Here is a 45,759-nt window from a genome sequence, read left to right as displayed (position 1 = left end):
CCCGATGGCGACGCCTCGTGCGCGACTATGAGCAGCGCATCGACGTCTCTCATGCCATGATCCTCGTCGCCATGGGCGGAAACCTGCTACGCAGAACAGCTCATCCCTGATTTTCCAAACGGACTCTTAGAGCAAGCCACCTAACATACAGATTATATTTCAATTAAATATTCTGCCTCTGAATTCTTAATTACACTCAAATCGAAATAAAACTATATTATCCACACGTGCGCAATTCACTTCCACCACATGATTTTCACCACCTTGGCGCACACATCATCGAGCCAGTCAACTAGCGCAAAGACAGGGCCTCCAAACACATGGCCGAAGTCCAGGTTCAGCTTCGGTTGACGAGCCGGACATCAGGCAGCTTCTCGATCTCGCGCTTCTTCACGTCGATCGTGACGTCTCCGTAGTCGTCGCCCGCCGTGCGGCTGGCATGTCCTTGAATGGCGTCGGAGACGCGGTCTGACAGGCCATGGATCCTCGCGTTCGTCTTGAATGCGTGACGGAAGCCGTGAAGGGGAGCGACGCCCGTGGGAACCAGGTCAGCGTCCTTGAGCCATTTGGCGACGCGGTTGGAGATCGTCTCGGCGGACTTGACCGCATCCTGCTCACCGTCGCGCTTCGGGTAGAACAGGGGGCCATCTGCGGCATCCTTCACGAACTTAAGAAAGCCCTGCTCGATCAGCTGGCGATGCAAGGGGACATCGCGATAGAGACCGGTTTTCGTCGTTCCTGCATCTGGCGTGATCCGCATGACGGCGACGCCGTCTCGTTCGCTGATGTCCTGCTTGCGAAGCTGCGTGATCTCCCCGATCCGGGCTCCGGTGAAGTGGGCAAGCCAAGGAGCCCATCGTTTGGCTGCCGAAAGCTGGTCGCTCTCGCGCGTGTCGGCGGGCCGCACGTAGCTGTGGGCGAACTCAAGCGCGCGTGTTGCCTCTTCGGCCGTGTATCCCTTTTCGCGATTGAGCCGCTTCTTGGGGACGCTCACCGAGGCGGTTATCGCGATTGGTTCGATATAGCCGTGGTTGCTGGCCCATTTCAGCGTCGACTTCACCATTGTGAGATAGCGGCTGTTGATGGTCTTCGCTGCGAGGCCCCTTTCGAACTGAAGATGCGAAAGCCAGTCGCTAATCCTTCTGTTCGTCAACAGCGTCAAATCGTCGGCGCCGAGGAACGCGATCAGGCTCTCGACCGGCCCGGTATAGGCCTTGGTGGTGCGTTCACCTCCCTGACCACCGGTCTTCGCCTTACGACACGCCTCGAACAGTGCCCGGATCGATGTTTCGTGGTCATCGCCCTCCTCCGAGCCGTCTATAACCGCCTCCGACGCCGGCTTGGGCGCATGATCCAGGGCCCATTGGGGATGTTCAGTAACTAACTGACCTTCATCACGCTCGAACATCCGCTTCAAGACCTCGATCTCGGCGTAAGCGAGGTGGCGCGCCAGACGCCGCCAGTCCGCCCCACCGTGCGAGCACGAATAAGAGCCGTTCCGCAGATGTGTCTCGATTTCCCGACCGAAAATGCGGTGAATGAGAGCGTTGCTGGCCGCGCCCGCGACGATCTGCTTCACGTCGGCGACGTAACCGTCGTCGATCCCAATGCGCGCGTAGCCCGGCGTGAGATCGCGCAGTTCCTCATCTGCACGAAGTCGGTCGGCATAGTGAAGCGCGCCGATTTCCTCGACTGTGAGCGGTGTGACTGGCTTCTCAATCAACTGCGCAGTCTCAACGTTGCCCAAGCGAGCGCGCGCATTCTCAATCTGCCGATTGAACCCGGCAATCACCTCCGGCAGTGCGCGAAGAGCGATCTGACGATCACCTCCTAGGGCTTTCAAAAGCTCGCGCTTGCCGAGAGCGTCGCGCAGTTCAGCCGGGACGCTCACTCTCGCGTAGAATCGACCGCGCGAGTCCTGATGAAGGTGCCTGATCCTGCCTGCCATGACATGCTCGTTTGTATGCGTCTTTGTAGGCGCAGCATGTATGCAAGCGGCTGAAAAGCAAGGATGAATAACGATTTCAAGGGGATGGATGGTGCTGCCGGAGAGATTTGAACTCTCGACCTCTCCCTTACCAAGGGAGTGCTCTACCCCTGAGCTACGGCAGCGATGAGCGCGGGTGTATGCGCAAATTCCGGCATGGTCAAGAGGGGTTCACGGGTTTTGACATCGCAATCCACCTCCTGCTCCGCCAGGCCGGCAACGGCCAGGCGCGGCCGTCCCGGCGCGCCCTCGGAGTCCTTGCGATCCGCCTCGGTTTTGCGGCATATCCTGAAAGCCGCACCGCGCACCGGGCAGGCAAATCCCCAGCGCGGCGCGTCGACAAGCCTCACCATGCACGGGGATTGGCGTGACGGATCGTCCGCGACACATCAGCAAGCGCCCAGCGCCCGGCAGCGGCAAGAACGCCGACAGCGTCTCTGGCAGCGTCACTGGCAGCGACACCGCCAGGAGCGGCAAGCCGGCAAGCCGGGAGGAAGACCGCGCGGCGCGTCTGGCCGCGGCCCTGCGCGCCAACCTTCGCCGGCGCAAGGCGGCGGCGCAGCGTGAGCCCGCCTCGTCCGAGAACCATGATACCGAGGATCCGGCCGGCCCGTCCGCGCGGGGACCCGACGAGGATTGAGCGACCGACCCGCCTGACGGGATTCGGGAGGGTGCCGGGACAGGGCGGCAGGAGACGGGGATTGCAGCGGCGACGGCCGGCGCGGGCGGTCTCGGCCGGCGCGGGCGGTCTCAGGCGGCTCAGGCGGCCTTGCCGTTCTCGCCGTTGTCCATGCCCTGCCAGATCTTCTGCCGGTTGCGGATCTCGCGCGGCGCGGGACCGAAATAGCTCGGTGTCTTCACGAAATCACGCGGCTGCATGATGACGCTGCTGACCCGCTGGTAGAGCGCCTTGGCGGAAATCGGCTTGGACAGCAGTTCGTGCACGCCGAGCCGCCGCGCCTCGATGATGCGGCTGCGTTCGGTGTGGCCCGTGACCATGATGATCGGGATATAGGCGAAGGGATTGTGCGGATTGCGGATCATCCGCACCATGTCGGCGCCGTCGAGGATCGGCATCACCCAGTCGAGGATCAGGATGTCCGGATTGGCGCGTTCCATGGCCTCAAGGCCCGAGGCGCCGTCTTCGGCCTCGACGATCCGCCGCGCGCCGAATCCCTGCAGCATCGTGCGCAGGATGGTGCGCATGTAAGCGCTGTCCTCGACGAGAAGAAAGGTCAGGGATGCCAGATCAAGCGACACATTGAACCTCCGGTGCCCCTTCATATGGCACGGGAAATCTGAAATATCGGTTAGCCCGGTCGATCGTTTTTTCGCTCATCCGCCGGCAGGTCGTCATCCTGCAGGATCCGGTACTTGGCGCCTTCCAGATCCTCGTACTGACCGGACTTGAGCGACCAGAGAAACCCGATCAGACCGAGCAGCCCGAGCGCCAGCGCCGCCGGGATGAGATAGATCAGCACGTCCATCAGGTGGCCTCCGCTGCCGGTCGGGCCGCGCCGCGGTCCCGCTTCGGCGAAGCGGGCGCCGGGGCGGGCGCGGACGGGGCCTGCGCCGCATGCGGATCGCCAAGCCGCAGCCGCAGCGCGTTCAGCGTCACCACCAGCGAGGACGAGGACATCGCCAGCGCCGCCCAGAGCGGGGTGACGAAGCCGGCCACGGCGAAGGGAACGGCGACGAAATTGTAGAGCACCGAAAAGCGCAGGTTCTGCACCATCGCCCGGTGCGCCCGCCGGGCATGACCGAGCGCGTCGGCGACCGGCGCCAGCTTGTCGCCGAGGAAGACGGCATCGGCTGCGGCCTGCGCGACATGCACCGCCGTCACCGGCGAGATCGACACATGGGCGGCGGCCAGCGCCGGGGCATCGTTGAGCCCGTCGCCGACCATCAGCACCTTGCGTCCCTCGCCGGCCAGGTGTTCCAGCCGGGCGATCTTGGCCGTCGGGGTGAGTTCGGCCGCCCAGTCGTCGATGCCGAGGTCCCGCGCCACCTGCTCGACCGGAGCCGTGCGGTCGCCGGACAGGATGGCCAGCCGGTAGCCGTCGCGGCGCAGCCGCGCCACCGTCTCCACCGCATCCGGCCGCAGCCGCTGGCCGACCGCGAACGGTAGCGCCGGGGCATCGCCATCGCGGAAGGCGATCAGCGAACTGCCCGGATGCCGCGCGGCGAAACCCGCCACCTCGGCCTCGTCCATCCCGCAGAAACGGGCGCTGCCGAGCCGCAATTCGCGCCCCTCGAACAGGGCGGCGATGCCCTCGCCCGGCGTCTCGCGCACCTCGTCCAACGGCACCGCGGCATCGGCGGCGCGCGCCAGCGCGGTCGCCAGCGGGTGGCGACTTGCCAGTGCCAGCCGGCCGGCCAGATGCAGGGTGTCGGGGACGATATCGCTGGCCCCGGCGACTTCCGGCAACGGCAGCGTCAGCGTGCCGGTCTTGTCGAAGACGATGGTGTCGGCCTCGGCGAGGCGCTCGATGGCATCGCCCGAATGCAGCAGAACGCCGGCGCGGAACAGCAGGCCGGAGGTCACCACCTGCACCGCCGGCACGGCAAGGCCGAGCGCGCAGGGGCAGGTGATGATCAGCACAGAGATGGAAATCACCAGCGCCGGCTGCCAGCCGCTGCCGGCCAGATACCAGCCGGCGAAGGTCAGCAGGGCGGCCAGATGCACCACCGGCGAATAGTGCTTGGCGACCCGGTCGGCGAGTTGCACATAGCGCGAGCGGGCCTGGGCGGCGGTCTCCAGCAAGCGCGTCACTTCGTCCAGCAGCGTCGCGCCGGAGGCGACCGTCACCTGCACGGTCAGGCTGGCGGAGGCATTGGTCGTGCCCGCATAGACCGTATCCCCCGGCCCGACGGAGGCGAGCGCGGTCTCGCCGGTCACCAGGCTCTGGTCGATCTCGGAATGGCCGGAAACGACGCGCCCGTCGAGCGGCACGCGCTCGCCGGCGCGCACATGGATCAGGGCGCCGGGCTCGACCCGCGACAGCGGCACCTCGCGCAAGGACCCGTCCGGGCGCTGGATCACCGCCGTCTCCGCCTTCAGCGCCGCGATGTTCTCGGCGAAGGCACGGGTGCGGCGGCGCATCATATGATCGAGATAGCGGCCGATCAGCAGGAAGAACAGCAGCATGACGGCGGATTCGAAATAGGCGTGGTGGGCCGACTGGACCGTCTGCATCACCGACAGGAACAGGGCCAGCGTCACGCCGATGACGATCGGCACGTCCATGTTGAGCCGACCGGCCCGCAGCGCCGCGAAGGCCGAGCGCAGGAACGGCCGGCCGGCATAGACGGCGGCCGGCAGCGCGATCAGGGCCGACACCCAGTGGAAGAAGTCGCGAGTCTCGGGTTCGATGCCGCTGACATTGCCCGACCAGACCGAGACCGACAGCAGCATGATGTTCATCATCGCGAAGCCGGAGACGGCCAGCGCGCGCAAAAGCTCCCGCCCGGCTGCGTCGGAGCGCTCGCGCACATCCGCCGGATCGAAGGGATGGGCCCGGTAGCCGAGCCGCGTCAGCACCTCGATGATCCGCTCGGCGCTCGTCGTCTCCTGGCACCACTCCACGGCAAGCCGGTGGCTGGTCAGGTTGAGGCGGGCCCGTTCGACGCCCGGCTCCAGGCCGAGCCCCTGCTCGATCTCCACCATGCAGGCGGCACAGGTCACCCCCTCGACGGCGAGATCCATATGGGCCTTGCCGTCGTCTTTCAGGGTGACGAAGGCATCCCAGTCGCGCTCATGCACGGTCATGTCGGTCGCCGCTCCTCCTCTTCCTGCCGTCTATTCGGCAAAGAAGATCCGGTTCTGCGAACGGAAGGCCTCCCCGTCCTCTCCGGACCTTGCGTCGAGCTGCAGGATCCAACGGCCGGGGACGATCTCCTCGGCCTCTGCCGCATAGCGCCCGAGTTCACCCTCGGACAGGATCAGCCGGCGGGCCGGCTCCGGGCTCGCGGGCCGCTGCAGCGTCGCCTCCACCGCCAACCCGGTCAGCGGCGAGCCATTGCTGTCGCGCGCCATCACCTCGATCCGCGCGACGCCGTTGTCGTCGCGGGTGACATTGCCGGACACATCCCAGTTCAGCGCTTTCTGGGCACGGGAGGCCGCAATTTCCCCGTTATAGGCCTGTCCCGCCTCGTAGGCGCGGTCCGTCACCACGCCGGGGAAGGTGCTCAGGGCGAAATAGACGAAGAAGATGTTGGCGACCAGCATCACGAAGAAGAAACCGCCAAGCCATGCAAGGACCGTTCGCCCGGTCATCTTGCGCTCGGTTGTCTGCTGCTGCGCTCCAGCGGCGGTTCCGGCCATCTTCAACTCCTGGTCGATGCTGTTTCCATTGGGGGCGATTTTAACGGATGGGGGAGGCTCGCGACAGCCGCAAGCCTCCGATCCGGGTTAGTACGTGTCGACAGCCGCTGCTTACGGCGCCTTGAAGAAGTCGCTCGACGTCGCCATGTCGCCGCTTGCCATATCCCGCAGGCGGAAGGTGACGGGGGTCGACTTTGCAAGCTCCGTACCGACCGGCGAAAACACCAGCACGCGCAACTCGCGGGTGGTGTCCGGACCGATCGGCACCAGGGGATGGCCCTCCACCGTCTCGCTGATGCCGACCACCTCGATGCGGGTGCCGTCCGGCATGCCTTCCACCGACAGGGCGAACTCGCGCGCGGCCAGGCGCTTGTTCAGCATCCGGATGGTGTAGCCGTTGCGCACGCTGCCGTCGGACAGTTCCACATAGATCGGGTTGCGGTCGTGCAGAACGCTCATGCCCTCGTGTTCGCGGGTCACCAGCGCATAGGCCATGATCGCGCTGACCGCGACGATGATACAGGCATAGATGATGGTGCGCGGCCGGATCATCCGCACCACGGTCTCCCGGCCCTCCATGCGCCGCTTGATGTTCTCGTCGGTATCGTAGGCGATCAGCCCGTGCGGCTTGCCGACCTTGTCCATCACCGTGTCGCAGGCGTCGATGCACAATCCGCACTGGATGCAGCCGAGCTGGGTGCCCTGACGGATGTCGACGCCGGTCGGGCAGGCGTGGACGCACAATTGGCAGTCGATGCAATCGCCCGCCGGCAGCCCCTCCTCCTCGCGCTTGCGGTTCTGCTTCAGCGAGCCGCGCGGCTCGCCGCGGTCGTAGCGATAGGTGACGTTGAGCGCCTCCTCGTCGGTCAGCGCCGCCTGGATGCGCGGCCACGGGCAGAGGAAGATGCAGACCTGCTCGCGCATGTGGCCGGCAAGGGCATAGGTGGTGAAGGTGAGGATGCCGATCCACAGATAGGCGGAGAATGGCGCCTCGCCGGTCGCCAGCGACTTCACCAGGCTCGGCGCGTCGGCGAAGTAGAGCACCCAGGCGCCGCCCGTCCACCAGGCGATCATCAGCCACAGCGTGTGTTTGGAGAATTTCTGCATGACCTTGGTGGCGGTCCAGGGCTCGGCGTCGAGCAGGATCCGCTCGCGCCGGTCGCCCTCGACCACCCGCTCGACCCACAGGAACAGGTCGGTCCACACGGTCTGCGGACAGAGATAGCCGCACCAGATGCGGCCGGCGACCGCGTTCATCAGGAACAGCACCATCGCCGCGAGGATCAGGAGACCGGTGAGGTAATAGACCTCCTGCGGCCAGATCTCGATGAAGAAGAAATAGGCGCGCCGGCCGGCAAGATCGATCAGCACCGCCTGGTCCGGAGCATCGGGTCCACGGTCCCAACGCAGGAAGGGCAGGAAGTAGTAGATGCCAAGGGTTGCGAAGAGCACCGCCCACTTGATCTTGCGGAAGGTGCCGTGCACCGCCATCGGGTAGATCTTCTTGGCCGAGGCGAACCATTCTTCCGGCTGTCCACCGGCGCCGGAGGGATCCGATTCTGCGCGCATTGTTCCGTCCATCTCAGTGGGCTCCCATCTCTATGGGTTCCGCCGTCCCGAATTCGGGATGCTGTCGGGTTCCGGCGGAGGCGCCCGTTTCGGCGCGAGTCTACCGCTCCCCGTCGGCGACCGGATTGCGACACGTCAGCTCCGCGACAATCCGCCGCCGGCAGCCGGGACCGGCTCCGCAGCCTGTGCCGAGGACACTATCCGACGCGGCAGCCCGCCGCCTTGATCGGCGTCAAGCGATGCGGCGCCGGAAAACCGTCCTCGATCCTGCGCCTCTGGCCACAATTGCACAACCTCTTCCGCCGCCCGCCGCTATCCTTTCCGATCGGCGGGCACGACCGGACGGCAGATCCGGCACCGCTTCCAGACGGGTAGACTTCGAGGAGGGACACTTCCATGTCGCATATTCGATCCGTGGCGGCCGCCTGCGTGGCCGCCGGGCTGCTGGCATCCGCCGCGATGCCGGCCGCAAGCCATCCGCTCGATGCCTTGACCGAGGCGGAAATCACCGAGGCAGTGGCGCTGCTGACCCAGGCCGGCCATGCCGGCGACGACACGCTCTATCCCTATATCTCGCTGAAAGAGCCGGAAAAATCCGTGGTCCTCGGCTGGCGCGAGGGCGATCCGGAGCCCCGTGCCGTCGAGGTGCATTTCAAGACGGGGGACGGGGTCTTCATCGCCGAGGTCGACCTTGCCGGCGGGGCGGTCGTCTCGGTCGAGCCGGCTCCCGCCGAGACGATGATCCTGGTCGCCGAATTCATGACCGCGATGGATCTCGCGACATCGGATCCGGACTTCGTCGCCGGCCTCGAAAAGCGCGGACTGACGGCCGAACAGGTCTTCTGCCTGCCGCTCACCGCCGGGCGCTTCGGTCTGCCCGAGGAAGACGGCCGCAGGCTGATGAAAGTGCCCTGCTACGTGCTGCCCGAGGGCTCCAACTTCTATGCCAAGCCGATCGAGGGGCTCTACGCGGTCGTCGACCTCAATGCCGGAGCGGTGGTCCAGGTGTTCGACACCGGCGTGCGGCCGATCCCCGAGGACGGCTGGGGCTATACGGAAGCCGAGGTCGAGGCGCGCACCGGCACGCTGCGCCCCAGGGGCAATCCGGTCACCCTGTCGCAGCCCGGCGGCACCAACGTCACCATCGAGAACGGGCTGATCTCCTGGGACATCTGGCGCTTCCGCGCCCGCGTCGACAAGCGTCCGGGCGTGGTGCTGTCCAATATCGAGGTGCGCGACCGCGACCGCTGGCGGTCCGTCCTCTACCAGGCGCATCTGTCCGAGGTCTTCGTTCCCTACATGGATCCGGACGACGGCTGGTACTGGCGCACCTACATGGACAGCGGCGAATACGGGTTCGGCATCTTCCTGTCGCCGCTGCGCGCGGGCGTCGACTGCCCGGCCCATGCCACCTTCCTGCCGGCGGTGGTGCATACCGACGAGGGCGCGCCGCTCTCCATCCCCGACGCGATCTGCATCTTCGAGCGCAGCATCGGCGATCCGGCCTGGAGACATTTCGAGATCTTCGCGCAAGGCGAGAACGAGCAGGTCCCGGCCGAGGGACGTCCGGCGACGCAGCTCGTCCTGCGCTCGGCCTCCGAGGTCGGCAACTACGACTACCTCGTCGACTATGTCTTCCATCAGGACGGCCGGATCGACGTGATGGTCGGCTCGACGGGCCTCGACGCAGTGAAAGGCGCCGCCATCAAGTCGATGCATGACGAGGGCGCGGCCGAGGAGACCCGCTACGGCACGCTGGTCGCACCGAACCTGATCGCCCCCAATCACGACCACTATTTCAACTTCCGCCTCGACTTCGACATCGACGGCCAGGCGAACAGTTTCATGCGTACGGCGCTCGTTCCGGGCAAGCCGGAGGATGGCGCGCCGCGCCGCTCGTTCTGGGTCACCGAGAACACGACGGCAAGGACGGAACTGGAAGGGCGCTACAAGATCAACCCGGACAGGCCGGCCATGTATCATGTGATGAACATGGACGCGCACGGCCCGCTCGGCCATCATCCCGGCTACATGATCGTGCCGGGCAACAGCGTCGCCTACGCGCCCTTCGACTATGAGGGCGACATGCCGATGAAGCGCAACGCCTATGTCGAGTACACGCTGTGGAACACGCCCTACAGCGCGACTGAGCGCTATGCGGGCGGCCGGTTTGCCTTCCAGAGCGACGGCTCCGACACGCTGGCGGCCTGGACCAGGCAGGACCGGCCGATCGACAACACCGACATCGTCACCTGGTACACGATGGGCTTCCACCATGTACCGCACATGGAAGACTGGCCGGTGATGTCGACCATGTGGAAGGGCTTCACACTGCGCCCCTTCAACTTCTTCCCCTACAATCCGGCGCTCACGATCCGCCTGCCGGAATAGCGCGGTCCGCACCCGTGATTGACAGTCCCGGATCCGCCGCCCACCATCGGGCGACGGATCCGGAGACGGCCATGGATGCCCTGCCCCATGCCACGCCACGCGCCCTGCCCCCACATCGCCCCTCCACGGCGGCCCCCACATCCTCCTGCGCATCGGCTCCCGCTTCGCTCATGTTCAAAGCGACGATCTCCGCCGCGACCCTGCCGCTGATCTGCGACGTCTTCGACGAGGCCGGGCTCGATGTGTCGCGCGCGCTGGCCGAGACCGGCCTGAGCCCGTCCCGTCCCGGCGCGCAGCCGATCCCGCTCGACCGCTTCACCGCGCTGCTGCAAAACGCCGGCCTCCAGGCCGCGAACGACGCCTGCCTGTGGTCCTGCGGCCGGCGGATCGCCGAGCCGGCACTGGCCACGCTGTTTCCCTCCGGTCTCGGCGAGACACGGCTCGGCGGGCTTCTCGCCGGCGTGCTCTGCGACCTGCAGGCCATGCAGGAGGGGACGACCTTCGAGTGCCGGGTGCAGGACGACACCTGCATCCTCGCCTACCGCATCCATGATCCGCGGATCTGGCCGCGCTCGCGCGATGCGGAGTTCACCCTCGGCTTTCTGCATGCGATCGTCGAGCGTTCCGCCGGACCGGACTTGCCGGCGCACCTGACGCTGGAGCACGAACAGGACGGCAGCAGCGCCGCGCTGTCGCGACAGGCGCGCAGCGTGCCGCTCTACGGCCAGCCGCTCAACATGCTTGCCTTCCCGGCCCGGCTTCTCGACCGTATCGTCGACCCGGGCGCGCTGATGCCCGCGGCCGCGCCACAGACGCCCCCGCAGCCGTCGCGCGGCGACCGCGCCCCAGGCCATGACATCGCCGAGGCGATCCGCCGGCGCGTCGGGCAGGGTCCGTTCTCGCAAGGCGACATCGCCGCCGATCTCGGCATGTCGGGACGCAGCCTGCGCCGGCTGCTGGATGGCGAGGGCTCGACCTTCCGGGCGATAGCGGAAGAGGCGCGCCTCGACTATGCGCTCTGGGCGCTGCGACGCACCACGCTTGCCGTCGGCGAGATTGCCTGGCGCCTCGGCTACGACGACCAGGGCGCGTTTTCTCGCGCCTTTCGCCGGCTGACCGGGCAGACGCCCTCGCAGGTCCGCAGCAGGCCCCACGATCCGGAAGCGAGCGGGGATCGGCAGGAGGTTCGCGGCGGCGACCGCACTCCGGCCTGAAACGGGAAAGGCGCCCGCTAGGGGCGCCTTTCGAAGCTCAGTCCTTGCCTGTTCAGCGGCTCATTCGCCGCCGCCAAGGGCGTGGACATAGACCGCGAGCGACTTCACCGTCGCCGGATCGAGACGCGGCGCCCAGGCGGGCATCACGCTGTTGCGGGCATTGGTCACCTGCGCCGCGATCGCCTGGATCGACTTGCCGTAAAGGTAGTTGTTGGCGGTCAGATCGGGAGCGCCGACCTCCCGCATCCCCTTCAGGTCGTCGCCGTGGCAGGAGGCACAGTTCTCGGCATAGACTTCCTCGCCGGCCGCAAGATCCACGCCCGCCTCCGGCTCGAGGCCGACACGGCTGCCGACGAAGTTCGCCACCTGGATGATCTGCTCCTTGTCGAGCAGGCCATCGGTGCCGAAGGACGGCATGTCGCCGACGCGGGTCTCGTCATGACCCGAGCGGATGCCGTACTGCAGCGTCAGATGGATGTCTTCGAGCGACCCGCCCCAGATCCAGTTGTCGTCCTGCAGGTTGGGATAGCCGACGCCACCCACCGCGCCGGTACCATGGCACGGAGCGCAGTTGTCGCCGAAGGCCGCACGGCCGTTGGCCATGGCGAATTCCAGCAGGGACTGGGTCGACTCGATCTCTTCCAGCGAGGCGTCGATCAGCTTCTCGCCGATCTGTGCCCGCTCTGCCATGCCGGCCTCGTAGGCGGCCAGCGCATTGGCGCGCTGGCTGTCGCCGAGGACACCGGCGGTGTAGCCGGAAATCAGCGGCCAGGACGGATAGACCACCCAGTAGCCGATCGCCCAGACGATCGTGGCGTAGAAGATGTAGAGCCACCACTTCGGCAGCGGATTGTTCAGTTCCTTCAGACCATCCCACTCGTGCCCGGTCGTTTCGACGCCGGAGATGTGGTCGACCTCTTTCTTGTACCCGTCAGCCATGTCTCAATCCTCCCGCAAGGGGATCTGTGCCGCGTCGTCGAAGCGCTTGGCATTTTTGGGCCACAGCGCATAGGCGACGACACCTGCGAAAAGCACCACGAAGTAGATCAGCCCCCATGTCTGGGCGAAGCTGGCGACGGCCTCGTATGTCTCGTTCATCACCGCCTCCTCAGCGCAGGTTGGCCTTGTTGTCGTAGATCGAGAAGTCGACAAGGGTGCCGAGCATCTGGAGATAGGCGATCAGGGCGTCCATCTCCGTCACCTTGCTCGGATCGCCGTCGAAGTCGCGGACGATGGCGTTGGGGTAACGTTCCAGGAAGCTGTCGACCGCATCGCTGTCGGGCGTGGCCTGGGCGATCAGATCGCGTGCAGCCTCCGAAATCTGCGCCTCGTCATACGGCACGCCGACGATGGCATTGGCCTTCAGGTGATCCGAGATGCCCCGGGTCTCCACCCTGGCGTTGAGCAGGAAGGGGTAGCCGGGCATGATCGATTCCGGCACCACCGACCGCGGATCGACCAGGTGGTCGCGGTGCCACTCGTCCGAATACTTGCCGCCGACGCGGGCGAGATCCGGTCCGGTCCGCTTCGACCCCCATTGGAACGGGTGGTCATACATGCTCTCGGCCGCCAGGCTGAAGTGACCATAGCGCTCCAGTTCGTCCCGCATCGGGCGCACCATCTGCGAATGGCACAGGTAGCAGCCCTCGCGGATGTAGATGTTGCGCCCGGCCAGTTCGAGCGGGGTGTAGGGCCGCATGCCCTCCACCTTCTCGATGGTGCTCTTCAGGTAGAAGAGCGGGGCAATCTCGACGATGCCGCCGATGGAGACAACGACCAGAATTGCGATGACGAGAACCAGGGAGCGCTTCTCGAGGATTTCGTGTTTTTTCCAAATGGACATCTTGCTCTCCCCTTACTCGGCCGGAGCCATGGTGCCGACGGGAGCGGTTTCGGCCTCTTCAGCCTCGCCATGCCGTACGGTCATCCAGAGGTTGTAGGCCATGATCAGCGAGCCCGCGACGAAGAGGGCACCGCCAAGGGCGCGGATGACATAGAAGGGATGCATCGCCTCGACGGTCTCGATGAACGAGTACTCGAGGAAGCCCATGCTGTCATAGGCACGCCACATCAGGCCCTGCATGATGCCGGACACCCACATCGCGCAGATGTAGAGCACGATGCCGATCGTGGAGATCCAGAAGTGCCAGTTCACCAGCTTGAGTGAATAGACCTGCTTCTTGTTCCACAGCCAGGGGATCAGGCAGTAGAGGGCGCCGAAGGAGATGTAGCCGACCCAGCCGAGCGCACCCGAGTGGACGTGACCGATGGTCCAGTCCGTGTAGTGCGACAGCGAGTTGACGGCACGCAGGCTCATCAACGGACCTTCGAAGGTCGACATGCCGTAGAAGGCGATGGAGACAACCATCATGCGCAGCACCGGATCGGTGCGGAGCTTGTCCCAGGCCCCCGACAGGGTCATCAGGCCGTTGATCATGCCGCCCCACGAAGGCATCCACAGGATGATCGAGAAGGTGGCACCCAGCGTCGAGGCCCATTGCGGCAGCGCCGTGTAGTGGAGGTGATGCGGACCGGCCCAGATGTACAGGAAGATCAGCGCCCAGAAGTGCACGATCGACAGGCGGTAGGAATAGACCGGCCGCTCGGCGCGCTTGGGCACGAAGTAGTACATGATGGCGAGGAAGCCGGCGGTCAGGAAGAAGCCGACCGCGTTGTGGCCGTACCACCACTGCACCATGGCGTCCTGGACACCCGCCCACAGGATGTAGGACTTGGTGCCATAGATCGTCACCGGAACCGTCAGGTTGTTGACGATGTGCAGCATCGCGATGGTGACGATGAAGGCCAGGTAGAACCAGTTGGCCACGTAGATGTGCGGTTCCTTGCGCTTCCACAAAGTCCCGAGGAAAACCAGCAGGTAGGCTACCCAGACGATGGTCAGCCACAGATCGGCGTACCACTCCGGCTCGGCATATTCCTTCGACTGGGTTGCACCCAGCAGGTAGCCCGTGCCGGCGATGACGATGAACATGTTGTAGCCGAGAATCACGAACCAGGGCGCGATCGTGCCCGGCATGCGGGCGCGGCTGGTGCGCTGGACCACGTAGAAGGACGTGGCGAGCAGCACGTTGCCGCCGAAGGCGAAGATCACGGCCGAGGTGTGCAGCGGGCGCAGCCGGCCGAAATTCGTCCAGGGTAGGTCGAAATTCAGCACCGGATAGGCAAGCTGCAGCGCGATGATCAGGCCGACGGTGAACCCGGCGACGCCCCAGAACACCGCCGCCCAGGCGCCGAACTTGATCGGGCCGAGGTTGTAGTTCGGCTTGCCGTTGATTTCCTGCGGGACCGGTGCGCGGCCCTCGAAGAACTTCTTGAAGATAAGGAAGGCGCCAACGGCTGCAGCGAGTGAGCCGATTGCGGTGTGGAAGGCCATGACCTGATCATACGTCTTGCCGGCGATGATCAGACAGGCGAAGGCAATCACAACGAGGAATGCGGCGAAGAAGCCTTCCTCCATCGTGATGTACTTGGCTTGAGCTTGAGCCATTGGTGCGCGCCCCGAGTCTCTTGATGATCCAAACCCCACAGGGTCAAGGCGCAGGTATCGCCGATTGGCTCGAAGCCGCCTTGATCCAGGTCAACACAGCTTGCGGGAAAGTCGCGACAAGAACATCCGCAAAAGCACGTCTGCGACGTTTTGTTTTTGGATTTTCCTGCCGTTGCGCCCCTTTTCCGGCCGCCCCGAGCCGCCATACCGAGGCCGTCGAGCCTTGGAGACCGGCCGTATCCGCCTCTCAGACGGTCCTGTCCGGCGGCCCGAGAATGCGGCGCGTGACGAAGGGCAGGATCAGCACCATGCCGATATAGCGGGCGAGCTGGTGCGCGGCGACAAAGGCCGGATCGAGGTCGAGCAGGAAGGCAAGCAGGGTCATCGCCTCCAGCCCGCCGGGCGCATAGGCCAGCAGCAACTGGCCGAGCGGCAGACCGAGCACGCCCCAGGCCAGCAGCGAGATGGCAACGGCGATGCTCATGCCGACGGCAAAGGCGCCGAGACTGACCAGAAGCAGGCGCAGCAGATCGCGCAGCCCGATATTGGTGAAGCGGCAGCCGATCAGACAGCCGAGGCCGATGAGCGCGGGCACGATCAGCCAGTCCGGCAACTGCACCACCAGCGCGCCGCTGGCGTTGAGCGCGGCGCTGACGAAGAACGGGCCGGTCAGCCAGCCGGCCGGCACGCCGAGCCGCTGGAACAGGTAGCCGGCGACGAGCCCGACGCCCGCCACGAGAGAGACCGGCAGCAATTCGAGCGGCACGGCCGAGGCAACGGCGCCGCCCCCGCCGGGGTCGCTCCCCGCGATGATCGGCGGCAGCAGCGAGACCAGGATGAACACCCTCAGCGTCTGGGCGATCGCCACCCGCATCGTGTCGGCGCGCGGATAGGAGAGCGAGAGGATCATCACATAGGACAGGGCGCCGGGAATCGCGGCGAAATAGGCCGTGTGGCGGTCCCAGCCGGCGATCCGGCGCTGGAACAGATAGGTGGCGCCGAGCACGGCGGCCACGGAGACGAGAACCAGTGCCATGGTGAGCGGCCACTCGCCGATCCGATCCACCGTTTCCGGCGTCACGCCGGCGCCCATGGTCAGGCCGAGAATCACGAAGAGCAGGTCGCGGAAGCGGTCGGGAACCTTGCAGGACACACCGGACAGGACGGCGGCGGCGGTGGCGACCATCGCGCCGGCCAGCCACGCCGCCGGCAGGCCCACGAGATGAAATGCGCCGCCGCCGAGAGCGCCGATCGCCAGCGTCGTGAGGACCTGCCGCAGTGTGTGCATGGGAATCCGCCGCGGACCCGAGCGGATCCGGAAACTGGGTGAGTGATTGGGCAATAGACCAAGAAACGCGTCGGGCCGGCATGCGTTCTCTGCAAGCCTGCCATGCATAATCGCATGTCCGCGACGTTGAGCAGGATCAAGGTTCGCCCGGCGCGAAGCTGGCAAGGTCGCCGCATGAGCAACCTTGACCACCGCTATGCGACACGTTCCGTGCCGCGCTACACCAGCTACCCGACCGCGCCGCATTTCCATGCCGGCGTCACCGGGGCGACTTATGGCGACTGGCTGGCGGGACTGCCAGCCGACACGCCGCTGTCCCTCTATCTGCACGTCCCCTATTGCCGGGTGATCTGCTCCTATTGCGGCTGCCACACCAAGGCGGCGCGGCGCGACGAGCCGCTGCTCGACTATACGGACGCGCTGCTGGCGGAAATCGACCTGGTCGCCGAGCGGCTGCCGCAGCGCAGCCGGACCGTGCACATCCACTGGGGCGGCGGCACGCCGAGCCTGCTTCCGCGCGCCCAGTTCCTGTCCGTGGTCGAGCGGCTGCATAAACATTTCGTCTTCGATCCCGCCCACGAGCACGCGATCGAGCTCGACCCGCGCACGGTGACGGAGGATCTGGCGGAGACGCTGCGCGAGGCCGGCATCACCCGCGCCAGCCTCGGCGTGCAGGACTTCGACCCGGTGGTGCAGAAGGCCATCGGCCGGGTGCAGCCGTTCGAGCAGGTGGCAAGCGCCGTCGAGCGGTTGCGCGCGGTCGGCATCGACGCACTGAATTTCGACCTGATGTACGGCCTGCCGTTCCAGACGCTGGAAACGGTCACCGAGACGATCCGGCTGACGCGGGATCTCGCGCCGGGACGCATCGCCCTGTTCGGCTATGCCCATGTGCCGTGGATGAAGAAGCACCAGCGGCTGATCGACGAGAGCCGGCTGCCGGACTCGCGCGAGCGCATCGCCATGGCCGATCACGCCCGCGCCCACCTGATCGAGGCCGGCTACAGGGCCATCGGCCTCGACCATTTCGCCATGCCCGACGACACGATGGCACAGGCGCTCGATGCCGGCCGCCTGCGCCGCAACTTCCAGGGCTACACCACCGACACCGCCGACACGCTGATCGGCTTCGGCGCCTCCTCGATCGGCCGCCTGCCCCAGGGATACATCCAGAACATGCCGGACACCGGCGGCTGGAGCCGGGCGATCGCCGACGGACTGCTGCCGGTGGCGCGCGGCATCGCTCTCGATGCCGACGACCGCGCCCGCGCCGACATCATCGAACGGCTGATGACCGAGCATGCGGCCGATATCGGCGAGATCGCGGCCGCCCACGGCCTGCCGCTGGCGCATTTCTCCGGCAGCATGGCCGATCTTGGCGAATTGGTCGAGGACGGGCTGGTGGAGATCGACGGCGCCCGCATCCGGGTGACGCCGCGCGGGGCACCGTATGCCCGGATCGCGGCCGCCGCGTTCGACATCTACCTGCAGAGCGGGCTGGCCCGCCATTCGGTGGCCGTCTGACACCTCCCCTCGCCCTTCAGAGCGAGGGCGAACAAAAAGGCCCCGGGCTGGCGAAGCCCGGGGCTATGAGGTCCGTGTGGGAGGACAACGGACCGTTCGTCGGCAGGAGCCCGCCGACATCGGTGCAGGCGTCAGTGGATTCCGGTCAACTGGCACAGGCCGCAGACACGGGTCACATGAATACGGTCCTGCCGCTCCAGGCGGATCACACCGCGACGCTTCAATTCGGAGATCACCCGGCTGACCGTCTCGATGGTCAGGCCGAGATAGTCGGCGATTTCCTGGCGCGTCATGGTGAGCACCAGGTCGTGCGGGTCGCAGGTCTCGGAGAGCGGGCCGGTGCAGCCCTCGCCGCCGCGGTTCGGCACCATGCGGATGAGATAGCTGGCGACCCGCTCCATCGCGGACTTGCGGCCGAGCAGCATCGCATGCTCGTGCAGGCGCTCCATCTGCGACATCAGGCACTTCGCCACATGGCTCTGCAGCACGGCCGAGGCGTCGACCTCGCGGCGGTCATGAACCGCCAACCGCACGGGCGTCAGCGTCTCGGCCGAGCAGTCATAGCGCTCGCCCCCCGCCGTCCCGAAGATCATGCCGCGGTTGAGGATCTCGACCACCTGACGGCGACCGTCCGGCAGAAGCTTGTAGAGCATGACGATACCGTCCTGCAGCTCGAAGATCCGCTCGGCCTGATCGCCCTCATAGAAAATGACATGGTGCTGTTCGTGGCGCTGCACACGCGCCGTCGGCGTCTTGGCGACCTCGCGCACAGCGCGTCCCGTGACCCGCTGCTGCCCTATCGTCTCGGAAGTCCGATCCAGGTAGGCCATCGCCCCCTCCTCCTGCTGCCTCGCGTTGCCGGTGGGATTTCGGTTCGCGGGCCCGTCCGCCCGGCCAACCGGAGCCGTGTTCCGTCCGAAAACAGCTCTCCGTCAACTTGGAGAAAATCTAGATGCGGCGGCTGCCGGGGGAAACTTCGGTGGTTTTCGTACGACGTTGTACCTAGAGGCTCGGCGCCGACATTTACAGCCTGGCGTGAAAGTCCGAAAGTTTCCGCAAAATTCAAGAGAACCTACGGAAAAGACCTGATTTCAATCGATATTTTGGATTTTTCGTCGAGCCGGACGACTGCCGCAAAGGGGAGAAAACGTCACAGTCGCTCCGAACCAGCGACAAAACAACGCATTCCATCGGCCAGAAAACCTTGCCCCGAAATCTTAGGTCAGGACCGCTAAAGCAGCGCGACGAGAGATTCTTCCGTCAGCGGCTTGCGCAGCAACACAGGGGGCAGGTCGTTGCCGAACAGATCATCGATGGCGCGGCGCGACTGCCCGCTGATGGCGATCAACCTCGGCGGTGTCGCCAGCCGCGCAAGCCAGCGAATGAGCTGGACGCCACTCACGCCCGGCAGGACGAGGTCGACGATGACGGTGTCCTGCGGTCCCGGAGGGGTGTGCTCGAAAAAGCTCTCGGCGTCCGGATACACCTCCACCTGGTGCCCGATCTCCCTGAGCAGCATTGCGAGCGAATCGCCCACCCCCGGATCGTCTTCGACGATATGGATAGTCACCGGTCCATTCCCGCCGCCCTGGCAGCTCCGATACGCGGCCCGGAATGAGCCGCCGATGGGCGACTATAGTTCTTCAGGGGCTTGGCGAAACTCCGGCGGAATACGGAAGCGCCGCGGCCAAGACCCCTGTCTGTTCGGACAAGCTATTCGTGGGAGAGAACGATGCGCACCAGATCGGCTGCGTTGCGCGCGCCGAGCTTCTCCATGATGCGGGCCCGGTGCACCTCGATGGTCCGCGGGCTGATGCCCAGCGTGCGGCCCGCCTCCTTGTTGGAGGCGCCGGCGGTGATCTCCTCCAGCACCTCCCGTTCGCGGGGGGTCAGCGTCTCGTTGCCCGGAAAGCTGCGCAGCGGCGGGCTGCCGGCGTCCGCCTGCTTGCGCTCGCTCACTTCGATCGCCTCGCGAACCCGCGTCACCACGGTCTCGGCATCGAACGGCTTCTCGATGAAATCGTGCGCGCCCTGCTTGATCGCCTCGACCGCCATGGGGATGTCGCCCTGGCCGGAGATCACGAAGACCGGTGGGGCGAACCGCTCCGCATGGAGACGGCGCAGGATCTCGATGCCGGACTGTCCGGGCATGTGCACATCGAGGATCACGCATCCGGGCCGGGAGCTCGGTCGCGCGACCTGATCCAGGAACGCCTCGCCGGTTTCGAACGAGGCCACGCTGTAGCCTTCCAACTCGAAGACGAGAGTCAACGCGTCACGAATCGCCGGATCGTCGTCGACGATATGGATCAGATGCGCAGTGGCACTCATGCCGTCTGTCCTCTTCTGCCAGGGGGCGCGTCCGCCTGGCCATCACGCGGTGGCGTGACTACCGGCAGGCGCAACACGAAGGCAGCTCCCCCTTCTCCACCATTGGGTTCGACGGCAAGATCGCCGCCGTGATTCTGAGCGATCGAGCGGGAGATCGTCAGGCCGAGGCCCAACCCACCCTTCTTGGCGCCGGAAAACGCCCTGAACAGGGTCGGCACGACTTCCGCCGGAACGCCGCCACCGGAATCGGTGATCCGAATCAGCATGTCCTCGCCGGCCGCAGCCGCCGTTATCCCGACACGCTTTACCGGAGCCTGTCGCACCGCGTCGAGCGCATTCCTTATCAGATTGACCAGGATCTGCTGGATCTGCACAGGATCGACGCTGAGGTCCGGGAGGCCCTCGCCGACTTCATTGACGATCTCGACGTCCCGGCAGTCGATGCCGAGCGTCACCAGTTCGAGGCACTCGCCGACCAGCCGCGAGACACATACCGGACGCCGCTCCGGATCGCGCTTTTCCACGAAGCGCCGCATGCGCTGGATGATCTGGCTGGCCCGCTCCGCCTCGCGCACGCCCTTGTCGACGATCTCGATCAGCTTGGTGTCGCGATGGTCGTCGCCGACCTTGCGCTTGGCCGCCTGCAGATAGAGCATGATCGCGGTCAGCGGCTGGTTCAGCTCATGGGCGATCGCCGCGCCCATTTCGTCCAGCGCGCTGATCCGGGTCATGCTGACCAGTTGCGCCTGGGCCTCGGCCAGCCGCCGTTCCACCGCCTTGCGCTGGCGCAGGTCGCGGATGATGCCGATGAACTGGCGCCCTTCCGGGGTCGCCGCCTCGCCGACGGAGAGCTCGATGGGAAACTCGGTGCCGTCGCGATGCATGCCGCGCACCTCGCGGCCGATGCCGATGATGCGCTTCTCTCCGGTCTCCAGGTAGTTGTGGACATAGCCGTCATGGGCGTGCGCGTAGTCGGCCGGCATCAGCACCTTGACGTTGCGCCCACGCACCTCCTCGGCGCTGTAGCCGAACAGGGTTTCGCAGGCCTTGTTGAAAAGCAGGATCCGGGCGCGCTCGTCCATCACGACGATGCCGTCCACCGCGGTGCCCAGCACGCTCTCGAGGCGCGCCTCGGATACACTGGGCACTGCTAATACCCTGGGATTATGCTCTTCATGCATGTCCGGCCCGATACGACGCGGTGTCCGACCCGGGAGGCGAACCAGATGTGACCGTTTCCGATCTGCTACGCAAAAATCCGTAGCGCAGAGTCGCGTGTGTCGTCAACGCGCTATCCAGTCGGCGAGTCGGTCGGCGGCTGTCTCCAACTGCCGCGCGGAGCGGGCGAAGCAGAGCCGCAGGAAGCCCTCGCCTGCCGCACCGAAGGCAATCCCCGGTGCCAGGCCGACACCGGTCTCGGCAACGATCCGCTTCGCCGTGTCGCGGCTGTCGGACTGTCCATCGATGCCGAAGAACAGGTAGAATGCCCCTTGCGGCGGGGCATAGCGGATGCGCCCGGTCGCCGCCAGCCGCGCCTCGACGATGGTCCGGCCGGCGCTGGCGCGCTGGCGCTGCAACGCCAGGAACTCCTCGCCCTCGTCGAGCGCTGCAAGCGCCGCATGCTGCATGAACTGGGCAACGCCCGAGGTGGAATACTGGATCAGGTTCTCCACCACCTGGCCCATCGCGGGCGGTGCGGACAGCCAGCCGATTCGCCAGCCGGTCATCGCCCAGTTCTTGGAGAAGGTGTTGACGTAGAGGATCAGGTCGTCCGGGTCCGACACGTCCATGAAGGACGGCGCGCGTGCAGCCTCCCCCTCCACGAAGCGGCTGTAGACCTCGTCGGCGACGATCCACAGGCCACGGCGGCGGACTTCTTCGAGGATGGCGGCCAGCGTCTCCTTGTCGGCCATCCAGCCGGTCGGATTGGACGGCGAATTCAGGTAGATCGCCCGGGTGCGCGGGGTGACCGCGGCAAACAGCCGGTCGATGTCGAGCGTCCAGCCGTTGGGCGAGAAGTCGAGCGGCACCGGGATCGCCCGGGCTCCCATGATGCCGATCGCCGCCGGAAAATTAGGCCAGGCCGGCTCGGGATAGATCACCTCGTCGCCGGCGCCGGCCACCGCCTGCACCGCCAGTTGGATCGCCTGCATCCCCGAACCGGTGACGAAATGGCGCTCCGCGCCCCAGTCGCGCCCGAAATGCCGCAGGTGATAGCGGGCCAGCGCCTCGCGCAGGGCCGGGATGCCGCGCTGATAGGTGTAGAAGGTCTCGCCCCGTGCCAGCGAGGCGTTGGCGGCCACGCGAATGAAGTCCGGCGTCGGCAGGTCGCCCTCGCCGACCCAGAGCGGGATCAGGTCGCCGCGCTCGCGCGCGAAATTCACCACCTCGACAATGCCGCTTTCGGGCGCCTCGCGCGCCTCCGGCCGCAGCGCGGACATCGCATCGATCATGACGGGATCAGTCTCTTCCGGAAAGGGGACGGCGGGCGCCTGCGCGCCCGCCCGGGGTGTCAGCGCGTCTTCAGCAGGTCGCGGATCTCGGTCAGCAGCACTTCCTCGCGGCTCGGTGCCGGCGGCTCCGGCGGTGCGGCGGGCTTCTCGTTGCGCAGCCGGTTGACCACCTTGACCACCATGAACAGGGCAAAGGCGATGATCAGGAACTTGATGATGGCATTGATGAAGAGGCCGAGGTTCCAGGTCACCGCGCCGGCCGCCGTGGCGGCCTCGATGGTCAGATAGGGTCCGGGCGCCGCGCCCTCGCTCAAGACCAGGAAAAGCTGGGAGAAATCGACGCCGCCGATCAGCAGGCCGATCGGCGGCATGATCACGTCGTCGACGAGCGAGGACACGATCGCTCCGAAGGCCGCGCCGATGACGATGCCCACCGCCATGTCGATCATGTTCCCCTTGACGGCGAACTCCTTGAATTCCTTCAGCATGCTGGCTCCATCCCGTGGCTGCCGGCACCGCGGAAGCGGCGGCCGAGGCGTGTCAGGTTGCAGCAGTCGGTTTAGCACGGCCTGCCGCCCCCGGAAATCTCCGTATTGCCGGCGCGCCGGCCGAGGCGTCCCCGACAAGCGGTCAATGGACAGCAGCCGGCAAACATGATCCGATCGGCGCAGCAGATTGGGAGGAATGCACCGCATGGTCGAAGGGTGGGTCGTCGTCGTCGCGGCGCTCGGCTACGTGCTTCTGCTGTTCGCCATTGCCAGCTATGGCGACCGCAAGGCGCGCTTCACCGCATCCGGCAATGGCCGGCCGATGATCTATGCCCTGTCGATCTCGGTCTACTGCACGTCCTGGACCTTCTTCGGCTCGGTCGGGACGGCGACCCGCAGCGGACTGGAATTCCTGACGATCTATATCGGCCCGATCCTGGTCTTCGCGCTCGGCTATCCGCTGCTGCGGCGGATCATCCGGCTCGCCAAGAGCGAGCGCATCACCTCCGTCGCCGACTTCATCGGCGCGCGCTACGGCAAGAGCCAGCCGGTCGCCGCCGTCGTCGCGATCATCGCGGTCGTCGGCATCGTCCCCTATATCGCGCTGCAGTTGAAGGCGGTGTCGCTGTCGGTGACCACGCTGATCTCCCATCTCGACCTCAAGACCGGCGAGACGGGCCTGCCCTTCTTCAACGACATCACCTTGATGATCGCCATCGGCATGGTGATCTTCGCCTGGGCCTTCGGCACCCGACATATCGACGCGACGGAGCACCAGGAAGGCCTGATGCTCGCCATTGCCGCCGAAGCGGTGGTCAAGCTGGTGGCCTTCCTCGCGGTCGGGGTCTGGGTCACCTATTCGCTCTATGACGGACCGGGCGACCTGTTCGCCGCAATGGCGGCCGATCCCAGGGTGGTGGAGGCCATGTCCGGCGAGCTGTCCGGCGGCAACTGGGTGGTGATGACGCTGCTGTCGAGCATCGCCGTCATTCTGCTGCCGCGGCAGTTTCACGTCACGGTGACCGAGAACAATTCCAGCGCGGAGCTGCGCCGCGCCACCTGGCTGTTCCCGCTCTACCTGGTCGCGATCAACCTGTTCGTCGTGCCGATCGCCGCCGCCGGCATGATCATGCTGGATCCGTCGGTCAACCCGGACTCCTACGTGCTCGCCCTGCCGCTGGCCGGCCACCACCCCTGGCTGGCGCTCTTCGCCTTCATCGGCGGCCTGTCGGCGGCGACCGCCATGGTGATCGTCGCCAGCGTCGCGCTCGCCATCATGATCTCCAACGACCTCGTCATGCCGATGGTGCTGCGCCGCTCCAGCGAGGATTCGATCATCGCCTCGCATGGCGAGGACATGAGCCGGCTGCTGCTGCTCACCCGCCGCGCGGCGATCTTCGTGACCCTGCTTCTCGCCTATGCCTACTACCGGGCGGCCGGAGACACGGCGGCGCTGACCTCCATCGGCCTGCTGTCCTTCGCGGCCATCGCCCAGTTCGCCCCGGCCTTCTTCGGCGGGCTCGTCTGGCGGCGGGGGACTGCGCGCGGCGCCATCGCCGGCATGCTGTCGGGCTTCGCCCTGTGGGTCTATACCCTGCTGCTGCCGACCTTCGCGCAGTCGGGCCTGATCCCGGTCACGCTGATCAACGACGGTCCCTTCGGCATCTGGCTGCTGCGGCCGCAGGCGCTGTTCTCGCTCGCCTTCGACCCGCTCACCCATGGCGTGTTCTGGAGCCTTGCGGCCAATATCGCCGCCTATGTCATCGTCTCGCTGGCCCGCGCGCCCGAACCGGTCGAGCGGCTGCAGGCCAATATCTTCGTGCCGTCCGAGCTGTCGCCGACGCCGGGCCTGCGCCTGTGGCGCACGTCGGTCACCGTCGGCGACCTGAAATCGACGATCGCGCGCTATCTGGGGGAGGAGCGCACCGACCGCTCGTTCCAGAGCTTCGCCCGCGAGCGCGGCCGCGACTTCGACCCCAACGCCACCGCTGACGCGCAGATCCTGCGGTTTTCCGAACAACTGCTGGCCAGTGCCATCGGCGCCGCCTCCTCGCGGCTGGTCCTGTCGCTGCTGGTCAAGCGCCGCGACCCCAGCGGCAAGGGCGCGCTGAAGCTGCTCGACGATGCCACCGTCGCCATCCAGTACAACCGCGACCTGTTGCAGACCGCGCTCGACCAGGTGCGCCAGGGCATCTCGGTGTTCGACCGCGACCTCAGGCTGATCTGCTGGAACCGGCAGTTCCGCGAGCTGCTCGGCCTGCCGGCGGAATACGGCCAGGTCGGCACGCCGCTCGACGCGATCATCCGCTTCAATGCGAAGCGCGGCGAGTTCGGCAGCGATCCCGTGGAAGTGATCGTCGGCGACCGCCTCGACAAGCTGGCGGTGCGGCACGAGACCTTCCAGGAGCACCTGACCGGCAGCAGTCTCGTGCTGGAAGTGCGCACCAGCCCGATGCCGGACGGAGGCATCGTCACCACCTATACCGACATCACCGAGCGGGTGCTCGGCGAGGAGGCGCTGGCAAAGGCCAACGAGACGCTGGAGCGGCGGGTGCGCGAGCGCACGCTCGAACTCACCCGCGTCAACGAGGAACTGACCCAGGCGAAGGCGCTGGCCGAGGAAGCCAATATCGGCAAGACCCGCTTCCTCGCCGCCGCCGGCCACGACATCCTGCAGCCGCTCAACGCTGCCCGGCTCTATGCCTCCAGTCTGACCGAGCGCTTCACGGAAGGCGAACTCAAGCACCTCGTTCAAAATGTCGGCGCCTCGCTGGAGTCGGTGGAGGAAATCATCGGCGCGGTGCTCGACATCTCGCGTCTCGACACCGGCGCCCTGAAGCCGGAGATCACCGTCTTCCGGCTGGAGGAAATCCTCAGCCCGCTGCGCACCGAATTCGAGCCGGTGGCGGAGGAGAAGAACCTGCGCCTCGTGATCCTTCCGACCAGTGCCAGCGTCCGTTCCGACCGCCGGCTGCTGCGCCGGCTGCTCCAGAACCTGATTTCCAACGCGATCAAATACACCCGCAGCGGCAAGGTGCTGGTGGGCGTCAGGCGCCGGCGCGGCAAGGTGGTGCTGGAGGTGTTCGACACCGGCATCGGCATTCCGCAATCGAAGCAGAAGCTGATCTTCATGGAGTTTCACCGGCTCGACGACGGCGCCCGCGAGGCACGCGGCCTCGGTCTCGGCCTGTCGATCGTCGAGCGCATCGCGCGGGTGCTCGACCATCCGGTGGCGCTTGTGTCCGATGCCGGGCGCGGCTCGCGCTTCTCCATCGAACTGCCGATGGCCGCCACCGTTCCCGCACTGGCGTCCCACCCTGCTCCCGCCCCGCAGAACGCTCCGCTCCAGGGGCTGCATGTGCTGGCGATCGACAACGAGCCGCAGATCCTCGACGGCATGCGGGTGCTGCTCACCGGCTGGGGCTGCAAGGTGACGACGGCGCTCGACGCGCGCGAGGCCGCCCGCAAGACCTTCGAGGCGGGCGAGCGGCCCGACGTGCTGGTCGTCGACTATCACCTGGACGAGGGCACGGGCGTCGAAGCCGTCGTGCAGCTTCGCTGGCGCTTCGGCATCGAGATCCCGGCCCTGCTGGTCACCGCCGACCGGAGCCAGGGCGTGCGCGCGGAAGCGGCGGGCAAGGACATCGAGATGCTCAACAAGCCGGTGAAGCCGGCGGCACTCAGGGCCTTTCTGTCTCGCGTGCGCAGCGCCGGGCGTCCGGCCGCCGCCGAGTGATCCGCGTCACGCCCGCGCTCCTGCATCCGTGCAAAGGCTTGCCTCATCCACGCCGATATTGTGGCTGCAGGTTGCTCCCGGCCCGGCACCAGGGGCCCCGGTCCGCCCCCGGGATTGCATGAGGAAGACCCAGATGACGAGACTGCTGACGCCCCTGCTCGCTGCAACGGCCCTGCTCTTGGCCGGCGCGGCCGCGCAGGCGGCCTGCGAGGCGGGCAAGGCCGGACAGGCTCTGAGCCCGGAGGAGCTGGCCGATGTCTATGACTGTCTCAAGGACGCCCTGCTCGAAGGCTACCGGCAGGGCGACAAGCGCTGGATCCCTGCCGACTATGTCGAAACCTACCGGTCCTGGGTCCCCGCCAGCGCCTATCCGGCCGCGTCCGGCTTTCACGGCGAGCGCCTGCTCGTCACCTATGTGAACGAGATCGGCGCGGACGAATACCTGCAGTTCAAGGAAACGGGTGTGGTCATGCCCGCCGGCAGCTTGCTTGCACTGGAATCCTTCGCCATCGACGAGCAGGGCCGCACCCAGCCCGGACCACTCTTCCTGATGGAAAAGGTCGAGGCGGGCCGCTCGCCGCAAACCGACGACTGGTTCTACATGGCGGTCTCGCCGAACGGATCGCCGATGGCGATGGACGTGATCTCCGCCTGCAGCGACTGCCATCAGAAGAGCTACGGCCATCAGGGCGGGGTCGGCTATCCGAGTCCCAGGGCCCGCGTCACGCCCTGAACTGCGGCCCGCCCCGCCAGGATTGCCCTGCCGGACCCGTCACCGCGCCTCCGCCGTCAGCCACTGTCCCTGCTCGATCTTGGCCGCCGCAATGACCGCCTGCGTCCGGCTTTCGACGCCGAGCTTCTGCAGGATCGCCGAGACATGCGCCTTTACCGTCGCCTCGGAGACGGCGAGTTCATAGGCGATCTGCTTGTTCAGCAGCCCTTCGGAGAGCATCATCAGCACACGGACCTGCTGCGGCGTCAGGGTCGACAGGCGCTGCGCCATGGCGCTCGCCTCGCTGTCGGCCTCACCGAGATCCACGTCGGGCGGCGTCCAGCTTCCGCCGGCCATCACCTGCGACACCGCCTCGCGGATCACGTCGATGCCGAGCGATTTCGGGATGAACCCGGACGCGCCCAGTTCCATGCAGCGGCGGATCGTTCCCGCATCCTCGCTGGCTGAGACGACGACCACGGGCACGCTCTGGTATTGCGCGCGCAGGTACATCAGCCCGGAAAATCCGCGCATGCCCGGCATCGCGAGGTCAAGCAGCAGCAGGTCGACCTCGCCGTGGCGTTCGAGTTCGGCGGCCGCATCCTCGAGCGTTCCCACCTCGGCGATCCCCGCTCCCGGATACAGAAGCTCGATGGTCTGGCGCAGCGCGCCGCGAAACAAGGGATGATCGTCCGCAACCACGAAGTGATACGTCGCGTTGTCCGGCACGCCGGTTTCCTCCATAAACGCTGACCGCGAGTCATCGTGCATCGCCCCCCTCAGGCCCTCCTCGACCCGATGGGCGCGCCACTTTCCTCCAGCGAGATCGCGGCACCGCTCCCCCCGACCGGCGCCTGCGGCTGACCGGCATTCACGGACATTATCGCCACAGGCCCGCTCCGCATCAAGCGACGGTTGCGGACACCTGCAAACAGCGTTTGCCGCTGGCGCTTTTGCGGTCCACGGGCAATCCTGCAAGATGTCGGGGCGCCCATACCGGCCGCCCCACGAATCGCATATCCAGAAGCGAACGCCTGTCGCGGCGCCGGAGGGCTCGAATGATCGGATACGGAAAGCAGGCAAGGGACCTGCCGGCGCGCCGCTGGCGGCGCACGGTCGGCCTTGCGGCCGTCACGATCGTCCTGCTCGCGGTTCTCGTTCTCGTCGTGCCCGCCTTTGCCGACCGTCTCAACGCCGTGATCGTCGCCGGATTTCCGCTCGGCTATTTCATGGCAGCGCAAGGCTCGCTCCTCCTCGCCCTGCTGCTGACCGTCTGGTTCATTTTCCGCCAGGAACGCCTCGACCACGAGGGAGGCGTTGCCGAGCCCGAACCGTTCGACGCCGGGGAGGAGTTCCGGTGAGGACGGACAAGTTCGCAAGTCATGCCGGGCAGCTTTACGGGATCGTTGCCGCCCTGCTGGCCGTCTTCATCGCCGGGCTGATCGTCCTGGAGCAGATCGGCGTCCCCGGCCCGATCATCGGCTTCCTGCTGGTGACCGCGACCCTTGCGCTCTATGCCGGCATCGCTGTCGCCAGCCGCACGGTGCACGTTGCCGACTACTATGTGGCGGGGCGCCAGGTTCCCGCGCTCTACAACGGCATGGCGACCGCCGCCGACTGGATGAGCGGCGCCTCCTTCATCGGCCTTGCCGGCACGCTCTACATGCTCGGCTTCGACGGCCTCGCCTACCTGCTCGGCTGGGTCGGCGGCTTCGTCCTTATCGCCGTGCTCATTGCGCCCTATCTGCGCAAGTTCGGCGCCTTCACCATTCCCGACTTCCTGGCGGCGCGCTTTGGCGGCCACGCGGCACGGCTCACCGGCGTCGCCGTGCTGTTCGCCTGTTCCTTCACCTATGTGGTGGCGCAGTTCTACGCCACCGGCCTGATCGCCTCACGCTTCCTCGGCATCTCCTTCGAGACCGGCGTCTATGTCGGCCTCGGCACGGTGCTGGTGTGCTCGCTGCTCGGCGGCATGCGGTCGGTCACCTGGACCCAGGCCGCGCAGTATCTGGTGCTGATCATTGCCTTCATGCTGCCGGTGGCGATCCTGTCCGCCCAGCATTTCGGCGTGCCGGTGGTCCAGTTCGCCTATGGCGAGGTGCTTGAGCAGATCGCCGCGCTGGAACAGCAGATGCTCGCCAGCGGCCTTGCCGATCCCGCCACGCTGGTGCGGCACCTCGTGCCGGGAGAGGCGCTCGACCGGCTGAACTTCACCGCCCTCATCGTCTGCCTGATGATCGGCACCGCCTCCCTGCCGCATCTGCTGATGCGCTTCCTCACCACGTCGAGCGTGCGCGATGCCCGCCGTTCCGCCGGCTGGAGCCTCGGCTTCATCCTCCTGCTCTATCTGACCGCGCCGGCCTATGCCGCCTTCGCCAAGCTGGAGGTCTACCAGAACGTCATCGGCGCCGGCCTGCAGGCGCTGCCCGACTGGATCTACAGCTATGGCCGGCTCGGGCTTGTCGAGATCTGCGGCCGCGCCGCGGCCTCGGCGGCGGCGGTGCGCGAGGCCTGCGCCGCCATGCCGGAGAACACCGGCGTGCTGCGCCTTGGCGACCTTGCCATCGACCGCGACGTCATCGTGCTGGCGCTGCCGGAGATCGCCGGGCTGCCCTATGTGATCGCCGGACTCGTCGCCGCCGGCGCGCTGGCCGCCACCTTGTCCACCGCCAACGGGCTGCTGCTGGCGATCGGCAACGCGCTCGGCCACGACGTCTATTACCGGGTGGTCGATGCCCGCGCCCCGGCGAGCCGCCGCCTGCTGGTCGCTCGTCTGTTCCTGCTGGCATCCGCCACCCTGGCAGCCGTCCTTGCCGCGAGCCGCCCCTCGGACCTGCTGTCGATGGTCGCCTGGGCCTTCTCGCTGGCTGCCGCCGGGTTCTTCCCGGCCCTGGTGCTCGGCATCTGGTGGAAGCGCTGCACGGCGGCGGGCGCGGTCAGCGGCATGCTCGCCGGGTTCGGCCTGACGCTCGCCTATCTGGTGCTGACGCAATATGGCGGCATGGCCGAGTGGTTCGGCATCCGCAACACGTCGGCGGCGATCTTCGGCCTGCCGGTCGGCTTCGCGGTCGCCATTCTCGTCAGCCTGCTCACCCCCGCCCCCTCGCGCCACGTCCAGGCGATGGTGGAGGAGTTCCGCAAGCCCGCCGGCCGGCCGGGAATGCTCGACGGCGCGCCGTAAGCTCCAGCGCCCCGGCGAGTTCCGGGGGACAGTGCCGAGGCCACCCCATGCCACAGGCGACAGCCGCAGGACTTCACGCTACCTTCCCCTCCCCACACGCCCCGTTCAGACGGACCCGACCATGACCGACGCGCTTTTTCCGCCCATCGACCCCTATCGCACCGGACAGCTTGCCGTCAGCGAGCTGCACACGCTGTATTTCGAGGAATGCGGCAATCCGCAGGGCATCCCCGTGGTGATGCTGCATGGCGGGCCCGGTGGGGGCGCAGGCGAGATCATGCGCCGCTTTCACGATCCCTCCCGCTACCGGATCGTCCTGTTCGACCAGCGCGGCTGCGGCCGCTCGACGCCGCATTCGGAGCTGCGCGAGAACACCACCTGGGATCTCGTCGCCGACATCGAGAGGCTGCGCGAGCATCTGGGCGTCGACCGCTGGCAGGTGTTCGGCGGCTCCTGGGGATCGACGCTGGCGCTGGCCTATGCGCAGACTCATCCCGAGCGGGTCACCGCGCTGGTTCTGCGCGGCATCTTCCTGCTCCGCCGGGCGGAATTGCTGTGGTTCTACCAGGAGGGCGCAAGCTGGCTCTATCCGGACCTGTTCGCGCCATTCCGCGACCTGATCCCCGAGGACGAGCGCACCGACATGATCTCCGCCTATCACCGGCGCCTCACCGGCCTGGACGAGGCGATGCAGTTCGAGGCGGCGACACGCTGGGCCCGCTGGGAAGGCTCCACCCTCTCGGTCCTGCGCGACCCGGCGCGCGAGGCGGCCTTCTCCGATCCGCACTATGCCCATGCCTTCGCCCGCATCGAGACGCATTACTTCGTCAATGGCGGCTTCCTGACCCATGACGACCAGTTGCTGCGCAATGTCGGGCGGATCCGCCATATTCCGGCGGTCATCGTGCACGGCCGGCATGACGTGGTGACGCCGGCGAAGAATGCCGTCGACCTTGCCGCCGTCTGGCCCGAGGCGGAATTGAAGATCATCGAGGACGCCGCGCACGCGGCCAGCGAGCCGGGCATCGTCGCGGCCCTGGTCGAGGCTTGCCGCAAGTTCGCGGACGGTTGACGGCGGAGCCGGCTCAGGTGCCCAGATAGCGCAGCGTCAGGCTGCGCTGCTGGCTGTCGCGCCGGTGCTCCACCAGATAGACCTCCTGCCAGGTGCCGAGGTCCAGCCGCCCGGCCACCACCGGCACCCGCAGGCTGACGCCGGTCAGCATGGTCTTCACATGCGCCGGCATGTCGTCGGGTCCTTCCGAGCGGTGGCGCCAGCCGGCATCCTCCGGCGCGAGCCGCGCCAAGGCGTCGAGCAGGTCGGCCTGCACGTCCGGATCGGCGTTCTCCTGGATGGTCAGCGAGGCCGAGGTGTGCCGGAGAAACACCGACAGCTCGCCGTCGCGGGCATTCTGCTCGGCCAGCCAGGCCCCGAGGCTGCGGCCGATGCCGTAGAAGCGCTGTCCCGTGGTCGCGACCATCAGCCGCCCCATGCGCTGGCGCAGGTCGAGCCCGTCGTCCTCGAAGGTCCAGGTTTCAAAGGTCGGGTTGCGATAGCTCTGCCGCATGGTTCCGCCTGCCTCACCACGGGGACGGAGTATGCAGTCAGTGCCTGTCGCACGCAAGGCGGGCAAATCGGCGGTGACCGCCCCCTCTCTCGTCGGACCTGCCGATAGATCAATGGCTTTAACGGGTTGGGGCTTGGCAGGGGGGTGTCATGCCAGTAGCCTGCGCGTTGGAATCTTCCTTCAGGCACGACAGGCAGACGGGGCGCCAGGCGACATGGCCGCAGACCAATCTTGCACCACGCCCTTCGGAGAGGTCTCCGCACAGACGCGGGCCTTCAACCGCGACCTGCTGCGGCGCCTGAGCCTGTTGCCGGACCAGTGGTCCTACCCGCCCTCGGTGATCCGCGAACGACGGGCGGAAGGGCTTGGCCCCTTCCCGCGGCCGCCCCGCTCGCCGCATGCGCGCGACATCGCGATTCCCGGTCCCCATGGCGAGGTGCGCCTGCGCATCCTGGAGCCGAGGACGCGCCTGTCCACCGGCGCCTATCTGCACCTGCATGGCGGCGGCTGGACCTTGGGCGCGGCCGACGAGCAGGACCCGCGCCTTGCCGAGATCGCCGAGGCGACGGGCCTCACCGCCGTCTCCTGCGACTACCGGCTGGCGCCCGAGCATCCCTATCCGCAAGGGCCGGACGACTGCGAGGCGGCGGCGGCCTGGGTGCTGCGCGAGGGAGAAAAGCTGTTCGGCGGCAACCGGTTCGCCATCGGCGGCGAATCGGCCGGCGCGCACCTTGCCGCCACCGTGCTGCTGCGGCTGCGCGGACACACCGGCCTGCCCTCGCGCTTCGGTGCCGCCGTGTTCGCCTGCGGCTGCTTCGACCTGCGGCTGACGCCGAGCGCCCGCGCCTGGGGCGACGACAAGCTGGTGCTCAACACCCGCGACCTGAAGATGTTCGTCCGCCACTATCTGGCGCAGGGCGATGACCCGGCGGATCCCGACATCTCGCCGCTGCTCGCCGATCTTTCCGGGCTGATACCGGCGCATTTCGTCGTCGGCAGCGCCGATCCCCTGCTCGACGACACGCTGTTCATGCAGGCCCGCTGGACGGCGGCCGGCAACCCGGCCGAACTCGCCGTCCATCCGGGAGGCTGCCACGTCTTCCAGCATTTCGATCTGGAGATCGCCCGGGCGAGCAACCGGGCGGTCGAGGACTTCCTCGTCCGCAGCCTCGCCTTGGCCTGACCCTTTCCATCCAGTCCCACATGCTCCCGAGGAGCCGATCATGCCTGCCTTCGAGACATTGTTTTCCTTCGTGAACTGCTGGGAATGCGATGAGAACGATCATCTCAACGTCCAGTTCTACCTGGCGCGCTTCGACGAGGCCGACCGCCAGTTTCGCCTGCTGACGGGCTTGAGCGACGCGCTCGCCGGCGTCCGTCGCGCCCGGCATGTGCGCTATCACGCGGAGCTCTATTCCGGCGACACGCTGGTCATGACCAGCCACATTGCCTTCGACGGCCCCTACATGCTCACGGTGGTGCACGAATTGCGGCGCACCATCGACGGCGCCCTCGCGGCGACCGCGGTCGACGGCTATGCCCCATCGGACCAGATGGCGCGCGAGTTGCGCAAACGCTTCGACGACGCCGCCGCGCCGATGCCAGACGCCGCCCTGCCGCGCGGCCTGGCGACGACGCCCGAGGCGACCTCGCTCACTGCCCGCCAGGTCGAGGCCACCGGCGGCGCCCTCACCCATCGGGCGACGGTTCTGCCCCGCCATATCGGGCCGGACGGACGCGCCGAGGACGCCTTTGCCCTCGCCTGTTTCAGCGAGGCCGCCCCGCATCTGTGGAACCGCACGCCGATGACCGAGGCCTGGCTCGAGGCGCGCGACCTCGGCCGCGTCGCCGTCGAGATGAAGCTCGTCTGGACCAGTCCGCTGAAGCTCGGCGACACGGTGATGACGCTCAGCGGGGTGACCGGCGCGGCGGCCTCGACCTTCTCGTTCCGCCACTATCTGTTCGAGGCGCGCGCGAACCGGCTGGCACTGATCTGCGACGTGGTCGCGCTGACCATGAGCCTGAAGACGCGGCGGGCCGTCCGGCTCGAGGATCAGGTGCGCGGCGCCATCGTCAAGGACGCGATGAAGAGATGACGGCCCGACGATGAAGCGGCCGCCTCCGCGGCCGCTTCATCGGGCGAAGCTGTCATATTCCTCGCGCAGGGTCTTCATCAGCCCGAAGAAGCGGCGCATCGCCCGTTCGGTGAAGTCCATCGCCCGGTCGATCTCCTGCTCCTCCTCCGGGGTCAGGGCATGTCTGCCGCTGCCGCCGGGGGCCGCGCGTGGCTTGCCCTCCTCCAGCGCCGGCTCGCCGGCCTTTTCGGCCAGGCGCCGGTTTTCCGTGCGCAGGCTCGCCACCTCGTCGGACAGGCGCGCGATCTCCTGTTCCAGAACGATCTGGGCATCGGGCACCAGAACGCAGCGCCAGCCCTCCTCGCGCTTGAGGCATTGAGCGATGCGCCCGCTCTGGCGGTCGAGCCGCAGGAAGCTGTCGCCGGCCGGCGACAGCACGTAGCGGTCGGGGTCGACATCAGGCCGATCACCGGACTGCGCCAGCGCCACAAGAGGACTGACGGCGAAACCGAATGCCAGGCAGAATGCTATCCTCTTCATATCGCTCTCCGCGGGTCGGAACCGAGTAGCGTGGTAGCGGACCGGCATGGCGAAAGCGCGGCAGCAGGCCGCGCGATCACGGCAGTTCGAAGGGCGGCCGGCCGCTCTCCAGGGCCTCCTCCAGCAGGCCCAGCCGGTCCTGTCCCCAGAACACTTCGCCGTTCAGCACATAGCTCGGCGACCCGAACACGCCCTCGGCAAGGGCCTGGGCATGGTGCGCTTCATAGCGCTCGACGGTCGTCTTCTCGCCCGCCTGGCCGATCACCCGCTCCGGATCGAGACCGAGGCCCGCGAGAATCTCGACATGCACCGCTTCCTCGGCAATGTCCTTCTCGTTCACCCACAGCGCTTCGAACGCGGCCTGCGAATAGGCGGAAACCGGCCCGCCATCGACGGCCAGCGCCACGGCAATCCTGTCGGCAAGCTCCGGATTGACCGGAAAATACGCCGGCTGCAGCGTCAGCGGCAGCTTGCGATGGGCGCGCCAGCGCTGCAGTTCGATGAGCCGGTAGGCCTGTCGCATCGGGTGGCGCCGGGCCAGCGGCAGGCCGCCGCTCTCGGGAAAGACGGCAGCCAGCGACACCGGCCGAAAGCGCACCGCATGGCCGAGCCTATCCGCCATCTCCAGAAAGGTCGTGTGCCCCAGATAGGCCCAGGGCGAGGCGTGGGTATAATAATAGTCGATGACACGTTGCATGCGCTGCGGACCTCGCTCGGGACTCGTTGCGAGGCACCCTGCGACGGGACGGTCCGGCAATCAAGTGACCTCGGGCCACGCCGCGGGAATATCACGTTGCGGCAGAGACCTCGTCCTGCGGCAGCAGGGCCAGCAGCGTCTCGATCCGGTCCGCTTCCGCCGGCGGCTTGTCCCAGCGCAGCCGCGCCACGCGGGGAAAGCGCATCGCCAGACCGGACTTGTGGCGGGGGGAGCGGTTCAGTCCCTCGAAGGCGACCTCGATCACCAGCCCCGCCTGCGGCTCGTGGCGAACCTCGCGCACCGGGCCGAAGCGGTTGATCGTGTTCTGGCGCACGAAGCGGTCGATCTCCAGCAGTTCCTCGTCGGTGAAGCCGAAATAGGCCTTGCCGACCGGCACGAGCTCGGCCCCCTCTCCGCCCTCTCGCCAGACCCCGAATGTGTAGTCGGAATAATAGGAGGAACGCTTGCCGTGGCCGCGCTGCGCATACATCAGCACCGCGTCGACACGGAAGGGATCGCGCTTCCACTTGTACCACTGGCCCTTCGGCCGGCCCGGCACATAGGCTGCGTCCCAGCGCTTCAGCATCAGGCCCTCGATCGCCGCCGCATCCTCGCCCTCGTGATGGTCGGCCGGTGCCTCGCGGGCCCGGGCCAGCGCCTGCCAGTTGGGTGAGGGCACCAGCGGCGACAGATCGATGCGCGGATGGTCGAGCTCGCCGAGAAACCGCTCCAGCAGCGCCCGGCGCTCGCGGAAGGGCCGCTCGCGCAGATCCTCGCCGCCGAGTGCCAGCAGATCATAGGCCCGGATCGCCGCCGGCAGTTCGCGCATCAGCTTCGCCGAGACGGTCTTGCGGTTGAGGCGCTGCTGCAGGGCGTTGAAGCTCTGGGCGATGCCGTCGATCACCACCAGCAGTTCGCCGTCGAGCGAGGCATCGAAGTCGAGCGTCTCCACCAGATCCGGAAAGGCGGCCGAAATGTCGTCGCCCGTCCGGCTGTAGAGCCGCCGGCGCAGGCGCCCGTCCCGCCCCTTCGACGCGGCGGCCTGCACGCGGATGCCGTCCCATTTCCACTCGGCTGCGAAGTCGGCCGTATCCAGCGCCTCGATGTCGCGCGGCTCCAGCGGATGCGCCAGCATCGCCGGGCGGAACGGCACCGGATCGTCGGTTTGCGGCGGCTCCCCCTCGCCCAGCGCCCAGGCGAACAGGCCGTCATAGGGCGGCGACATCCCGTGCCAGACCTGTTCGATATCGTCCGCCTGCAATGGGCCGAGCGCGGCGACCGCCGTCTTGGCAAGGCGCACGGAGACGCCGACGCGCAGGCCCCCGGTCACCAGCTTCAGCAGCGCCCAGCGGCCGGTCTCGTCGAGCGCATCGAGCCATCCGGCGATCATGCCGGGCGCCTCGCCGCGCCCGGCCTGCTGCAGCCGCTGCACCACCTCGGGCAATTCCGGCGGCGCGATCTCCTCACCTTCCGCCGCCGGCCAGATCAGCGCGATGGTCTCCGAAAGGTCGCCGACGAAGTCGTAGGAGAGCTCGAACAGATGCGGATCGACCCGCTCGGCCACCAGCGCCCGCAGCATCGCCGGCTTGGCATGGCGGAAGCTGAGACCGCCGGTCAGCGCGGCGAGCGCCAGGCCCCGCGCCGGGTCGCTCTCGCTGCGGAAATAGTCCGCCATCAGCGCGAGCTTGGCGGACCGGCGCGGCTCGAAGGACAGCCTGTCCAGCAGGGCGGCGAAACGCTGCATCGTCCCTCTAAGGATCCCTCAGGGCTCGTTGACGATCATGGCAATCCGCCAGGCATCGCCGTCATAGATCAGATGGTAGTGGCAGGTGAACTCGATCACCGGCTCGCCGTCGGCGTCCGACTGGGTCCAGGTGAGCGTCGCCATGGCGGCATCGCCCTCCACATGGGCGGAGAGAATGTCGAAGGCCGAGGTCACCACCCCTTCCTTTTCCAGCGCGGCGAACAGCGTCTCGATATTCTCGAGCAGTTCCTCCTCGTCCTGGAAGACATTGCCCTTGCCGAACTGCCAGATCACCGCCGGATAGGCGAAGCAGTCGGCCACCCCTTCCGCGTCGTAGTCCTCGAAGGACTCGCGATAGTCGTCGAACAGATCGAGAAGATCCTCGTCGTAACCCTCGTCCGGCTCCGCCAGACCGTCCGGTTCCCGCTGCTCTTCGCTCATGTCTCGCTCCCGATCCCGGCGGCCGTTTCCGCCGCCTTGCCCTTGCCTGCCGGCTCCGCCGCATCGCCCTCGTCGCCATAGCCGAGGAGGTTGAGCGGACGGGCGGCCAGCCCCTGCTGCCGGCACCAGTGGACGAGAGCGTCCTCGGCGCCATGCGTAACCCATATCTCGCCGGCCCCGGTCTGCGCCACCGTCTCCCGCAGACCGTCCCAGTCCGCATGATCGGAGATCACCAGCGGCAGTTCGGCGCCGCGCTGGCGGGCGCGCGCCCGCACCCGCACCCAGCCGCTGGCAATGGCCGTCACCGGGTCGCCGAAGCGCCGGGCCCAGCGGTCGGCAAGCTGCCCCGGCGGGCACAGCACGATCTCGCCGGCCAGTTCCTTCGCCTGCCGCCCGACCGGCTCGAGGCTGCCGAGGTCGATCCCTTGCGCCTGATAATAGGCACAAAGCCGCTCCAGCGCCCCGTGCAGGTAGATCGTGCGCCCGTAACCGGCGGCGCGCAGTTCGGCGATCACCCGCTGCGCCTTGCCGAGCGAGTAGGCGCCGACGAGATGCGTCCGCTCCGGAAACAGCGACAGGCTCTTCAGCAGCTTGCCGATCTCCTCGGCGGCCGGCGGATGACGGAACACCGGCAGGCCGAAGGTCGCCTCGGTGACGAAGACTTCGCAGGCCAGCAGCTCGAACGGAGCGCAGGTCGGGTCGGCCTGGCGCTTGTAGTCGCCGGAGACGACGGTGCGCATGCCCTGCGCCGTCTCGATCCTCACCTGCATGGAGCCGAGCACATGGCCGGCCGGATGGAAGGAGACGCGCACCTCGCCGATGCGCAGGACCTCGCCCGGCCGGGCTTGCTGGCGCCTGCCGGCGAAGTCCTCGCCATAGCGGATCGCCATGATGTCCAGCGTCTCGCGCGAGGCCAAGACGGCGCCATTGCCGGGACGCGCATGGTCGGCATGGCCATGGGTCACCAGCGCGCGCTCGACGGGACGCACCGGGTCGATATGAAACCCGCCGGCCGGACAGTAGAGTCCCTCCGCCGTCAGGGTCAGCACGTCGCCGCCGGCGGTCCCGGCGGAAGAGGAAGCCTCACGCATCATCTTTCCTATGTAGGGGCGTTCGGGGCGGTTGGGAATGGATCGCGGCTCGACGAACAGACACGGAACAACTATGTCTGAAGCCGATGGATGCCACCGCGCCGCCCCTGCTGCCGGAACGTTTCTCCCGCTGGTTCGAAAGCCGCGGCTGGAGCCCGCGCGCGCATCAGCTCGAACTGTTGGAGACCGCGCGCACGCGGCGCTCGGTGCTCCTCATCGCCCCGACCGGCGCCGGCAAGACGCTGGCCGGCTTCCTGCCGAGCCTCGTCGCCCTGTCGCAGCGCCCGCGCCGCAAGCCGGGGGCGGCCGGCGCGCGGCAAGGCGTCCACACGCTCTATATCTCGCCGCTGAAGGCGCTGGCGGTGGACATTGCCCGCAATCTGGAGGCTCCGGTCGCCGGGATCGGCCTCGACATCCGCATCGAGACCCGCACCGGCGACACGCCGGCGCACAAGCGGCAGCGACAGAAGCAGGTCCCGCCCGACATCCTGCTGACGACGCCGGAGCAGATCGCCCTGCTGCTGTCGGATGCGCAGGGACGCGAGATGCTGGCCGACGTGGACACGGTGATCCTCGACGAACTGCATGCGCTGGTCACCTCCAAGCGCGGCGACCTGCTGGCGCTCGGCCTTGCGGCGCTGCGCCGGATCGCCCCGTCCCTGCGCTCAATCGGCCTGTCGGCGACCGTTGCCGAGCCGGACGACCTGCGCGCCTGGCTGGTGCCGCAGCGCGAGGGCGCGCCCCGCGCGCTCTCCGATCTCGTCACGGTGGCAGGCGGGGCCGAGCCCGACATCACCATCCTCGACAGCGACGAGCGGCTCCCCTGGTCGGGGCACTCGGCCCGCCATGCGGTGCCCGACATCTACCGGATCATCGCCCGGCATCGGACCTCGCTGGTCTTCGTCAACACGCGCTCGCAGGCCGAGATGCTGTTCCAGGCGCTGTGGCACGCCAACGAGGACAACCTGCCCATCGCCCTGCATCACGGCTCACTCGACGTCGGCCAGCGGCGCAAGGTCGAGGCGGCGATGGCCTCCGGTGCCCTGCGCGCCATCGTCTGCACCTCCTCGCTCGACCTTGGCATCGACTGGGGCGATGTCGATCTCGTCATCAATGTCGGCGCGCCGAAGGGGGCGAGCCGCCTTGCCCAGCGCATCGGCCGCGCCAATCACCGCATGGACGAGCCCTCGCGCGCCATCCTGGTGCCGGCCAACCGGTTCGAGGTGCTGGAGTGCAAGGCGGCGCTCGACGCCTCGCGCTGCGGAAAACAGGACACGCCGCCGCTTCGCAAGGGCACGCTCGACGTGCTTGCCCAGCATGTGCTCGGCTGCGCCTGCGCCGGCCCGTTCGACCCGCTGGAGCTGTTCGACGAGATCCGCTCGGCCGAGACCTATCGCGACCTCACCTGGGAGCGGTTCGAGCAGGTGGTCGATTTCGTCGCCACCGGCGGCTATGCGCTCAGGACCTACGACCGCTACGCGAGGCTGAAGCGGCAGCCGGACGGGCGCTTTCGCCTGTCGCACCCCAAGGTCGCCCAGCAATACCGGCTCAATGTCGGCACCATCGTCGAGGCGCCGATGCTCAAGGTCCGCCTGGTGCGCTCGAAGTCGGAAGGCCGGCGCACGCCGATCGGCCGCGGTGGGCGCATGCTCGGCGAGATCGAGGAATGGTTCGTCGAACAGCTCGCCCTCGGCGACACGTTCCTGTTCGCCGGCGAGATCCTGCGCTTCGAGGGCCTGCGCGAGAACGAGGCCTATGTCTCGCGTGCCCGCGCCGAGGCGCCGAAGATCCCGTCCTACCAGGGGGGCAAGTTTCCGCTCTCCACCTATCTCGCCGCCGGCGTGCGGGCGATGCTCGCCGACCCGGCGAGCTGGCGGGAGTTGCCGGACCAGGTGCGCGAGTGGCTGGAGATCCAGAAGCTGCGTTCGGCGCTGCCGCGCCCCGACGGGCTGCTGGTCGAGACCTTCCCGCGCGCGGACAAGCACTATCTCGTCTGCTACCCGTTCGAGGGGCGGCTCGCCCACCAGACGCTCGGCATGCTGCTGACCCGGCGGCTGGAGCGGATCGGCGCCCAACCCATGGGTTTCGTCGCCAATGACTACGCGCTGGCCGTGTGGGGGCTGGCCGACCTCGACGCCCTGATGATGCGCGGCCAATTGTCGCTCGACCAGCTTTTCGACGAGGACATGCTGGGCGACGATCTCGACGCCTGGCTGGCGGAATCGAGCCTGATGAAGCGCACCTTCCGCACCTGCGCGGTGATCGCCGGGCTGATCGAGCGGCGCCATCCGGGCCAGGAAAAGAGCGGTCGGCAGGTTACGGTCTCCGCCGATCTGATCTATGACGTGCTGCGTCGGCACGAGCCGGACCACATCCTGCTGCAGGCGACCTTCGCGGACGCGGCGACAGGACTTCTGGATATCTCCAGATTGGGCGAACTTCTTGCCCGAATTCGGGGGCGAATCGCGCATACTCCGCTTGCGCGGGTTTCGCCGCTTGCCGTTCCGGTGATGCTGGAGATCGGCAAGGAACCCGTGTTCGGCGAGGCGCAGGAAGCGCTTCTCGCAGGGGCCGCTGGCGATCTGGTCAAGGAGGCTATGGAGTGAGGCCGTTTCTTGCCCGCAACGAAGCGCGACGCTTTGCACCCGTGTGTCACGACATCTCCATCGCGGGCGAAATCGTCGGCCTTCACGACAGCGGTGCCATGTGGTGGCCGGACGAGCACACGCTCGTCGTCGCCGACCTGCACTTCGAGAAAGGCTCCTCCTTCGCCCGCAAGGGGCTGATGCTTCCCCCCTACGACACGGCCGCGACGCTGGAAAAACTGGCCGAGGCCATCGATGCCTTCCAGCCGACGCGGGTGATCGCCCTCGGCGACAGCTTCCACGACCGGGAAGGCTCCGACCGGCTTCCGGTCGCCTACCGGGCGATGCTGACGACATTGCAGCTCGGGCGGGAGTGGATCTGGGTCACCGGCAATCACGATCCCATCGCCCCGGTCGGCCTGTGCGGCGAGACGGTGGAGGAGGTCGCGCTCGGCGGACTCGTCTTCCGCCACGAACCTCACGGCGACGCGCCGCTGGGCGAGATCGCCGGGCATCTGCATCCGGCCGCCCGCATCCGCCGCTATGGCCGCAGCGTGCGCCGGCCGTGCTTCGCCACCGACGGCACCCGGCTGGTGCTGCCCGCCTTCGGCGTCTTCACCGGCGGCCTCAACGTCCTCGACGAGGCTTGGGGGCCGTATTTCCCGGCGCGCGAATTCTCCGTCTTCATGCTCGGCGAAGGCCGGCTCTATCCCTTCACCGCCACCCGCCTCGTCGCCGACTGACGGCGTGCGCGGCCCGGCCTGCGCGGCGAGGCATGCGGTTGTGGTCCCGGCCGCCTCAGTCGCGGCGGAAGATCACGCCGGCCAGCCAGCCGGTGAACACCGCCAGCAGCACGGCCAGCAGGCCGTAGGCCGCCGAATACTGGTGCGCGAACCAGTGGGTGTGCTGCTCGAAGCCGGTCTTGGCGACGCGCAGCGGCAGTTCCTGCTCGGCCAGCAGCGTGCCGCCCTGCAGCAGATAGACCGTCACCCTGTAGTCGCCGACCGGGATGTTGGCCGGCAGCGGCACCGACGTGCGGAACAGCGACTCGCTCAGGAAATCGATGACGCCATAGCGTTCCGCATAAAGCCCGCTGGCAAGGCGCAGGCGCAGGAAGGCGGCGCGGAAATTGCTGCGGTCGCCGATCGGCACATTGGAGGCGCGCGCGATCCGCAGGTTGAGGTAGCGCAGGCCGATGCGGTGCTCCTCCAGCAGCGGACGCGGCGCCAGTTCATGGGCGGGCCGGGTCGTGTGCACGGCGAGGAAGCTCGGCACGTCGGCGAAGACCTCCGAATCCCGGTTCACCCAGATGCCGAGAAAGCGCCCCTTGCGGCGGGTCGTGACATCGGTTTCCGGACCGGAGACGATCACCGCGATGTCGTAGGCATCCGGCCGGCCGACGGTCGCCGCGTCGCGGGCGATCTCGCCGAAGACGACGATGTTGGTGCCGGTGTAATTGGACTCGATGCGCACCACATCGGCCGACAGGGCCGAGACCAGGCTCTCCGCCCGCACGGCGCCGCCCGCCAGCGCCAGCGCCGCCGCCAGCGCTGCAAGCGCAGGAACCAGGCGCAGGACGAAGCGCGGCAGGGCGAGGCGACGGCCGGTCATTGCGCCGGCTCCAGGATCGGGGCCGCATCGACCGCATAGAGCTCGTCGGGTTCGACCAGCAGGTTCACCGCGAAGCGGACGCCGACGCTCAGCACCAGCAGCGCCAGCAGCAGGCGCAACTGGTCGCCGCGCAGCTTCTGGCCCATGCGCGCGCCGAACTGGGCGCCGATGACGCCGCCGACCATCAGCAGCAAGGCCAGCACGATGTCGACCGACTGGGTCGACATCGCATGCAGCACGGTCGCCGCCGCCATGGTCACCAGGACCTGCAGCAGCGAGGTGCCGATGACGATGTTGGTCGGCACCCGCAGAAGATAGATCAGCGCCGGCACCATCATGAAGCCGCCGCCGATGCCGAGCACCGCGCCGAGGAAGCCGATGATCGCGCCGAGCCCGATGATCGGGATGACGCTGACATAGAGGCGCGAGCGGTAGAACCGCATCTTCAGCGGCAGGCCGTGCACCCAGTTGTGCTGGCCGGGCCGGCGCGCCGTCACGATGGCGCCCGAGCGCCGCCGGGCCATGGCGCGCAGCGACTCGAACAGCATCAGCCCGCCGATGGTGCTGAGGAAGGTGACGTAGGACAGCGAGATGACAAGGTCGAGCTGGCCGACCGTCTGCAGGATGCCGAACAGCCAGACGCCGAACGCCGAGCCCAGCACACCGCCGATCAGCAGCACCCAGGCGAGCTTGAAGTCGATCATCTGGCGCCGCCAATAGGCGACGACCCCGGAGGTCGACGAGGCGACGATCTGACTGGCGACGGTGGCGACGGAGATGGCCGGCGGTATGCCTGAGAAGATCAGCAGCGGAGTGAGCAGGAAGCCGCCGCCGATGCCGAACAGGCCCGACAGGAACCCCACGGCGCCGCCCATCCCGAACACCATGAACATGTTGATCGGCAATTCGGCGATGGGCAGGTAAACTTGCACGGCACACCGGCGGATTGGCCGCCCGTCCCCGACCGGCGGCGTGAAGATTGACGAAATGACCCGCTGCGTCCGCTGCCCGTGGCAGGCAAACGCGCAGCCCCCCCGGAAGCCCATGCTTTTCCAGAGGATAAAGCCTGCGACCTTCCCTTGTGTCAACGTGAAACGGGCAAAAGCGCGCCGCACCCTTTCCCGTCCCCGTCCGGTCTCCCGCCTGGATGCGGCGGGAGGTGCCGGATCAGATCGATTCCCCGGCCAGCGCCTTCACCAGTTCCGGCGAGATCGTGCCGGTCACCGGCAGGCCGCTGGCCTCCTGGAACGCGCGCACCGCCTCGCGGGTGCGCGGTCCGGCCTGGCCGTCCGGCGTGCCCGGATCGTAGCCCCGCTCGGCCAGCAGCTTCTGCACGCTCATCACCAGTTCGCGCGGGTCGGCCGCAACGCTGGCGCGCGGGGCCTCGACCTCCGCCGGCACGCTCCAGGCCGGGTTGAACTCCACCTGGTTGGCCGACATGGCGCGCGGCGCTTCCTTCCAGGTCTCGACGGCGATGCGCGCCTCGGCCAGTTGCTCGCGCGAGAGCATGTTGGCCAGTTCGTCGCGCTTGTTGCCGGCGTCCCGGTCGCCCTGGCGGGCGGCAAGGGCGAACCACTTGTAGCTTTCCACCAGGTTCTTCTCGAGGCCGAGCCCCCGGGCATAGAGAATGCCGAGATTGTACTGGCTGTCGGCCAGGCCGAAATTGGCGGCCTTCTTGAACCAGTAGGCGGCGTCGTTGAACTCCGGCGTGCCGGACGGTCCCTCGGCATAGAGCACGGCGAGGTTGTGCGCGGCCTTGGCGTTGCCCTGCTCGGCGGCGCGGCGATACCAGTCGCGCGCCGTCTCCAGGTTCTTCTCCACCCCGCGCCCCTTCTCGTAGAGGCTGCCGAGGCGGTACTGGGCGGGGGCAAGGCCTGCATCGGCGGCCTTGCGATAGTAGCTGGCAGCCAGTTTCAGGTCCGGCTGCACGCCGGTGCCTTCCGTGTAGTTGACGGCGATGGCGAAGAGCGCGGCCGGATCGCCGCTGGCCGCCGCCTGGCGCAGCGCGATCGGGCCGGCTTCCGCCGGGATGCCGCCGATGGCAGCGCCCGGCGCCGAAGCGGGCGGCAGCGCCGCGATGTCGAGCGAGGCCGGAGCGCTGCCCGGTGCCTGGAATTGCGACCCGGGAAGCGGCGCGGCAAGCGCGCCGGGCGCGGCCGAAAACCCGTCGCCCGACAGTGCGGGAGGCGCGAAGGCGAAATCGGGCGTCGGCTCGCCGGCAATGCCGCTGCCGTCCGCCGCCGCCGGCCTGTCCGCGTCGGCGGGCGCCTCGGCCTGCGGCATCGTATCCTGCGCGACGGCCATCCTGTCCGGCGGAGCCGCCTCGGAGGCTGCGCGCGCCAGGGCATCGGCGCTCGCGACCTGCGCAGCGGGCTCGCCGGCGGCGATGGCGGCGGGGGCCTCGGCCGTCGTCTCGATGGCCGGCGGAGAGGCGAGCGCCGCAACGTCGCGGTCACCCGGCGAGACCAGCTTGAAGATCTGCAGGGCGCCGACGGCGATGATGACGGCGGCGGCGGCCAGCATCACGGCGCGGCGGCCGCCGGCGGAAAACAGCCTGCCGCCGCCCTTGGCGCCGGCCTCGTCCGCATCCGCCTCGGCGGGAGCGGCGGCTCGCATGTCGGCGCGCAGGTCCTCGGCCAGATCCTCCGCCAGGTCCTCGCGGCGGCTGCGCGGCGTGTCGGCGCGCGGGCCCTCGCGGCGGTCG

The 45,759-nt window shown here is 67.5% G+C and carries 40 protein-coding genes, 1 tRNA gene and 1 pseudogene; 14 read left to right on the top strand and 28 right to left on the bottom strand.

The genetic code is table 11. The features are described from left to right. Positions 1 to 110 (top strand): annotated as a pseudogene (locus TSB10GB4_RS19500) (IS5/IS1182 family transposase); the annotation flags it as partial. A gap of 227 nt (positions 111 to 337) precedes the next feature. On the opposite strand, the gene TSB10GB4_RS19495 reads toward TSB10GB4_RS19500, so the two are convergent. Beyond that, complete coding sequence (locus tag TSB10GB4_RS19495) at positions 338 to 1,948, bottom strand: tyrosine-type recombinase/integrase (RefSeq protein WP_186397108.1); 1,611 nt, start codon at positions 1,946 to 1,948, stop codon at positions 338 to 340. 89 nt (positions 1,949 to 2,037) lie between these two features. Further along, a tRNA-Thr gene (locus TSB10GB4_RS19490) sits at positions 2,038 to 2,112 on the bottom strand. Positions 2,113 to 2,354: 242 nt separating this feature from the next. Between TSB10GB4_RS19490 and TSB10GB4_RS19485 the strand changes: the two genes are divergently transcribed. Beyond that, positions 2,355 to 2,627, top strand: a complete 273-nt coding sequence (locus TSB10GB4_RS19485) for a hypothetical protein (protein ID WP_208984889.1) — start codon at positions 2,355 to 2,357, stop codon at positions 2,625 to 2,627. Between the two features lie 119 nt (positions 2,628 to 2,746). On the opposite strand, the gene TSB10GB4_RS19480 is transcribed toward TSB10GB4_RS19485, so the two are convergent. From TSB10GB4_RS19480 to ccoG, 5 genes are all read right to left on the bottom strand, one after another. Beyond that, positions 2,747 to 3,247 carry a response regulator gene (locus tag TSB10GB4_RS19480; RefSeq protein WP_208984886.1) on the bottom strand — a complete coding sequence of 167 codons (501 nt, stop codon included), beginning with the start codon at positions 3,245 to 3,247 and terminating at the stop codon, positions 2,747 to 2,749. A 50-nt stretch (positions 3,248 to 3,297) separates the two neighbouring features. Continuing rightward, positions 3,298 to 3,474 carry a cbb3-type cytochrome oxidase assembly protein CcoS gene (gene ccoS / locus TSB10GB4_RS19475; RefSeq protein ID WP_186397107.1) on the bottom strand — a complete coding sequence of 59 codons (177 nt, stop codon included), beginning with the start codon at positions 3,472 to 3,474 and terminating at the stop codon, positions 3,298 to 3,300. Continuing rightward, positions 3,474 to 5,756, bottom strand: coding sequence for a heavy metal translocating P-type ATPase (locus TSB10GB4_RS19470; RefSeq protein ID WP_186397106.1), 2,283 nt, complete (start codon positions 5,754 to 5,756; stop codon positions 3,474 to 3,476). Before TSB10GB4_RS19470 ends, ccoS begins: the two co-directional genes overlap by 1 nt. 30 nt (positions 5,757 to 5,786) lie before the next feature. Then, a complete protein-coding gene (locus TSB10GB4_RS19465) occupies positions 5,787 to 6,311 on the bottom strand; it encodes a FixH family protein (RefSeq protein WP_186397105.1) in 525 nt (174 codons plus the stop codon). Positions 6,312 to 6,422: 111 nt separating this feature from the next. Further along, complete coding sequence (ccoG, locus tag TSB10GB4_RS19460; protein ID WP_208984885.1) at positions 6,423 to 7,880, bottom strand: cytochrome c oxidase accessory protein CcoG; 1,458 nt, start codon at positions 7,878 to 7,880, stop codon at positions 6,423 to 6,425. A 396-nt stretch (positions 7,881 to 8,276) separates the two neighbouring features. Between ccoG and TSB10GB4_RS19455 the strand changes: the two genes are divergently transcribed. Together TSB10GB4_RS19455 and TSB10GB4_RS19450 are read left to right on the top strand one after the other, a co-directional pair. Further along, positions 8,277 to 10,271, top strand: a complete 1,995-nt coding sequence (locus TSB10GB4_RS19455; protein ID WP_186397104.1) for a tyramine oxidase — start codon at positions 8,277 to 8,279, stop codon at positions 10,269 to 10,271. Between the two features lie 170 nt (positions 10,272 to 10,441). Continuing rightward, positions 10,442 to 11,485, top strand: a complete 1,044-nt coding sequence (locus TSB10GB4_RS19450) for an AraC family transcriptional regulator (RefSeq protein WP_186397103.1) — start codon at positions 10,442 to 10,444, stop codon at positions 11,483 to 11,485. Positions 11,486 to 11,545: 60 nt separating this feature from the next. On the opposite strand, the gene ccoP is transcribed toward TSB10GB4_RS19450, so the two are convergent. The 5 genes from ccoP to TSB10GB4_RS19425 form a co-directional block, all read right to left on the bottom strand. Continuing rightward, positions 11,546 to 12,424 (bottom strand): cytochrome-c oxidase, cbb3-type subunit III, encoded by an 879-nt coding sequence (ccoP, locus tag TSB10GB4_RS19445; RefSeq protein ID WP_186385876.1) that lies wholly within the window; start codon positions 12,422 to 12,424, stop codon positions 11,546 to 11,548. A 3-nt stretch (positions 12,425 to 12,427) separates the two neighbouring features. Then, on the bottom strand, positions 12,428 to 12,583 hold the full coding sequence (locus TSB10GB4_RS19440) for a cbb3-type cytochrome c oxidase subunit 3 (RefSeq protein ID WP_186385875.1): 156 nt from the start codon (positions 12,581 to 12,583) through the stop codon (positions 12,428 to 12,430). A 10-nt stretch (positions 12,584 to 12,593) separates the two neighbouring features. Beyond that, complete coding sequence (ccoO, locus tag TSB10GB4_RS19435; RefSeq protein ID WP_186385874.1) at positions 12,594 to 13,328, bottom strand: cytochrome-c oxidase, cbb3-type subunit II; 735 nt, start codon at positions 13,326 to 13,328, stop codon at positions 12,594 to 12,596. A 12-nt stretch (positions 13,329 to 13,340) separates the two neighbouring features. Beyond that, positions 13,341 to 14,993 (bottom strand): cytochrome-c oxidase, cbb3-type subunit I, encoded by a 1,653-nt coding sequence (gene ccoN, locus TSB10GB4_RS19430; protein WP_186385873.1) that lies wholly within the window; start codon positions 14,991 to 14,993, stop codon positions 13,341 to 13,343. 247 nt (positions 14,994 to 15,240) lie between these two features. Continuing rightward, complete coding sequence (locus tag TSB10GB4_RS19425; protein WP_186385872.1) at positions 15,241 to 16,281, bottom strand: AbrB family transcriptional regulator; 1,041 nt, start codon at positions 16,279 to 16,281, stop codon at positions 15,241 to 15,243. 174 nt (positions 16,282 to 16,455) lie between these two features. On the opposite strand from TSB10GB4_RS19425, the gene hemN reads away from it, so the two are divergent. Next, positions 16,456 to 17,805: an oxygen-independent coproporphyrinogen III oxidase gene (hemN, locus tag TSB10GB4_RS19420; RefSeq protein ID WP_186397102.1), complete on the top strand. Its 1,350-nt coding sequence runs from the start codon at positions 16,456 to 16,458 to the stop codon at positions 17,803 to 17,805. Positions 17,806 to 17,936: 131 nt separating this feature from the next. Here the strand turns inward: hemN and TSB10GB4_RS19415 are convergent, their stop codons facing one another. The 6 genes from TSB10GB4_RS19415 to mscL form a co-directional block, all read right to left on the bottom strand. After that, the gene (locus tag TSB10GB4_RS19415) at positions 17,937 to 18,635 is read right to left on the bottom strand and encodes a Crp/Fnr family transcriptional regulator (protein ID WP_186385870.1); all 699 of its coding nucleotides are present in this window, start codon (positions 18,633 to 18,635) and stop codon (positions 17,937 to 17,939) included. Between the two features lie 401 nt (positions 18,636 to 19,036). After that, the gene (locus TSB10GB4_RS19410; RefSeq protein ID WP_186385869.1) at positions 19,037 to 19,375 is read right to left on the bottom strand and encodes a response regulator; all 339 of its coding nucleotides are present in this window, start codon (positions 19,373 to 19,375) and stop codon (positions 19,037 to 19,039) included. Positions 19,376 to 19,518: 143 nt separating this feature from the next. Then, positions 19,519 to 20,136: a response regulator transcription factor gene (locus TSB10GB4_RS19405; RefSeq protein WP_186385868.1), complete on the bottom strand. Its 618-nt coding sequence runs from the start codon at positions 20,134 to 20,136 to the stop codon at positions 19,519 to 19,521. Further along, positions 20,133 to 21,284 (bottom strand): PAS domain S-box protein, encoded by a 1,152-nt coding sequence (locus TSB10GB4_RS19400; protein ID WP_244570970.1) that lies wholly within the window; start codon positions 21,282 to 21,284, stop codon positions 20,133 to 20,135. Before TSB10GB4_RS19400 ends, TSB10GB4_RS19405 begins: the two co-directional genes overlap by 4 nt. A 135-nt stretch (positions 21,285 to 21,419) precedes the next feature. After that, positions 21,420 to 22,586, bottom strand: coding sequence for a pyridoxal phosphate-dependent aminotransferase (locus tag TSB10GB4_RS19395; RefSeq protein WP_371328920.1), 1,167 nt, complete (start codon positions 22,584 to 22,586; stop codon positions 21,420 to 21,422). A gap of 62 nt (positions 22,587 to 22,648) precedes the next feature. After that, positions 22,649 to 23,077 carry a large-conductance mechanosensitive channel protein MscL gene (gene mscL, locus TSB10GB4_RS19390; RefSeq protein WP_186385866.1) on the bottom strand — a complete coding sequence of 143 codons (429 nt, stop codon included), beginning with the start codon at positions 23,075 to 23,077 and terminating at the stop codon, positions 22,649 to 22,651. 205 nt (positions 23,078 to 23,282) lie between these two features. On the opposite strand from mscL, the gene TSB10GB4_RS19385 reads away from it, so the two are divergent. After that, a complete protein-coding gene (locus tag TSB10GB4_RS19385) occupies positions 23,283 to 26,813 on the top strand; it encodes a PAS domain-containing hybrid sensor histidine kinase/response regulator (protein ID WP_186397100.1) in 3,531 nt (1,176 codons plus the stop codon). Between the two features lie 133 nt (positions 26,814 to 26,946). After that, positions 26,947 to 27,546 carry a hypothetical protein gene (locus TSB10GB4_RS19380; RefSeq protein WP_186397099.1) on the top strand — a complete coding sequence of 200 codons (600 nt, stop codon included), beginning with the start codon at positions 26,947 to 26,949 and terminating at the stop codon, positions 27,544 to 27,546. Between the two features lie 39 nt (positions 27,547 to 27,585). Here TSB10GB4_RS19380 and TSB10GB4_RS19375 read toward each other — a convergent pair whose 3' ends face one another. Then, positions 27,586 to 28,269 (bottom strand): response regulator, encoded by a 684-nt coding sequence (locus tag TSB10GB4_RS19375; RefSeq protein WP_186397111.1) that lies wholly within the window; start codon positions 28,267 to 28,269, stop codon positions 27,586 to 27,588. 314 nt (positions 28,270 to 28,583) lie between these two features. On the opposite strand from TSB10GB4_RS19375, the gene TSB10GB4_RS19370 reads away from it, so the two are divergent. From TSB10GB4_RS19370 to pip, 3 genes are all read left to right on the top strand, one after another. Beyond that, on the top strand, positions 28,584 to 28,886 hold the full coding sequence (locus tag TSB10GB4_RS19370) for a DUF4212 domain-containing protein (protein ID WP_186397098.1): 303 nt from the start codon (positions 28,584 to 28,586) through the stop codon (positions 28,884 to 28,886). Continuing rightward, entirely contained in the window at positions 28,883 to 30,706 is a 1,824-nt protein-coding gene (locus TSB10GB4_RS19365) for a sodium:solute symporter family protein (RefSeq protein WP_186397097.1), read from the top strand. The genes TSB10GB4_RS19370 and TSB10GB4_RS19365 overlap by 4 nt, the downstream gene beginning before the upstream one ends. 121 nt (positions 30,707 to 30,827) lie before the next feature. Next, positions 30,828 to 31,778, top strand: coding sequence for a prolyl aminopeptidase (gene pip / locus TSB10GB4_RS19360; protein WP_186397096.1), 951 nt, complete (start codon positions 30,828 to 30,830; stop codon positions 31,776 to 31,778). Positions 31,779 to 31,791: 13 nt separating this feature from the next. Here the strand turns inward: pip and TSB10GB4_RS19355 are convergent, their stop codons facing one another. Further along, entirely contained in the window at positions 31,792 to 32,271 is a 480-nt protein-coding gene (locus TSB10GB4_RS19355; protein ID WP_244292864.1) for a secondary thiamine-phosphate synthase enzyme YjbQ, read from the bottom strand. Between the two features lie 214 nt (positions 32,272 to 32,485). Here TSB10GB4_RS19355 and TSB10GB4_RS19350 point away from each other — a divergent pair, with 214 nt between their 5' ends. Further along, positions 32,486 to 33,454, top strand: coding sequence for an alpha/beta hydrolase (locus TSB10GB4_RS19350; protein ID WP_186397095.1), 969 nt, complete (start codon positions 32,486 to 32,488; stop codon positions 33,452 to 33,454). A gap of 40 nt (positions 33,455 to 33,494) precedes the next feature. Then, positions 33,495 to 34,367 carry a thioesterase family protein gene (locus TSB10GB4_RS19345; RefSeq protein ID WP_186397094.1) on the top strand — a complete coding sequence of 291 codons (873 nt, stop codon included), beginning with the start codon at positions 33,495 to 33,497 and terminating at the stop codon, positions 34,365 to 34,367. 36 nt (positions 34,368 to 34,403) lie between these two features. Here the strand turns inward: TSB10GB4_RS19345 and TSB10GB4_RS19340 are convergent, their stop codons facing one another. The 5 genes from TSB10GB4_RS19340 to TSB10GB4_RS19320 form a co-directional block, all read right to left on the bottom strand. After that, positions 34,404 to 34,886 carry a hypothetical protein gene (locus TSB10GB4_RS19340; RefSeq protein ID WP_186397093.1) on the bottom strand — a complete coding sequence of 161 codons (483 nt, stop codon included), beginning with the start codon at positions 34,884 to 34,886 and terminating at the stop codon, positions 34,404 to 34,406. Between the two features lie 76 nt (positions 34,887 to 34,962). After that, the gene (locus TSB10GB4_RS19335; RefSeq protein ID WP_186397092.1) at positions 34,963 to 35,583 is read right to left on the bottom strand and encodes a 2-hydroxychromene-2-carboxylate isomerase; all 621 of its coding nucleotides are present in this window, start codon (positions 35,581 to 35,583) and stop codon (positions 34,963 to 34,965) included. Between the two features lie 91 nt (positions 35,584 to 35,674). After that, positions 35,675 to 37,327: a cisplatin damage response ATP-dependent DNA ligase gene (locus TSB10GB4_RS19330; protein WP_186397091.1), complete on the bottom strand. Its 1,653-nt coding sequence runs from the start codon at positions 37,325 to 37,327 to the stop codon at positions 35,675 to 35,677. 18 nt (positions 37,328 to 37,345) lie between these two features. Next, complete coding sequence (locus TSB10GB4_RS19325; RefSeq protein WP_186385854.1) at positions 37,346 to 37,768, bottom strand: DUF4440 domain-containing protein; 423 nt, start codon at positions 37,766 to 37,768, stop codon at positions 37,346 to 37,348. Beyond that, entirely contained in the window at positions 37,765 to 38,859 is a 1,095-nt protein-coding gene (locus TSB10GB4_RS19320; protein ID WP_186397090.1) for a ligase-associated DNA damage response exonuclease, read from the bottom strand. The genes TSB10GB4_RS19325 and TSB10GB4_RS19320 overlap by 4 nt, the downstream gene beginning before the upstream one ends. A 77-nt stretch (positions 38,860 to 38,936) precedes the next feature. Between TSB10GB4_RS19320 and TSB10GB4_RS19315 the strand changes: the two genes are divergently transcribed. Together TSB10GB4_RS19315 and pdeM are read left to right on the top strand one after the other, a co-directional pair. Beyond that, positions 38,937 to 41,465, top strand: a complete 2,529-nt coding sequence (locus TSB10GB4_RS19315) for a ligase-associated DNA damage response DEXH box helicase (protein ID WP_186397110.1) — start codon at positions 38,937 to 38,939, stop codon at positions 41,463 to 41,465. Between the two features lie 41 nt (positions 41,466 to 41,506). Further along, the gene (gene pdeM / locus TSB10GB4_RS19310; RefSeq protein WP_256376597.1) at positions 41,507 to 42,187 is read left to right on the top strand and encodes a ligase-associated DNA damage response endonuclease PdeM; all 681 of its coding nucleotides are present in this window, start codon (positions 41,507 to 41,509) and stop codon (positions 42,185 to 42,187) included. A gap of 55 nt (positions 42,188 to 42,242) precedes the next feature. Here pdeM and TSB10GB4_RS19305 read toward each other — a convergent pair whose 3' ends face one another. From TSB10GB4_RS19305 to TSB10GB4_RS19295, 3 genes are all read right to left on the bottom strand, one after another. Then, complete coding sequence (locus TSB10GB4_RS19305) at positions 42,243 to 43,055, bottom strand: TIGR02186 family protein (RefSeq protein WP_186397089.1); 813 nt, start codon at positions 43,053 to 43,055, stop codon at positions 42,243 to 42,245. Continuing rightward, entirely contained in the window at positions 43,052 to 43,987 is a 936-nt protein-coding gene (locus TSB10GB4_RS19300) for a sulfite exporter TauE/SafE family protein (protein WP_186397088.1), read from the bottom strand. Before TSB10GB4_RS19300 ends, TSB10GB4_RS19305 begins: the two co-directional genes overlap by 4 nt. 235 nt (positions 43,988 to 44,222) lie before the next feature. Further along, positions 44,223 to 45,759, bottom strand: a 1,537-nt coding sequence (locus TSB10GB4_RS19295) for an SEL1-like repeat protein (protein WP_186397087.1), incomplete at its 5' end; no start/stop codon positions are given.

The sequence above is a fragment of the Stappia sp. TSB10GB4 genome (genome assembly GCF_900185745.1).
Lineage (GTDB): Bacteria > Pseudomonadota > Alphaproteobacteria > Rhizobiales > Stappiaceae > Stappia.
This window is presented reverse-complemented; position numbering and strand designations above follow the sequence as displayed.

Excerpts from the sequence above, each read along its gene's own strand:
- TSB10GB4_RS19495 (WP_186397108.1), bottom strand. The coding sequence starts at position 1,948 with ATGGCAGGCAGGATCAGGCACCTTCATCAGGACTCGCGCGGTCGATTC.
- ccoS (WP_186397107.1), bottom strand. The coding sequence starts at position 3,474 with ATGGACGTGCTGATCTATCTCATCCCGGCGGCGCTGGCGCTCGGGCTG.
- TSB10GB4_RS19470 (WP_186397106.1), bottom strand. The coding sequence starts at position 5,756 with ATGACCGTGCATGAGCGCGACTGGGATGCCTTCGTCACCCTGAAAGAC.
- TSB10GB4_RS19465 (WP_186397105.1), bottom strand. The coding sequence starts at position 6,311 with ATGGCCGGAACCGCCGCTGGAGCGCAGCAGCAGACAACCGAGCGCAAG.
- ccoG (WP_208984885.1), bottom strand. The coding sequence starts at position 7,880 with ATGCGCGCAGAATCGGATCCCTCCGGCGCCGGTGGACAGCCGGAAGAA.
- TSB10GB4_RS19455 (WP_186397104.1), top strand. The coding sequence starts at position 8,277 with ATGTCGCATATTCGATCCGTGGCGGCCGCCTGCGTGGCCGCCGGGCTG.
- TSB10GB4_RS19450 (WP_186397103.1), top strand. The coding sequence starts at position 10,442 with ATGTTCAAAGCGACGATCTCCGCCGCGACCCTGCCGCTGATCTGCGAC.
- ccoP (WP_186385876.1), bottom strand. The coding sequence starts at position 12,424 with ATGGCTGACGGGTACAAGAAAGAGGTCGACCACATCTCCGGCGTCGAA.
- TSB10GB4_RS19440 (WP_186385875.1), bottom strand. The coding sequence starts at position 12,583 with ATGAACGAGACATACGAGGCCGTCGCCAGCTTCGCCCAGACATGGGGG.
- ccoO (WP_186385874.1), bottom strand. The coding sequence starts at position 13,328 with ATGTCCATTTGGAAAAAACACGAAATCCTCGAGAAGCGCTCCCTGGTT.
- ccoN (WP_186385873.1), bottom strand. The coding sequence starts at position 14,993 with ATGGCTCAAGCTCAAGCCAAGTACATCACGATGGAGGAAGGCTTCTTC.
- TSB10GB4_RS19425 (WP_186385872.1), bottom strand. The coding sequence starts at position 16,281 with ATGCACACACTGCGGCAGGTCCTCACGACGCTGGCGATCGGCGCTCTC.
- hemN (WP_186397102.1), top strand. The coding sequence starts at position 16,456 with ATGAGCAACCTTGACCACCGCTATGCGACACGTTCCGTGCCGCGCTAC.
- TSB10GB4_RS19415 (WP_186385870.1), bottom strand. The coding sequence starts at position 18,635 with ATGGCCTACCTGGATCGGACTTCCGAGACGATAGGGCAGCAGCGGGTC.
- TSB10GB4_RS19405 (WP_186385868.1), bottom strand. The coding sequence starts at position 20,136 with ATGAGTGCCACTGCGCATCTGATCCATATCGTCGACGACGATCCGGCG.
- mscL (WP_186385866.1), bottom strand. The coding sequence starts at position 23,077 with ATGCTGAAGGAATTCAAGGAGTTCGCCGTCAAGGGGAACATGATCGAC.
- TSB10GB4_RS19385 (WP_186397100.1), top strand. The coding sequence starts at position 23,283 with ATGGTCGAAGGGTGGGTCGTCGTCGTCGCGGCGCTCGGCTACGTGCTT.
- TSB10GB4_RS19380 (WP_186397099.1), top strand. The coding sequence starts at position 26,947 with ATGACGAGACTGCTGACGCCCCTGCTCGCTGCAACGGCCCTGCTCTTG.
- TSB10GB4_RS19375 (WP_186397111.1), bottom strand. The coding sequence starts at position 28,269 with ATGGAGGAAACCGGCGTGCCGGACAACGCGACGTATCACTTCGTGGTT.
- TSB10GB4_RS19370 (WP_186397098.1), top strand. The coding sequence starts at position 28,584 with ATGATCGGATACGGAAAGCAGGCAAGGGACCTGCCGGCGCGCCGCTGG.
- pip (WP_186397096.1), top strand. The coding sequence starts at position 30,828 with ATGACCGACGCGCTTTTTCCGCCCATCGACCCCTATCGCACCGGACAG.
- TSB10GB4_RS19355 (WP_244292864.1), bottom strand. The coding sequence starts at position 32,271 with ATGCGGCAGAGCTATCGCAACCCGACCTTTGAAACCTGGACCTTCGAG.
- TSB10GB4_RS19350 (WP_186397095.1), top strand. The coding sequence starts at position 32,486 with ATGGCCGCAGACCAATCTTGCACCACGCCCTTCGGAGAGGTCTCCGCA.
- TSB10GB4_RS19345 (WP_186397094.1), top strand. The coding sequence starts at position 33,495 with ATGCCTGCCTTCGAGACATTGTTTTCCTTCGTGAACTGCTGGGAATGC.
- TSB10GB4_RS19340 (WP_186397093.1), bottom strand. The coding sequence starts at position 34,886 with ATGAAGAGGATAGCATTCTGCCTGGCATTCGGTTTCGCCGTCAGTCCT.
- TSB10GB4_RS19335 (WP_186397092.1), bottom strand. The coding sequence starts at position 35,583 with ATGCAACGTGTCATCGACTATTATTATACCCACGCCTCGCCCTGGGCC.
- TSB10GB4_RS19330 (WP_186397091.1), bottom strand. The coding sequence starts at position 37,327 with ATGCAGCGTTTCGCCGCCCTGCTGGACAGGCTGTCCTTCGAGCCGCGC.
- TSB10GB4_RS19325 (WP_186385854.1), bottom strand. The coding sequence starts at position 37,768 with ATGAGCGAAGAGCAGCGGGAACCGGACGGTCTGGCGGAGCCGGACGAG.
- TSB10GB4_RS19320 (WP_186397090.1), bottom strand. The coding sequence starts at position 38,859 with ATGCGTGAGGCTTCCTCTTCCGCCGGGACCGCCGGCGGCGACGTGCTG.
- TSB10GB4_RS19305 (WP_186397089.1), bottom strand. The coding sequence starts at position 43,055 with ATGACCGGCCGTCGCCTCGCCCTGCCGCGCTTCGTCCTGCGCCTGGTT.